This window comes from Ereboglobus sp. PH5-10 (assembly GCF_029504735.1).
GTDB lineage: Bacteria > Verrucomicrobiota > Verrucomicrobiia > Opitutales > Opitutaceae > Ereboglobus.
On record NZ_JAQFIP010000013.1, the window covers coordinates 1 to 57,671 of the forward strand.

Annotated in this window: 55 protein-coding genes and 1 tRNA gene; 15 read left to right on the forward strand and 41 right to left on the reverse strand. The window is 54.7% G+C overall.

All coding sequences use genetic code 11. The annotated features are described in order from the left end of the window. Positions 1–242, forward strand: a 242-nt coding sequence (locus M2447_RS10670; protein WP_277558594.1) for a hypothetical protein, incomplete at its 5' end; no start/stop codon positions are given. Positions 243–382: 140 nt separating this feature from the next. Here M2447_RS10670 and M2447_RS10675 read toward each other — a convergent pair. After that, a complete protein-coding gene (locus M2447_RS10675; RefSeq protein ID WP_277558595.1) occupies positions 383–733 on the reverse strand; it encodes a hypothetical protein in 351 nt (116 codons plus the stop codon). 716 nt (positions 734–1,449) lie between these two features. Between M2447_RS10675 and mobF the strand changes: the two genes are divergently transcribed. From mobF to M2447_RS10690, 3 genes are all read left to right on the forward strand, one after another. Further along, on the forward strand, positions 1,450–4,281 hold the full coding sequence (mobF, locus tag M2447_RS10680; protein WP_152032812.1) for a MobF family relaxase: 2,832 nt from the start codon (positions 1,450–1,452) through the stop codon (positions 4,279–4,281). After that, positions 4,278–4,709: a hypothetical protein gene (locus M2447_RS10685; RefSeq protein ID WP_152032811.1), complete on the forward strand. Its 432-nt coding sequence runs from the start codon at positions 4,278–4,280 to the stop codon at positions 4,707–4,709. The genes mobF and M2447_RS10685 overlap by 4 nt, the downstream gene beginning before the upstream one ends. A gap of 132 nt (positions 4,710–4,841) precedes the next feature. Next, positions 4,842–5,345 carry a hypothetical protein gene (locus tag M2447_RS10690; protein WP_152032810.1) on the forward strand — a complete coding sequence of 168 codons (504 nt, stop codon included), beginning with the start codon at positions 4,842–4,844 and terminating at the stop codon, positions 5,343–5,345. Positions 5,346–5,357: 12 nt separating this feature from the next. Here the strand turns inward: M2447_RS10690 and M2447_RS10695 are convergent, their stop codons facing one another. Then, on the reverse strand, positions 5,358–7,256 hold the full coding sequence (locus M2447_RS10695; RefSeq protein WP_108825466.1) for an ATP-binding protein: 1,899 nt from the start codon (positions 7,254–7,256) through the stop codon (positions 5,358–5,360). Between the two features lie 285 nt (positions 7,257–7,541). Here M2447_RS10695 and M2447_RS10700 point away from each other — a divergent pair, with 285 nt between their 5' ends. Continuing rightward, positions 7,542–8,960, forward strand: coding sequence for a type IV secretion system DNA-binding domain-containing protein (locus tag M2447_RS10700; RefSeq protein ID WP_277558596.1), 1,419 nt, complete (start codon positions 7,542–7,544; stop codon positions 8,958–8,960). 12 nt (positions 8,961–8,972) lie between these two features. Then, positions 8,973–9,863: an AAA family ATPase gene (locus M2447_RS10705; protein WP_108825464.1), complete on the forward strand. Its 891-nt coding sequence runs from the start codon at positions 8,973–8,975 to the stop codon at positions 9,861–9,863. Here M2447_RS10705 and M2447_RS10710 read toward each other — a convergent pair. From M2447_RS10710 to M2447_RS10785, 16 genes are all read right to left on the reverse strand, one after another. Next, positions 9,860–10,783, reverse strand: a complete 924-nt coding sequence (locus M2447_RS10710; RefSeq protein ID WP_108825463.1) for an AraC family transcriptional regulator — start codon at positions 10,781–10,783, stop codon at positions 9,860–9,862. The genes M2447_RS10705 and M2447_RS10710 overlap by 4 nt on opposite strands. A gap of 186 nt (positions 10,784–10,969) precedes the next feature. Further along, positions 10,970–11,854 (reverse strand): UDP-2,3-diacylglucosamine diphosphatase LpxI, encoded by an 885-nt coding sequence (gene lpxI, locus M2447_RS10715; protein ID WP_108825462.1) that lies wholly within the window; start codon positions 11,852–11,854, stop codon positions 10,970–10,972. Positions 11,855–11,952: 98 nt separating this feature from the next. After that, complete coding sequence (locus M2447_RS10720) at positions 11,953–12,429, reverse strand: outer membrane beta-barrel protein (RefSeq protein ID WP_277558598.1); 477 nt, start codon at positions 12,427–12,429, stop codon at positions 11,953–11,955. 303 nt (positions 12,430–12,732) lie between these two features. Next, the gene (locus M2447_RS10725) at positions 12,733–14,697 is read right to left on the reverse strand and encodes a heavy metal translocating P-type ATPase (protein WP_108825460.1); all 1,965 of its coding nucleotides are present in this window, start codon (positions 14,695–14,697) and stop codon (positions 12,733–12,735) included. 33 nt (positions 14,698–14,730) lie between these two features. Next, complete coding sequence (locus M2447_RS10730; protein WP_108825459.1) at positions 14,731–15,075, reverse strand: P-II family nitrogen regulator; 345 nt, start codon at positions 15,073–15,075, stop codon at positions 14,731–14,733. A gap of 11 nt (positions 15,076–15,086) precedes the next feature. Further along, the gene (locus M2447_RS10735; RefSeq protein WP_277558599.1) at positions 15,087–15,500 is read right to left on the reverse strand and encodes a hypothetical protein; all 414 of its coding nucleotides are present in this window, start codon (positions 15,498–15,500) and stop codon (positions 15,087–15,089) included. A 75-nt stretch (positions 15,501–15,575) separates the two neighbouring features. Next, complete coding sequence (locus tag M2447_RS10740) at positions 15,576–18,728, reverse strand: CusA/CzcA family heavy metal efflux RND transporter (protein WP_108825457.1); 3,153 nt, start codon at positions 18,726–18,728, stop codon at positions 15,576–15,578. A 37-nt stretch (positions 18,729–18,765) separates the two neighbouring features. Beyond that, positions 18,766–19,494, reverse strand: coding sequence for a hypothetical protein (locus tag M2447_RS10745; RefSeq protein WP_152032808.1), 729 nt, complete (start codon positions 19,492–19,494; stop codon positions 18,766–18,768). Next, positions 19,491–20,822, reverse strand: coding sequence for a TolC family protein (locus tag M2447_RS10750; protein WP_108825455.1), 1,332 nt, complete (start codon positions 20,820–20,822; stop codon positions 19,491–19,493). Before M2447_RS10750 ends, M2447_RS10745 begins: the two co-directional genes overlap by 4 nt. A 1,429-nt stretch (positions 20,823–22,251) precedes the next feature. Then, on the reverse strand, positions 22,252–22,629 hold the full coding sequence (locus tag M2447_RS10755) for a hypothetical protein (RefSeq protein ID WP_108825453.1): 378 nt from the start codon (positions 22,627–22,629) through the stop codon (positions 22,252–22,254). 108 nt (positions 22,630–22,737) lie between these two features. Next, on the reverse strand, positions 22,738–23,040 hold the full coding sequence (locus M2447_RS10760) for a hypothetical protein (protein WP_108825452.1): 303 nt from the start codon (positions 23,038–23,040) through the stop codon (positions 22,738–22,740). Next, the gene (locus M2447_RS10765) at positions 23,037–23,564 is read right to left on the reverse strand and encodes a hypothetical protein (RefSeq protein ID WP_108825451.1); all 528 of its coding nucleotides are present in this window, start codon (positions 23,562–23,564) and stop codon (positions 23,037–23,039) included. The genes M2447_RS10760 and M2447_RS10765 overlap by 4 nt, the downstream gene beginning before the upstream one ends. After that, positions 23,561–24,628 (reverse strand): TrbI/VirB10 family protein, encoded by a 1,068-nt coding sequence (locus M2447_RS10770; RefSeq protein ID WP_108825450.1) that lies wholly within the window; start codon positions 24,626–24,628, stop codon positions 23,561–23,563. The genes M2447_RS10765 and M2447_RS10770 overlap by 4 nt, the downstream gene beginning before the upstream one ends. Beyond that, on the reverse strand, positions 24,625–25,521 hold the full coding sequence (locus M2447_RS10775; RefSeq protein ID WP_152032806.1) for a hypothetical protein: 897 nt from the start codon (positions 25,519–25,521) through the stop codon (positions 24,625–24,627). Before M2447_RS10775 ends, M2447_RS10770 begins: the two co-directional genes overlap by 4 nt. After that, positions 25,494–26,174, reverse strand: a complete 681-nt coding sequence (locus M2447_RS10780) for a hypothetical protein (protein ID WP_108825448.1) — start codon at positions 26,172–26,174, stop codon at positions 25,494–25,496. Before M2447_RS10780 ends, M2447_RS10775 begins: the two co-directional genes overlap by 28 nt. A gap of 3 nt (positions 26,175–26,177) precedes the next feature. Next, positions 26,178–27,146, reverse strand: a complete 969-nt coding sequence (locus tag M2447_RS10785) for a hypothetical protein (RefSeq protein WP_108825447.1) — start codon at positions 27,144–27,146, stop codon at positions 26,178–26,180. A 221-nt stretch (positions 27,147–27,367) separates the two neighbouring features. Here M2447_RS10785 and M2447_RS10790 point away from each other — a divergent pair, with 221 nt between their 5' ends. Together M2447_RS10790 and M2447_RS10795 are read left to right on the forward strand one after the other, a co-directional pair. Beyond that, positions 27,368–28,150, forward strand: coding sequence for a hypothetical protein (locus M2447_RS10790; RefSeq protein WP_152032805.1), 783 nt, complete (start codon positions 27,368–27,370; stop codon positions 28,148–28,150). 38 nt (positions 28,151–28,188) lie between these two features. Then, positions 28,189–28,683, forward strand: coding sequence for a hypothetical protein (locus M2447_RS10795; RefSeq protein ID WP_152032804.1), 495 nt, complete (start codon positions 28,189–28,191; stop codon positions 28,681–28,683). Here M2447_RS10795 and M2447_RS10800 read toward each other — a convergent pair. The 17 genes from M2447_RS10800 to M2447_RS10880 form a co-directional block, all read right to left on the reverse strand. After that, entirely contained in the window at positions 28,680–29,630 is a 951-nt protein-coding gene (locus M2447_RS10800; RefSeq protein ID WP_152032803.1) for a hypothetical protein, read from the reverse strand. The genes M2447_RS10795 and M2447_RS10800 overlap by 4 nt on opposite strands. Before the next feature lie 60 nt (positions 29,631–29,690). After that, positions 29,691–30,290, reverse strand: a complete 600-nt coding sequence (locus M2447_RS10805) for a mobile mystery protein B (RefSeq protein ID WP_108825445.1) — start codon at positions 30,288–30,290, stop codon at positions 29,691–29,693. Continuing rightward, entirely contained in the window at positions 30,287–30,748 is a 462-nt protein-coding gene (locus M2447_RS10810) for a helix-turn-helix domain-containing protein (RefSeq protein WP_108825444.1), read from the reverse strand. Before M2447_RS10810 ends, M2447_RS10805 begins: the two co-directional genes overlap by 4 nt. A gap of 127 nt (positions 30,749–30,875) precedes the next feature. Further along, positions 30,876–31,673, reverse strand: coding sequence for a type IV secretion system protein (locus M2447_RS10815; protein ID WP_108825443.1), 798 nt, complete (start codon positions 31,671–31,673; stop codon positions 30,876–30,878). Between the two features lie 27 nt (positions 31,674–31,700). Next, on the reverse strand, positions 31,701–32,123 hold the full coding sequence (locus M2447_RS10820) for a hypothetical protein (protein WP_152032802.1): 423 nt from the start codon (positions 32,121–32,123) through the stop codon (positions 31,701–31,703). A gap of 5 nt (positions 32,124–32,128) precedes the next feature. Next, the gene (locus M2447_RS10825; protein ID WP_277558603.1) at positions 32,129–34,744 is read right to left on the reverse strand and encodes a hypothetical protein; all 2,616 of its coding nucleotides are present in this window, start codon (positions 34,742–34,744) and stop codon (positions 32,129–32,131) included. Further along, positions 34,725–35,072, reverse strand: coding sequence for a hypothetical protein (locus M2447_RS10830; RefSeq protein WP_277558604.1), 348 nt, complete (start codon positions 35,070–35,072; stop codon positions 34,725–34,727). The genes M2447_RS10825 and M2447_RS10830 overlap by 20 nt, the downstream gene beginning before the upstream one ends. A gap of 21 nt (positions 35,073–35,093) precedes the next feature. Further along, positions 35,094–35,450, reverse strand: a complete 357-nt coding sequence (locus tag M2447_RS10835) for a hypothetical protein (protein WP_277558605.1) — start codon at positions 35,448–35,450, stop codon at positions 35,094–35,096. 176 nt (positions 35,451–35,626) lie between these two features. Further along, positions 35,627–36,187, reverse strand: a complete 561-nt coding sequence (locus tag M2447_RS10840) for a hypothetical protein (RefSeq protein WP_277558606.1) — start codon at positions 36,185–36,187, stop codon at positions 35,627–35,629. Beyond that, positions 36,184–36,807 carry a hypothetical protein gene (locus tag M2447_RS10845; RefSeq protein ID WP_277558609.1) on the reverse strand — a complete coding sequence of 208 codons (624 nt, stop codon included), beginning with the start codon at positions 36,805–36,807 and terminating at the stop codon, positions 36,184–36,186. The genes M2447_RS10840 and M2447_RS10845 overlap by 4 nt, the downstream gene beginning before the upstream one ends. Positions 36,808–36,951: 144 nt before the next feature. Continuing rightward, positions 36,952–38,193, reverse strand: coding sequence for a site-specific integrase (locus M2447_RS10850; protein ID WP_277558611.1), 1,242 nt, complete (start codon positions 38,191–38,193; stop codon positions 36,952–36,954). Positions 38,194–38,266: 73 nt separating this feature from the next. Further along, positions 38,267–38,357: transfer RNA gene (locus M2447_RS10855), tRNA-Ser, on the reverse strand. 194 nt (positions 38,358–38,551) lie between these two features. Further along, entirely contained in the window at positions 38,552–39,283 is a 732-nt protein-coding gene (locus M2447_RS10860) for a hypothetical protein (RefSeq protein WP_277558612.1), read from the reverse strand. Between the two features lie 210 nt (positions 39,284–39,493). After that, positions 39,494–40,186 carry a response regulator transcription factor gene (locus M2447_RS10865; RefSeq protein ID WP_277558613.1) on the reverse strand — a complete coding sequence of 231 codons (693 nt, stop codon included), beginning with the start codon at positions 40,184–40,186 and terminating at the stop codon, positions 39,494–39,496. After that, positions 40,183–41,925, reverse strand: coding sequence for a HAMP domain-containing sensor histidine kinase (locus M2447_RS10870; RefSeq protein WP_277558614.1), 1,743 nt, complete (start codon positions 41,923–41,925; stop codon positions 40,183–40,185). Before M2447_RS10870 ends, M2447_RS10865 begins: the two co-directional genes overlap by 4 nt. Beyond that, positions 41,897–43,093 (reverse strand): glycoside hydrolase family 2 TIM barrel-domain containing protein, encoded by a 1,197-nt coding sequence (locus tag M2447_RS10875; protein ID WP_277558617.1) that lies wholly within the window; start codon positions 43,091–43,093, stop codon positions 41,897–41,899. The genes M2447_RS10870 and M2447_RS10875 overlap by 29 nt, the downstream gene beginning before the upstream one ends. 53 nt (positions 43,094–43,146) lie before the next feature. After that, on the reverse strand, positions 43,147–44,634 hold the full coding sequence (locus M2447_RS10880) for a hypothetical protein (RefSeq protein ID WP_277558619.1): 1,488 nt from the start codon (positions 44,632–44,634) through the stop codon (positions 43,147–43,149). Positions 44,635–44,899: 265 nt separating this feature from the next. Here M2447_RS10880 and pyrR point away from each other — a divergent pair, with 265 nt between their 5' ends. The 7 genes from pyrR (at position 44,900) to M2447_RS10915 (ending at position 51,126) form a co-directional block, all read left to right on the forward strand. Further along, entirely contained in the window at positions 44,900–45,481 is a 582-nt protein-coding gene (gene pyrR, locus M2447_RS10885) for a bifunctional pyr operon transcriptional regulator/uracil phosphoribosyltransferase PyrR (protein ID WP_277558620.1), read from the forward strand. A 95-nt stretch (positions 45,482–45,576) separates the two neighbouring features. Beyond that, positions 45,577–46,524 carry an aspartate carbamoyltransferase catalytic subunit gene (locus tag M2447_RS10890; RefSeq protein WP_277509445.1) on the forward strand — a complete coding sequence of 316 codons (948 nt, stop codon included), beginning with the start codon at positions 45,577–45,579 and terminating at the stop codon, positions 46,522–46,524. A gap of 169 nt (positions 46,525–46,693) precedes the next feature. After that, positions 46,694–47,986, forward strand: a complete 1,293-nt coding sequence (locus M2447_RS10895) for a dihydroorotase (RefSeq protein WP_277558622.1) — start codon at positions 46,694–46,696, stop codon at positions 47,984–47,986. A 29-nt stretch (positions 47,987–48,015) separates the two neighbouring features. Then, positions 48,016–48,531 (forward strand): hypothetical protein, encoded by a 516-nt coding sequence (locus tag M2447_RS10900; protein ID WP_277558624.1) that lies wholly within the window; start codon positions 48,016–48,018, stop codon positions 48,529–48,531. 105 nt (positions 48,532–48,636) lie between these two features. Next, complete coding sequence (locus tag M2447_RS10905) at positions 48,637–48,948, forward strand: hypothetical protein (RefSeq protein WP_277558625.1); 312 nt, start codon at positions 48,637–48,639, stop codon at positions 48,946–48,948. Between the two features lie 250 nt (positions 48,949–49,198). Next, positions 49,199–49,600, forward strand: a complete 402-nt coding sequence (gene raiA / locus M2447_RS10910) for a ribosome-associated translation inhibitor RaiA (protein ID WP_277509451.1) — start codon at positions 49,199–49,201, stop codon at positions 49,598–49,600. A 155-nt stretch (positions 49,601–49,755) separates the two neighbouring features. Then, positions 49,756–51,126 carry a UDP-glucose 6-dehydrogenase gene (locus M2447_RS10915; protein WP_277509454.1) on the forward strand — a complete coding sequence of 457 codons (1,371 nt, stop codon included), beginning with the start codon at positions 49,756–49,758 and terminating at the stop codon, positions 51,124–51,126. A gap of 65 nt (positions 51,127–51,191) precedes the next feature. Here M2447_RS10915 and dps read toward each other — a convergent pair whose 3' ends face one another. From dps to M2447_RS10945, 6 genes are all read right to left on the reverse strand, one after another. Beyond that, entirely contained in the window at positions 51,192–51,683 is a 492-nt protein-coding gene (gene dps, locus M2447_RS10920) for a DNA starvation/stationary phase protection protein Dps (RefSeq protein WP_277509455.1), read from the reverse strand. 124 nt (positions 51,684–51,807) lie between these two features. Continuing rightward, complete coding sequence (locus M2447_RS10925) at positions 51,808–53,091, reverse strand: sodium ion-translocating decarboxylase subunit beta (RefSeq protein WP_277509456.1); 1,284 nt, start codon at positions 53,089–53,091, stop codon at positions 51,808–51,810. A 52-nt stretch (positions 53,092–53,143) separates the two neighbouring features. After that, complete coding sequence (locus M2447_RS10930) at positions 53,144–53,551, reverse strand: OadG family transporter subunit (protein WP_277509457.1); 408 nt, start codon at positions 53,549–53,551, stop codon at positions 53,144–53,146. A 245-nt stretch (positions 53,552–53,796) separates the two neighbouring features. Further along, positions 53,797–54,480 (reverse strand): SDR family oxidoreductase, encoded by a 684-nt coding sequence (locus M2447_RS10935; protein WP_277558626.1) that lies wholly within the window; start codon positions 54,478–54,480, stop codon positions 53,797–53,799. Positions 54,481–54,549: 69 nt separating this feature from the next. Then, a complete protein-coding gene (locus M2447_RS10940; RefSeq protein WP_277509459.1) occupies positions 54,550–55,161 on the reverse strand; it encodes an acyl carrier protein phosphodiesterase in 612 nt (203 codons plus the stop codon). A 127-nt stretch (positions 55,162–55,288) separates the two neighbouring features. Further along, a complete protein-coding gene (locus M2447_RS10945; RefSeq protein ID WP_277558627.1) occupies positions 55,289–57,595 on the reverse strand; it encodes a tetratricopeptide repeat protein in 2,307 nt (768 codons plus the stop codon). Between the last annotated feature and the right edge of the window lie 76 nt (positions 57,596–57,671).

The following is a 57,671-nucleotide window of genomic DNA, read 5'->3' on the forward strand; positions in this document are numbered from 1 at the left end:
AATTCCGGCGTGTAGGCTGGTTTTGTTTTTGGCATGTTTGTTTTTCTTTTGTGGTTATGTCTGCACCTCCTGTCCACAAATCAGGGGTAACCTCAAGGATCCAGCCTATCTGCACTGTTACTGCTCATAAAACATACACCACAGAGCTTCTTGTGGATAGCAACAATCGAATATGCGGCAGCTTCTGGAAATGTCATCTTCACAAGCAGCCGCAAATGCCTATAAAAGAACATGCCAAGTGAGGGCAGCATATCTGAACTTTGCACTCAAAAATCAGGGCAAATGTCCTGAGCATTTCTTCGTCCACATCTAAATTGCCCAATTAAAAACGCGACGGTGTGTGCCGTCGCGTTTAGGGTTTCGAGCATGTTTATATGTGCGATCAAATCCACTGATGTGTGAGCGCGCCGGTATCGTTGAACAACGCCCAGCCGAGGTTGTAAACAGCTTCAAACGCCACGTCGGTTCCGCAGCCGCCGATGCGTAGTGCCTCGCGTCTGCGGTCGTAAGGAACTTGGAGGGTTCTGGCGGCATTCCATGTGATGCGGAACGGGCGGCTGTTTTTTATGAGGTAAAGGTCAATCAATCGGCTCATGCCGCTTTTGCTCACGTTGCGCAAGATGACGTAAATCGTGTCACCCGGTTTGACGCTTTCCTTGAGATATTCGATGGCTTGCTGGCGGTCTGCATCCTTGGCGGACGTGCGGGATTTTTGAGCGGTGTCGCTGGTCATGTTGTGAAGCGAAGTCGCGCAACGAAAGTCTCCGGCGTCGTGCCGGGGCATCCTCTGTTGCCCGATTTCCCCGTCCAGCGGCACACCAAGTCAAAGACCGCTTGGCGCGGGTGCGCCGAGCGGTCGTGGTGGAGATGCGACGAAGGAGCATTCGACCTTGACGGTGTGCGATAATGGAAAATCAGGGCAGAGCTATTTCCCTTTGCATCTGCTCGCAAGCGGCATGGTTGCCCCTATTTTTCGAGGCAGGTGCGCCGTTCATCAGCGCGGTCAAAAACGCCGTCGCGGAACAGGGGGGCGGGAGGCGGCGCGAAACAGACGCACAACGCAACGAATTTCCGAAAAGCTAACGCGGGCCTCCCGCCCCCCTGTTCCGCTTGGGCGTTTGGCTCGCGCAATAATTACTCCGCGTTTGCACGATGGCGCGCCGCGAAACAAGTCCCGCAAGGGACGCGGGAGCGCGGCGCGCTTTCGTGCCGGTCGGACAAAAGTGCCGCAACTTATTTTTCACATCCGTCTGCGCACGGCAAAATCAGGGCAAATGCGATACCCTTCCAGCCCCTATTTTAATTCGCAATGCACCGGTATGGTGCGGGCATGAAAGCCCTAAAAAAGACATTGCCGGCTGAGGCAAGGGGAGAGGCGTCCTGCTCACAAAAAACGCAAGTGCGTTTCGAGTGCGCGCGGCATGTCCCGATTTGTTTCGCGCCGGTCGCATGGGAGGTATCGTCATGCTGAGTCCGAAGCCGCAGTTGAATCTCGCCAATGCGCTGGGATATTTTCGCGAGCATCTGGCCGTTGGAGATTATTACATGGACGGTCATGTGGTCGCCGGTCAGTGGCGTGGCATCGCCGCGTCGATGCTCGATTTGGAGGGCGTTGTCACCGAGGAAAAGTTTCTCTCGATGTGCCAGGGTATCCATCCCGACACGGGCCAGCGCCTGACGATGCGGCACAATACGACGCGCCGGGATGGCGAGCACACCGTGTCGAATCGCCGCGTGTTTTATGACTTCACGATCAGTCCGCCGAAGTCGGTTTCGGTGGTCGCGTTGTATCAAGATGCCCGCATTATTGCGCTCCACGATCACGCGACCCGTGTGATGATGGATGAACTGGAAAAGTTTGCAGAGACGCGCGTGCGCAAAGGCGGCGCGAATAGCGAGCGCGTCACCGGCGGAGTCGCCGCCGCGATGTTCCGGCATGACACGAGCCGGGAACTCGACCCCCATTTGCACACGCACTGCGTGGTCTTCAACGCGACCTATGATTTTGCCGAGGAAAAGTGGAAGGCGCTTCACGCGACGGGCATGTATCGGGCGCAAAAATTCGCGGAAAATTTGTATTATCACGAACTGGCAAAAGGGCTCCGGCAACTCGGCTATGACATCACCAACACGCCGACGGGATTTGAAATCCAAGGGGTGCCGCAAAGCGTGATCGACCGCTTTTCCAAACGGCATCAACAGATCGACGCGGAGACGAAAAAACGAATCGAAACAGAAGGATTGCGCGGCAACGAAAAAGCGCTGCGCGAGCAAGTCGCGCATGACAAGCGGCGTCGGAAAATCAAGAACATGCCGGCGGAGCAACTGCGGCCTCATTGGGCTGCGGAGATGCCGGAACCCGAGCGTGCCGCGCTTGCGAAAATCGGGCCGCCAAAGCTGCCGCCGCCGCTGCCGGAAACATCCGTGGGAAAATGCGGGCTGCCCCAATTAGTTGAATGGGCGGATGCTCACCTGTTTGAACGGCGTTCGGTCGTCGGTGACTACGAGTTGATGTCGTCAGTTTTGGAGCGCGGGCGCGGTGAAAATTTTGCGCTGGCGGACTTGGAAAAAAACGTGGCGGAACGCGGATACATCCGCGATGCGCAGTCGCGCAAGCTGACCTCGCGGGATGCGCTTTCTTGCGAATTGTCCATTGTGCTTGCCGCTCAAAACGGGGTGCGAAATCACGCCGCGTTCAATGCGGCGCATCAACCCGCACCGTCACTTTCGGCGGAGCAACGCGCGGCGGTTTCGCGCATTTTGCGCAGCCGCGATTTTATCACGGTTTTTCAGGGCGGCGCGGGCACGGGAAAAAGCTTTGCGCTGCGAGAAGTCGTGCGGGGATTGGAAGCGGCGCGGCATCCGGTCGTCGTGATCGCGCCGCAACATCAGCAAGCGGCAGATTTACGGCGCGACGGGCTGGCCTCGGCGGACACGCTCGCGCGGTTGCTCGCGGTCGGCGCGAACGCCCGTTTGCCGCGTGGCGCGGTCGTGATTGTCGATGAGGCGGGGCAAGTCGGCGGACGCGACATGCGCGCGTTGATTGAGCGAGTGCAGGCTTGCGGCGGGCGATTGATTTTGTCGGGTGACATCCGGCAGCAAGGCGCGGTTGCGGCATCCGATGCGTTGCGTGCGATTGAGGAGCATACGAGTTTGCAAACGGTGCGTCTGGGCGCGATTCGCCGCCAAGACCCGCAAACCGTGCAGTCGAGGGAAGAAAAGGCGTTTGTCCGAAAATACCGCGCGGCGGTGAAAGCGGCGGCGGAAGGTCGTTTGGTGGATTCGTTCGACAAACTGGACGCGCTCGGCTGCGTGCGCGAACTCGATGTCGAAGATCGCATGGCGGAACTGGCGCGCGAGTATTGCGATGCGCTTGCCCGCAAGGAAAAGGTGCTCGCCGTTGCCCAAACTTGGGATGAAGTGCGCGCGGCCAACGACGCGATTCGCTCCCGCTTGCGGGAAACCGGAAAGCTGGGCGAAGGCGTGCCGGTCATGTCCTGGCAATCGACTGATTTGAGCGAGGCGCAAAAGTGCGACGCACGGTATTACACGCCGGATGCGCGAGTTTTCTTCGTGCGTGATTACGGGCGATTCAAGCGTGGTGATTGTTACGAGGTCGCCGGCGCCGACGAGCGCGGCGTGGCCTTGGGAAAAGACGGAAGAACCACGACCATAAGCTACCGCTATGCGGACAGATTTGTGGTCGTGAAGACGCGGCAACAAGAGTTGGCGCGTGGGGATCGGCTGCTGATGAAATTTAATGGAGACTCAATCGAAGGAAAGGCGGTTAGGAACGGCGAACTGGTGACGATATGTCGTGTGTTAAAAGACAAAAGCATCCGGGTTCGAGACGACGAGGGAACGATAAAAACACTCTCCGCGGAGCAGCGAATGTTCGTGCCGGGATACGCAGTGACTTCGTATGCATCGCAGGGAAAAACCGTCGATACCGTGCTCGTTTCGCATGACGCCGAGCAAACGCCGATAAATCGGCACCAATGGTATGTCGGCATCTCGCGTGCGCGGCGGAAAGTCGTCGTGTTCACCGGCGACAAGGAAGCGTTGCGCCTTAACATCGAGCGCGAATCCGACCGCGAACTGGCGCTGTCGATCAAGCCGGACGATGCGACGGTCGAGCGAATGCGCGAAAGACTTATGGAGGAGCATCAACACCGATTGTCACTGCAAGCGCGACAACGCTTGCATGAGTCAGTCAGACAGTGGGTGCCGCCTCCGCAACAACAACAAAACCATACAACAAACAGAGGAATACGACCATGAGCCTTCGAGAAGAAATCGAGCGTCGCCGTATGGCGCATGCTGTAAGCAACGCAGCTAATAAACCAAACGGTATCTCTGACACGCTCTCAATCACCACCCCGGCCTCAACGCCAACGGCATCTCCACCAGTGTTTCTGCGAGTCATGAAATTGGACAAACAATGCTGGGTTCTCCCGTGGGCTTGTTTTCAGGGTATCGGGTTTAGTCCATCTGCCACATTTATTGGCACATCAGACAAATGCGAACGCTTGAATCTCGTCTTCCTGCGCCATGAAGTAATTGTGCACGGGTATAACCTCATCAACATTATTGGCGCTATCGAAGAAATGGCTCTTCACGCGTTATGCGAAATATCAGAGAAATACCTTGATGTTGAGATTGCTGGCAAAACGGCAAGAGTTTTAGAAATATCTGTCAACAAGTTGTAGGATAAAGGGTTGAAATTGCTTTATGGACCCTTGGCATAAATCCACACTTGTCACCCGTCATCCAAACAAACGATGGTAATTGTAAGTCAATTTCTCTTTATTCCACTGATTCAGAAGGTAATCTAACAATCCATGCAATACGTTGAAGCTAAAATCGCAAAAAAAGAAGATGTCGTTAAGGCTGTTAAGGATGGCTTACAGTTGAGCGCAATAGCTGCTTTCTCGGAAGAAGAAGGTGGTTGGCGTCTTGATATTCAATTTATACGTGATGCGCAGCTGCACTCGTATCAAGGGCGTCTATTTCGCGCGCCAACTGAGCAAGCGGCACAAGAAACAGCTCAAAAACAATTAAATCAGATGCTCGGAAAACCGAGAGAGGGCGGAAAAAAATACAGTAATACATACCTGTTGGCAAAAGAAGCGTTGGAAAGAAAAATACAACAAATTTGGGATGCTTCCGCAGAAACTGAAACTGACCTCATAAAACCCGGCCCAATCAAGTTCAATTGGACGCGAAAAGAGCCGGCAATTCGAGTGATTCGACCGACAAGTATGAAAAAAATAGAAGAAAAATATAACCCCGAGTTCAAGGAGTTCGTCAACGCTTCCAAAGACGAAGCGCAAAAGCAATTTTAGCTAAAGCAAAATTTAGTCCTCATCCCGTTTTTCACTTGTCGGTGATTGTGTATTTGAATCAGCAAACTTTTTCATCCCATGTCGAAGGATTTCTAGAAATGTGTGGTTCCTACATTCGGCGTCGGCAACGATGGCATCGAATGACATGACAAATGTTGGTGTAGGAACAACCGAGCCATTTGGACGCTTTGTGGGAAACTCCTGGTAATAAACTTTCCCTCGGGAAAAGAGCGGCGCCCACTTTCGCTGCTCAAGCCGAGTCGCCATAGTGTCATTAACCTGAATAACAGCATAATACCATATGCGCTGTATATTTGGACAGTGGGCGGCAAGTTTTACCGCGCGGTCTAACAACTGATTAATTGCGTATTCGTTTTCCTTCTCGTCGTCGGTTTTTTTCTTAATTTCGACAACAACGACATCAACGGAGGCTTCTACCGCTGGATCAGCGGAAAAAATCATGGCTATATCGGGACGTCCTTCGTCTTTGGTCGCTTCCTCATTAAGCGTAATAGCCCCTATTACGGAATCCATGCGCGCTTCGCTAAGAATGGTGCGGAAGCTCATAAACTTATCATCCAAAAGCCATGCGTTATTGCTGTAAACGTCCCGTATCAAGTCACTCTCTTCGAACTCTTGATAACGCGGGACAATAAGATTGTGAATTTCCGCTTCGGAGTTGTCGCCGGACATGTCCTTGAATTTTCGAATTATCTTGTCTCTGTATAAAATATATTCTGTCAAAGAGCGCGACGATAGCTCCAATGATTTTTCAAATGTAGAGTCGGTTAGCTCCTCACACTGTAAAACTTCTTTTTGGGCTTTGAAAAACTTGCTTTGAGCGATGTCGAGCGCCTCATCCTTGTTGATAAGTCCAACAGTATTTTCTTCGAAAAGGCCGAGCAAATGGGGAAATTGTTTCTCAAATTGGTTTTTAGCTTCTTCGTTTTTTTCGGCTATTTGTGGAATTTTCTCTGTAAATATTTTCCCGACTTCACGACGTAATACACTTAATAGATCAGGCTCGGATATATTGTCCGGTAATATCAATTTTTGCCGTGAGGTATCCGCAGCACCTTTGAAAAGTTGGGACACAAAAAGAAAAATGCCCGAATGGTCGGGAGGCACGGCATGAGGTTGCAACAGTTTAATGGGAATAGTGCGGCCATCTATACTCACTGCGGTCAAAAGTGTGCGCTCCCCCATTCCTGCCTTTACTCGAAACCACATTTCCACGCCTTCATATGCATCAAGGAGTGGGTCTTCAATACTGACAGATTGAAGTTCAGGTAGGTCATCTGCTGTGATTGTTTCATCATCAGAGAAAAACTCTTTTTGTGTGTTACTTTCTTCGGTTTGGAGGCTGATTTTAATTAAAAACGGACGTTGAGTGCGCCTGCGCTCATGCAACGTCGGCAAAAATTGTTCAATGATTCGAGTTTTTAGCGCGCCCGGTTTTATGTCATCATAAGATTTAAGTCTTTCACCTATAAAGTTAGTGAAAACGAGTGTAGTCGTATTTGACTGAATTTTCTCCAGTTTCTCCAATTTACTCTCGTCGCGAAACGCTTCTGAGAACGTAAACTGACGCCTATTATCTCCCCACACACTGTTGACCTCAATGCGTGCAAAATACTTTAGGAATAACAATCGACCAAGCCCCTTGTGGAATGCGTCTTGTGGCTTCAAAAGACGGGCAAACCGTTCGAAACTTTCGTTCGTAAAACCGTCTCCATTATCGCTAATGGTTATTTTAAGCGTGTCTGGTGCCGAGAATCTTTGGATTTCGATGTTAATTGAGATTTCAGAGGCGTTCGCATCCAATGAGTTTGCGACTGATTCAAAAAACACCTGAACCAATGAGGGATTTGGAAAAAACAGCTTTACGGCGTTGGTTGTTTCGATGTCCATGGAGTCAACAAGTTATGTAGGTTGTCGGGCTAAGTTCCACTGCAAAATTCCTTTTCTTGGCACTTTTACTCGGTAGTGGCTCGGGTAACTTGGAAAATTATGTTTTCCCGTTTTTGTTCTCAAAAATCGCGGGAATGTCCAAGCCAAGGATGATGGAAACTGGCATGCTTGCGACATGGATGCACTCTTACACCGTAAGAGCGCACCATCTTTGCCATTATGCCGTTACACTTGCTTCTTGTCGCTGTGAGTCTCGTATGCGCTTGGGGTGCGCTGCGAGTCGGAGTGCCTTCGTATGTCGCGATGGCGATGTCGACGGGGTTCGGCTTATTTGCCGTCTGGCAGATGGTGTGCGGAGTGCTGGCGGTGCGCAGTCGCCCGCGTGCGAAACCGATTTTGACGCTGGGCGGGTTTTCTTGGTCGCAGAATGACTTTTGTCGCGGGTGGCTCGTCACCGGCGAAACGGGAAGCGGCAAGACGCTTTCGGCGATCAATGCGATGCTCTGGCAGGTTTCGCGAAACTGTCCGCGTTGGGGCGGCATCTGCATCGACGACAAGGGACTCTATTGGGAAACACTCTCGGCGATGTTCAAGCACCTCGGGCGCGAGGACGATTTGATTTTGCTGCAAGTGCGACCGGACAGCGCGCCCGCCGATTGGGAGCCGCCACACACGTTTAATTATCTTGAGGATGCCCGCCTGCCTTTTTCGGCAAAGGCCAAGGATGTTTGCGATGTGGCCGCGTCGCTCGGGCAGGATGGCGACCAGACGTTTTTCAAGACACAGGCGGAAATTCAGATGAGCTTTGCATTTCAAGCGCTGGCGTGCGTCGGGATGCCCGTCACGCTCGATAATGCTTACGAATTGCTCTCGTCGGATGTGATGATGAGGGAAATTGTCGGAATGTTGGACAATAAAAACACGCCGGAAGCGCGCGAGTTGCTTACTCATTACGAAACGCAAATTGCCAGCCAGCCCATCGAACAACTTGGCGGTGTGCGCGGCACGCTTGCCAATCGGCTGAAACACTTCACGCCGCTTGATATTGCGGAGGTGTTTTGTCCGAAAAAATCGACCTTCTCCTTTTCAGAAATCGACCGGGGGAAAGTGATATGCGTTTCGATTCCACAACGCTTCAAAACTGAACGCCGGTATATCCACACACTTCTCAAGCTCGTGTTTTATTCGCATGTGCTGCTGCGTTTCGACCGACCCTCGAAGGAACGCGCCGGAGACAACTTGCTCGTTTTATGGGCGGATGAAGCGCAAAAGATCGTGACCGCGAATCATGACGGCACGAGCGATTACAATGTTGTGGATGTGATGCGTGAAGCCAGGGCAACCGTCGTGGCCGCGACGCAAAGCTACACATCGCTCATTCCGCCGATTGGCGATGAGAAAAAGGCAAAGGTGTTCATCGCGAACATGGCAAACCGCATCATGTTCAAGGCCGCCGATGAGGAATCGGCAAAAATCGCCGCCGACACGCTCGGCAAAAAGAAATACAAGAAACGCACCTATGGCTATTCGGCGGGCAAGCGCACGACCTCGTTTTCCGAGGAGGAAAAATATTATATCGAACCACATGAGTTTCGCCGGCTGCGGAAGTTTCAGGCTGTGGTGCAACACTGTGAATCGGGATTTCGCCGTGTGGTGCTTCCGCCGCGTGAAGCCGATGGGCGCGTGTGCGAGTGGTTTCGCTAAGATTTTTTCTCCATGAATACATCCCTGCCTGCCTGTGCAAACATCGGCGTCGATTGGTTCAGCCAACGCCGCGAACAACTCCGCAACCTCGGCGCGCATCTTCACGAGCACATCAAGGGACAATCGCATGTTATTGGACGTGTCGAATCCGTGTTGCGGAGGGGCGAACTCGGCCTTGCGCATCCGGGGCGTCCCAAAGGCTCGTTTTTGTTCGTCGGCCCGACCGGTGTTGGAAAAACAGAAATTACAAATGCCTTCACCGATTATCTTTTCAACGGGATGAAACCCGTTCGTTTCGATATGTCGGAGTATCAAAATCAATCGTCTGTTGAAAAACTCATTGGTGAAAAAGTCGGTGATATTGGGTTGCTCGGCCGCTCGCTTGCAAAGGCGGATTGCGGCACGTTGCTTTTCGATGAAGTGGAAAAGGCGCATCCACTCGTGCTCGATCTTTTCCTGCAAATCCTCGATGATGCGAGCATCACACTCGCCACTGGAGAACGGAAAAACCTCTCGCGGTTCTATGTCGTTTTCACCTCAAACATAGGCGCGGGGGAAGCGATGCGAATGCAGTCCGCCCCCTTTGCGAGTATTGAGCGCACTGTGCTCGCGCGGGTGGGGCAACAGCTCCGGCCTGAACTTGTGGGCCGTATGACTGAAAAAATTGTGTTCTCCCGTCTGAGTTACGATGTGCAACGCGAAATCTGCGAGGCCATGATCGCGGGAGAATGCGCCCGTTTGCATAAACTTGGGCACATTATCACGGTCACTCCGGCAGACTTGGAGACGATCTTGCGGGAAGGGTGCCACAAAACACTAGGCGCGCGTCCCATGCGCGGGGCCGTGGAGCGTTTTCTGCAAGATCGTGCGGCAAATGGATTGTTGGCCTCACCGTCCCGTTAGCCCAATATCTGGCCATCATCTCCCTGCTTTGAGAGTTCAGCGCAGAATTTGCGAAAATTGCGCGACAAGTGACTTTGATCGCAAAAGCCGACTGCAAGCGCAATTTCAGACAATCGCATCTTTCCCTCGACTATGAGCGATTGAGCCAGTTGGAGTCGTTTCAAAAGAATGTATCGGTGGGGAGTGACACCCATTGTATTTTTGAAGAGACGCGTGAAATGATCCTTACTCATGTCGATGATCTCCGCCAAATGAGGCACCAGCACGGTTTCACAAAGGTGGTCATGTATGTAACTGCGCACAATGCGCAACTGTTCTGAACTCAATCCTGTGCTTACCAATAATGGCTGCTTATCAGTTTGCGTCTTTTTGAACAGTTGATTCGCTAATATGATGCAAATAGCCTCAATGAATATAGTTGGTTCGTCCGACAATTCGGATTTTATTATTTTTTGGAGAATATAGGCTAGATACCAAATAAGAAGGTCTCCTTTTTCTAGCTCATTACATTCCCTAATCTGTATCCCACGCCAAGTTGAATCATGGGTCATTTGGGTGAAAAGTTCATCATGCAACAGGAGGCAAATAAATGATGCCGCTTTTTCCCATTTTAATGAATGTCTGATCCCTGACTCAACGAAAATAAGATGCTGCCCGATTACTTGGCAATGTTCCCTATAAGATGAAAACTCCCATGTGATTTCTGTTTTGATGTTATCTTCGAGCAAGAGAAAAAATTTGTGATGTGCATTCTTTTGTTCTGGTAAAAAACAAGTTGGCTGCCGGTTACAGCATATTTCGATTTCCCTGAACCGGTGGTATGCGAGTGCGGATGAAAATCCACCGGGTTTACCATTAACACATGGTTTATGCACATGTGCGTCGATCTGTTTACCATGAGTTGTTTTTTGGGGAAACATATCGGAATGCGGCTACCGCTCTGATATGAAGCGATGGTCACTTTGTATCTGAAAATCATTTTTGCGTATTGGACAAAAACGCGGTTTTTCAAAATAAAAGCGCGATATATTATATGCATGTTCACAAGCGCTGCAAGGTGCCAACATGACTGCATTATGGTTTTGCTTAAATAGCTAATTTTCAGACTAATCGGCCATTTGCGCAGTGCCATCTTCAACGAAAACTACGCACAGATCGTTCTTGTCGGCAAAATCGGCGCACTCCTGAGCTTCGACCGTAACAGTTTTGCCTGCTTCCATTGCCAGAACGCAGGCACCCGAGGCGACAAGATTCTTGAGCGTTTCCACTCCAAAATAGGGAACATCAAATCGCATGTCTTGATTTGGTTTTCCTATCTTTATAATGGTAAACCCACCAGATGGACAAAGGGAACCTGCTCTGCTAATGCAGCCGTCAGTGCCTTCCAGTGCTTCCACCGCAATGATGGATTGATTCTTAACCGCCACGCTTTGACCAATGTCAAGACGTCCAATTTCGCGAGCGACTTTCCAGCCGTATTGAATATCTTTCCATTCGCTTGAGGATGGCCGTCTTTTTGTAAGGGTGGTTTGTTTCATGATAAGCTCAGGGGCATAATCTGTTGCTGCTGTGATGTGGATTCCTTGTAATTCAAATGCCTCGACACATCGCATCAAAAGCGAGTCATTACCTTGCGATTTTTGCTTGGAGAGAATGTGCTGGGAAAAAATCCGGGCGGTATAGAAATCAGGAAAATGTTTCCATAAAAAATCTGCGGAAAATAGTAGGCGTTTCTTAACACCACCGGCCATTGTGACTGAGGTGATATTATGCTTTTTGAAAAAGCGGATGGCTTTGCCGAATTGTCCCAGCCCCATCGGTTGGTATTCGACACAATATTTCGCGATTTCAGGAAGTGCATGATCACGTATTGCCGCGCAATATATTTCGTAATTTTTATTTTTTAATAATTTCGCAAGTTCTACCGGATACAGGCCAATGCCTGCGATAATACCGATGCGTTGCGGAGTGTTATGTTGAGTCAGGGACATTTTCTTCGTATGAATCTCTCACAATGGCGGCACGTAATCATGATATTTGACTGATGCCGCCACTAGAGAGAATCGCTTTTGTTCTATGTGCGAGCGGCCTAGAATTTCCAACCAACAGAGACGTTCAACGTGTGCGTGTCCATAGCGTCGAATTTAACCTTGCGATCAAAAAGGGTGTAATCGGTTTCACCAGTGCGCAGATACCGGTAGCCTGCGTCGAGATATAGATGCTTTGAAATGTGCCACGTTACGCCGGTTCCGGCACCGTATGCAAAGGTGCTATCTGTGTCGTTGCTTTTCACATGGCGCGAACCGCTATTGTGCGGAGCACCGGCATCGACTTTCATCATATATAGACCGGCCGCTGGACCGACCCGAACTTCCCAGCGTTTTTGCGTTCCGAGTGGAATGTAAAAACTGTATGAGGCGAGCAGCGGAACAGCAAAATAATCAAGGTCGGTGTTATTGCTTCCGGGTGTATAATAATTGTGCCCGCCGCCGTCATTTGCCTTGAGCGCGCCTGCTTCGATTTGAATCTTGTTGCGTTCGTTTATTCTCCAGCCAAACGCGGCCATGGCTCCGACAAATGTCTGCGTGCCTTCGACACCGGGATGCCCCACATGACTGCAATGCCTCCTTCCAGACTCAAGTTCGCTCCAGCAGTCTTGGGTGTCGCATATGAATCGTCTGCTGATTCCGTCTGGGCGAAGATTGGAATGCCTGCGACGAGAATGCTAAAAAGCAGTGACCAAGTGTATTTTATATAGGGTTTCATGATTATATATGTATTTGTATTGTTGTTTTTATTTTTGCCGTTTGTTTGAGGCAAAAGTGATGCGGGCGCCGATCAGTGCCGTTTTACTCGGAGGTGTCCGTAGTCATTTGGTGGACACCTTCAAAAGTCGCAGTGAATTCGCGACAACTAGGAGTGTTGCGCCTGTGTCAGCTAAGACAGCCAGCCAGAGATTGGCGTAGCCGAGCACTGTCAGAATGAGGAAAAGTGCCTTGAGACTGAGCGCGAAAGCGATATTGAAATAAACGATAGAAAGAGTTCGTCGTCCGATGCGGATTGTCTCGGCAATTTTACCAAGATCATCCTGCATGAGTGTGATATCGGAAGTTTCGATTGCAGCGTCGGTGCCTGCCGCACCCATCGCGATGCCAATGTTTGCAGTGGCCATTGCCGGAGCGTCGTTCACACCATCACCTACCATGCCGACACTTTCGTAAGCATCTCTCAGTATTTTGATGGCGCACACCTTGTCGTCGGGCAACAGGTCGCCACGTGCTTCGTCTATACCGGCTTCTTTTGCGACGTAATCTGCAGCGTGCTGATTATCGCCGCTGAGCATTACAATATGTTCGATGCCTGCTGCTCGGAGATTCGCCACGGCAGTTCGTGCGTTTGGACGCAGGCTATCGCCCACGGCGATTACGCCAAGAATCTTGCCAGCACATGTGTCATTCGGCCTGTGTCCGACAATAACAACAGATTGTCCCTTGGCCTCATAGTTTCTTAGCGTTACTTCAAGCGAGGATGTGCAAAGGCCAAGCTCGTGTGCGAAGCGATGATTACCAACAAAATAGGGATGCGTATCTATATATCCTTCCGCGCCTCGACCACTGTGTGACTGGTAATTTGCCGCACGTGTGAAAGCAACAGCATGCTCCTTGGCATAGGTGACAATTGCCTTGGCAATCGGATGAGGAGAGTGGTCATCGATTCCAGCGGCGATGTAGAGCACTTCTGTCTCGGATTTTGCAGTGATACATTCAATCGAGAGCACGCGAGGTTTTCCTTCGGTGATTGTGCCGGTTTTATCGACTGCCAGCGCACGTAACTTGGCAATCGTTTCAAGATGTTCGCCACCTTTTACGAGCACACCACGTCGGGCGAGCGCGGTGAGTCCTGCGACGATTCCGACCGGTGTGGAAATCACCAATGCGCAGGGGCATGCGATGATGAGCAACACACAGGCACGATAGAGCCAAACACTCCAACCGCCGCCCATTAAGAGCGGTGGCATAAGAAAGATGAGCAACGCGGCAAGTGTGACCGCGGGCGTATAATACTTGGCAAAAGTATCCACGAACCGCTGCGTCGGTGCTTTTTGTTCCTGTGCTTCCGCAACAAGACGGATTATGCGCGCGAGCGTTGTATCTGCGGCAGGTTTGGTGACCTTGATTTCAAGCGAACCTTCTCCGTTGATTGTTCCGGCAAAGACAGGGTCGCCCAGCTTTTTATCCACGGGCACTGATTCGCCAGTAATAGGCGCTTGGTTGACAGCGGATTCCCCTGTGATAATTTCACCATCCAGCGGAATGCCCATTCCTGATTTGACCGCGATTACTTCCCCTGCGGTGACTTGCTCCACCGGTATTTCGACAAATACTCCATCGCGGCGCGCAAGAGTGGTCTTGGGCGCGAGTTCAAGCAGTGCCTCGGTGGCTCGCTTCGCACGACGGTCAGCCCAACCTTCAAGCCATTCCGCGACGCCAAACAGGAATACTACTGCGGATGCTTCCAGCCACTCACCAATGATGCTCGCCCCGATTGCTGCGATGACGACGAGCAAGTTAATGTCGGGTCGCAATCGGCAAACTGCATTCCATGCTTTCGGAAGCAAGAACCAGCCACCCGCAAGTATTGCAGTAAACGCAAAAATTTCCTTCGCGATTTCCGGCAATACATTTCCCCATAAGTTTGCAAGTGATATTGCAACCAAGACACCTGAAATTAAGAGACTGGCTGTTTCAAGGCGGTTGGATTTTTCTTCATGGTTGAGGGTGCCTGCGTCGGTATGCTGCGAGGAACTATCGTGCGTGGAGTGTGATTGTGGCATGGCTGGTTAGTGCTTCGATTGTTTTTCGTTTCATCACACTGCGATGGCACCAGTTTCACCGGTGCTTATCCGCAATGCTTTTTCAGCGGACAGAATATATACTTTTCCATCCCCCCGGTTTCCTGTTCGGGCTGCCACAGCAATCCCAAGCGCGATTGAATCTGCGTGCTTATCGGGAACCATAAGGTCGATGCGGACCTTTCGGAGTGTGCCTACAAGAGCTTCATCACGAGAGCTTGCGCTTTGGTCATGACCGCGCCCGCGTCCGAAGCCACGCACATCAGAAAAGGTCGCTCCGGTGACGCCTGGCATCTCGTGCAGTGCCTGACGCACAGCGTCTTCCTTTGATGGGCGAATGAATGCAACTATGTTTTTCATAAACCCTCCTTTCAGTGTTTGTGCGCATCTTCACCTTCGCAAATGCACGCATATTCGGCACGTTTGCATTCCGCGCAGACTTCATCGTGAAAAACGATGCGATAGTTTTTGGGGCGTGCGCCATCGGAATCACGCACTTGTAGAACAATGGTATAACCATCGCCATCAGGGAGCGGTTTGCCCGAAACGAGAGCGCCATCCTTTTCGATGAAATCAAGTCTCGTCTTGCCCGATTTAGCCTCTGCGATGGCAGTCACTATTCGGTTTGCAATGGGTGTTGATTTTAATGCGTCGTCGTAAAAGGAGACGGTGACTATACGATCTTTCCCGACGAGGAACTCCACATGAGGGGACGTTTGGGTCACAATGCGTCCGCCTTTGGGACCGGCGATAGGCTTGGCAATAAGCGCAGTGATGGAAGCCACTGCGCAGATGGCTGTGAGTATTATGATACGGGTTGTTTTCATATTTTTTGTTTTGGTTGTTGGTTGTGATCGCTCTCAGGAATTTTTCTCTTTGGGTTTCGCATTATCCCGCTCGAGCCAGCAGTAAAGCGTGGGTAGCAAAACAAGCGTGAGGAATGTAGCCGTGATGATGCCTCCGATTACGACTGTCGCGATGGGACGCTGCACTTCCGCTCCGGGGCCTGTGGCAAGCGCCATCGGGACAAAGCCGAGAGCTGCAACAAGCGCCGTCATAAGAACGGGGCGCAGGCGTGTGAGCGCGCCTTCAATTACGGCATCACGCACTTTTCGCCCCTCTTCACGCAGTTGATTTATAAAAGAAATCATCATCACGCCGTTGAGCACGGCGACGCCTGAGAGCGCGATAAATCCAACCGCAGCCGAAATGGAGAACGGCAGCCCTCGCATCCATAATGCGAATATGCCACCAGTGACAGCCAGAGGGATGCCAGTATATACTATAAGCGCCTGTCTCACACTTCCGAACGCCAAAAAGATTAGCAGAAATATAAGCGCGAGTGCCGCCGGCACGACAATGGCAAGTCGTGCGCGCGCTTCTTGCAGATTTTTGAAGGCGCCTCCGTATTCGACAAAATAGCCTTCGGGTATTTTGACATTTTCGGTAATTTTTGCGCGCGCTTCCTCGACAAAACTTTGCACGTCGCGCCCACGCAAGTTCACCTGTATCGCCATGCGCCGCTGGAATGCCTCACGCGAGATTGTATTTACGCTTTCTGTGACGCTTACATCGGCGACTTGTCCGAGCGTGATGAGGTTTCCGTCCGCCGTTTTCACTGGAAGCGTTGCCACGTTTTCAAAATCGCGGCGCGCCCGTTCCGTAAGTCGTGTGACGATCGGATATCGCCGATTACCATCAACGACAACTCCAGCTTCGGCACCAGCAAACGCTGTCTCTATAACTTTGTTCACTTCGCTGGCATGGACATTATAGCGCGACATCGCCGCGCGATTCATGACAGCTTGGAGCACTGGCGCTTTTCCTGCCGCGTCAAATTCTACATCGGCCGCACCGGGAATTTTTTCGACAATTTCACGAACCTCTCCCGCAACTTTTTCGAGCGTTTCATAATCATCGCCGAAAACCTTGATAGCAATGTCGGCCCGACTGCCGGAAAGCAGTTCGTTGAAACGCAATTCGATGGGTTGTGAAAAGAGGTAGCTTTGTCCGGGGAAGTGGACGGATAGCTCCTTCGACATCATATCCGTCAGTTCATCCTTGGTGATGGTGCGTCCATTGACTTTCCGCCATTCCGCTGGCGGTTTGAGCATGATGTAGCTGTCGCCGACATTTACACCCATCGGGTCGGTGGCGACTTCAGATGTGCCTACACGCGCGAAAGTATGTGTAACCTCCGGAAATTTTTCTAGCATGAGCTTTTCCGCAGCGGTCTGCATGTCCAACGAGGCATTAAGGCCGATGCTGGTCGTCCGAATCATCTGCGCGGCTAAAGAACCTTCATCCAACTGAGGAATAAATTCAGCGCCGAGATGTGTGAACACCCATGCAGAAAACGCAAATACGGCAATGGCGACGGTGGCGACAATCCACCGCAGGCGCAGGCTCAAATGAAGTATCGGGCGATAAACCCGTTTTGCAAAACGTATGGCAATGTTATCGCCTTCGCTTACTTTGGCGCTCATGAAAAACGAGCAGAGAACCGGAACAAGCGTGAGCGCGAGTAAGAGTGCGCCGACGAGAGCAAACACCACAGTAAACGCCATCGGTGTGAACATTTTCCCCTCGGTGCCTGTGAGGGAAAAAATAGGCAGATAAACGATGGTAATGATGGCGACGCCAAAGACTGTCGGACGCCCCACTTGTTTGCATGCAGAGAGCACGGTTTGCAGGCGTTCCTTTGCGGTAAGCAATCGCCCACATTCATGCTGCTTGTGGGCGAGCATTCGCACGACGTTTTCCGCCATGACAACAGCTCCGTCTACAATTAGCCCAAAATCTACGGCTCCGAGACTCATCAAATTTCCAGAGACGCCGTAACGAACCATTCCTGTCATCGCGAAGAGCATTGAGAGCGGAATTGCCGTAGCTACGATCAGCGCGGCGCGCCAGTTGCCCAAAAGGGCGATGAGAACGACGATCACCAAAATTGCACCTTCAAAAAGATTTTTTTCAACGGTGCGAATGGTGGAGTTTACCAAATCCGTGCGATTATACACGGTGTCGATTTCCATTCCCGCAGGAAGTTTCGATTGTAGTTCCTCTATACGGTCATGCACGCGACTTGATATTATGCGGCTGTTTTCGCCGATGAGCATAAGCGCCGAGCCGAGCACGGTTTCTTCACCATCACGCGTCGCCGAGCCGGTTCGCACGCCTGAGCCAATAGCGACCCCGGCAACATCTTTGATGCGCAGAATGCCAGTGCGCGCCCCTGAGAACTTTAATGGCAAATCGGCAATTTCTTCCGTTGTCTGCACGCGACCCACAGAGCGCACCGTCACGGCTTCGCCGCCTTTCTCAACAACAGAGCCTCCGGCGTTTGAGACATTCTCTGCAATTATATCCGAGATTTCACCAATTGTAAGTCCTACACTCGTGAGTTTTCCGGCATCGGGCGTGATGACGATTTGCTTCTCATACCCGCCTGATGTATTCACCTCTGTAACTCCAGGCACAGTGCGCAGCGATGGTTTTACGATGTAATCCTGTGCGAGCTTCAGTTCACGCAGACGATCAATCGGGTCTGCGGGAACGTCTTTGAAGTCAGGCTTGTATCGAATAGTGTAGTGGTAAATTTCGCCAAGCCCTGTCGTAATAGGAGCGAGTCGAGGTATTACACCCGGTGGCAACTCCTCGAGGACGGCTTGCAATCGTTCACCGGCGAGTTGTCGCGCGCGGTAAATATCCGTGCCCTCCTGAAACACGAGCGTTACTTGCGAAAGTCCGAATTTGGAAATGGAGCGAACTTCGAGCATTTTTTCGATGCCGCCCATTTCCACCTCGATTGGATAAGTAACCAATTTTTCAATTTCCTCGGGCGCAAGAGAAGGCACAGAGGTATTGATTTGAACCTGAACATTTGTGATGTCCGGAACGGCATCAATGGGAAGGCGTGTCGCCGACCATAAGCCGATAAGAATGAGCGCAACTGCGGCGATAAGCACAAATATGCGCTGGCGCAAAGCGAACTCCAAAATTTTGTCAATCATGGGAAAATCGTGTTAGTTTTTAAGTTTGTGTGGTGGCTCAATGGCTGTGCCCGCCGCCTTTGGTCAGGCGCAGTTCGGAAAGCCAGAGTTGTTCAACGGGTGACGTGACAACAATGTCGCCTGCATAGAGGCCGTCCGTGATTTCAATATAATCGGCGGAACGTATGCCGGTTTGAACGACAGTTCGCAGATACCCGTTTCCATTGACCACATACACAATTTTGTTGGTTGCCGTCTCAAGAACGGCTGATCGCGGCACGACAAGCGTCGTGCGCGGCGGCGAGGATACTGGGAACGTCACAAAATTTCCGGGCTCGGGCTTCGTCTGCGATGAGGAATCGTCGAGTTCAAAAATAAGCTCCGTCATCCGCGTGGCCGAGTCGGTGACCCGATCGATGCGCAGGAGTTTCGCCCCTCTATAAATAGCATTTGAATAGCCCGCTGCCTGGGATTCCGGCACAAGCGCACTAGCGAGGATTTTAGGTGACGTCGCAAATATGTAAGCGGTCGCGCTGCGTTCCTCGGAAATCGGACGTTCGTCGGCCTCTGCTGTTTCGAGCATCAATGCCTTGATTACATCGGGCGTAATCAGAAGCCCTTGCCCTGATTTGAATGCGACGCCTTCTTCATCAGTATGCGAATCCTCTGCGTGCTCGGATATATTTTGAGCGACCTGTTGTGTCGGGCTTCTCTCCCCGCATCCTGCGAGTAGAAATACAAACCCTGAAACGGCGAATGCCATAATAAAGCATGCGTTTTTTTTCATTGTGCAACCTCCACAGGGTTGAGGTTGATGCCGGTGAGTTCTTGAAGTTTTAGCCCGGACTCAAGCGCTTCGGTTTGCGTGGATAGCAGCGCTTCCACGGCATCAAGATAACTGTTTTGAAGTTCGATGTAGGCAGTGATTGTTACCGCCCCCATGCGATAGTGACGGTCGGCCAACTCTGCCGCTTCGGAAAATTTCTTAGCAGCATCGGACGTCCATTGCCGCGCCTCGGTGAGTTTTGCAGTGAAAATTTGAGCTGCGGTCACAACATCACGCTCGAGTTCGCGTTGTGCAACCAAAGCTGCGGCTTCGGCCTGGCGTTGTCGCACTCTCGCAATGTCTACCGCTGCGCGTCGCGTGCCGGTGACAGGCAGTGGAACGCTCATCGTCAGACCAACGATAGTTTCACGGTCACCGATATTATCCCGTGATATATATGGCCCGACACTTACGGAGGGATAGCGTTCATTGCGTGCAAGTTTTACGGCAAATCCCTGTTGCTCCAATTCAACTTGGCGCATGCGGTAGTCGAAGTTGTTTTCACGCGCAGCCACGAGCAGGCTTTGAGTGCTGGGCGCATCGTCGAAAGAAAACCTTTTGGCTTTCACGCGCAACGGTGCATCAATAGGGACGCCGCGCAGTTGATTGATCTCTACGAGTGCGGCTTGCACAGCAAGATCGGCCTCCGTTGCACGGCGTCGAAGTGCAAGTTCGCTTGCTTCAATGGCGCGTGTATCAAGTAGGGGCGTGATACCTGCGGGGTCGCGTGCTAGAAAAGTCTCCTTGAGTGATGTAAAGCGCTCTGAGACCTCACGGATTGCGTTGGCCTTTTCGTTGGCTGCGTAGAGGCCGAACGCAAGTATTCGAGCGCGAGAAGCAAGGGCATTTTCAAAACGTGAAATTCCCAATTTCGCTAATTCGACCTGTCGGCTGGCGATGGCCTTGCGCAATGAAAGACGACCGGGCCACTCGAACGTTTGTGTGATGGATACGCTCCATATCATTCCGTCTCCGACATTTGTTCCCGATGAATCTTTAAGCCGCTTGTAGCCAGCATCCACACCGAGTTCTGGTTCGGACCAGCGACCAGCTACTCGTGCGGATACACGCGAGGCGTCAAGTTCCTCAATGTAGAGGCGACGTTCAGGATTATTCAAAGTGATCTCATTGACGAGATCATCCAACGAGAGCGCTGCTACCGATGACTCGGTGAGCTTTGCAGGCGGTGCGTCTTGTGCATACAAAGAGCACGCGATAGATGAGATTGCCAGCAATAGTGCTGGTGAAAGAATATATCTAAAAGGATGTGAAAAGACTAATGATTTCATGAATCGATGGATTGGTTGGCTGTCTGCGTAGGGGCGAGGAACGAAGCATCCTGTGATTCGAACACGCAAAAGCGTGCACAACAGGAGTTGACGCGAGAAAACGACTAGTCCGCGCAGGGACTAATCAACCAATCATCGAAGGCGCGCGCGATAATGGCGCGGCGCGGCGGACAAATTGCCAGCCTTGAATCCAATCAAGCGGACGGTCGTAATCTGACCCCGCCAATGTGCATTTTTCCGGCAACACCGGAGTCAGCAGCTGCTCGCAAAGCATGCATATACATGCAACAAGCGAAGGAATCGGAGCTTTGAGTGTTGCTAGCGTTATTGCCATGCCTGATTCAACTACCGCACAGCTATCACTAGCACATGAATAACCGTCACAACATTCAGTCGCAGCGGCTTCCGCTGTAGAGAGACTTATTGCCTCAATTCCGCAATGCATTGTGGCTGGCATCCATATTGCCAGTAGAAAAATTGATGCGATGCGAAAAAGCGGTGACACAAAATCCTCAAGAACCGTTTGCGCGGTATTTGTCAACACTTGTATTCCACATGGAGTCAATTTTAGAGAGAAAATTATTCGGACGGTCTGCCTGGGCGTGAATTTCGCAATATGCCGTGTTTTTTGCAGAATCGCCGGACATCCTTGGTTTCGACGATGATTTTTTGAGTGCGCAGATGTCGTCTAAAATCGCGTATGCAATAGCGCGGTTTGGGATTGTTGAGCATGTAGTGGAGCACTGAAAGTTTCCACCAGTTGGTGTAACCGAAATGCGCCCGCGTGATTGACCCTCGTGGCTGCCCGCGAAAAAATTCCGCTGCTTTGACAAGATTCTGAACGAGTTCGAGATTCGCACAGTGTCCCGAAAATGCAGCTTGAAAAAAACGTCCGCTTATCAGGAGCAATGCGGCGCGATTTGACAAATCGGGCAACGCGCGCCGCCAAGCGTGCGCGAGCAAAAACGCGGAGAGTTCTATTCCTCCCGATGCTTTCGTTCCTCCTGCTTGATAACGTCGGATCAGGTTGATGACTTGCGCGTGCGTGAGCCCTCCGTAAGGCGCGGAAGTTGTGTGATTTTGCGAAAGCAAGACCGCATCGCGCGCAAGCGCTTTATCGGTGTTTGCGAGCCAAGAGAGCAAGTGCCGTCCATGCGCGGAATGACGCGGAGGATGCGTCTTACCTGAAAGGTGACGGGAAAGGCGCGAGCGCGTGTCGGGGTTCAGAAACGCGCTGAAAAGCCAGTGCCGCAAGTTTGGGGACTCGCGCAAAAGTTGAATAAAAAGCGTAACGCAAGCCGCATCGCTTCCGTTGGCAATCGTTGCGAAAAGGGCGTCGTCAAGGCTGGTTGGATTGTCAGACATGAAAGCAAAAAAGCGGAGGAATGTTTCACGCATCGCCCCGCTCGTTTTGAAGCAGTTTTGTTTCCTATGCGGAAATGCCGTTTCCTGCGGGCTGACGCATTGACTGGCGCGCCGCCTCATCCTTGGCGACCCGGACAAATGCCCGCTGCCGGTTTTCGGCGGGGACATTTTTGATGCGCTCCTCGACCTTCGCCTTGATGTCGGGGTTTTGATTCACCCATTGGATAATTTCCTGATCGCGCTGCTGGGTGTATTCGTTGCGCTGCATTTTGCCGAGCATGAGCTTTCGGATAAGCTGCTCCTTGGTCATTTCGTTATAGTAATCGTAGAGCTTCGGATTGTCCGCGATGTATTTGGTGAGTTTGGCGTCGATTTCAGGGTTGATGCGGGTGTTGGCGCTTTCCCTGGCTTTTTTCTCCGCAATGGATTGTTTGAGTGACATGTTTTGATTGTGGATTTTCCCCAGCCATTGGTGAAACAAGGCGGCTGGTCGCCAGTGGCGGTTGACCTTGTGCGGGCGAGGGTTCGCCCAAAAAACGGTGAGTGCGGTTTATAGATCGAGAAGAGTCTGGTCGTAGTGGCCGTCGTCGTCGGGGATGAGGTCGCTGCCGGAAATATTCAGCACGGATTCCTCAAAAGCGCGCGTGATTTCCCAAGGCGGCGCGCCGGCAAGCCATAGTCGCATAAGATCGTCGGCGAGCGGCGATTTGCCGTAAGTCTTGGCGAGGTGCGCTTCGGCCTGCTCAAAATTTTTCCGGTGATGCGGGCCGATGGCGAGAGGAACGACGGCATCGGTTGAGTCCTTCGTTTCCTCTGTTGTGTTTTCGGGCATGGGTGGCGCGTTAGTGCTCATGGTTGTTTCGTTGTGGTTGTGTTTTCAGTTGTTGCGGCGGGTTTGTTGCGCAGTTGCGCGACTTCCTTTCGCAGATTGGAAAGCTCCGTGGTGAGTGTTTCGTTCTGCTCGATGAGCGCGGCCATAAGGCGGTTTTGAGCGGCCATTTTTTGCTCAACCTCGGCGGGCAATAACTGCGGTTTTTCGGCTGGGTCGGCCAATGCCATCACGGGGCCGAGCGGCACGACAGTCGGCGCGTGCGGGGCGAGATTCCATGCGGCGGGAGTTTCCTTGCGATACACAATGTGCGCCTCGTGCATGAGATTCGGGTCGCGCGGGTCAACGTATCGGCTCACGGGATACGCGCGCAGCGTTTCGCTTTGGCGGAGTTTTTCGGTGTTGGCCGGGTCAAGTTCGGTGCCGCTTACCGGCGATGCGGCGATGGTGTGGATTACGGGCGGCGGCGCTTTTCTTTTGAAGAGCGAGCAACCGCCGAGTGGAATGCAGGCAACTGCAAGTATGAGGATGAGCGAACGGGTTTTCATGGTGTCGCGGTTTCTTTCTTTTGCCAAAGGTCGGCGCGGAGGTTGCCGCGCGTGGCCTTCGACTGGTCGAGGGTTTGGGTGACGTAGAGGTAAAATTGCTTCCCCGCGGGCACGCGGACATAGTAGCCGTCCTGGGCGATGATTTGCTGAATGCGCGCGGCATAGGCGTTGAGCACGTCGGCTGTGCCTTGGAGCGCGGCGTTCTTGGCGGTGGCCTTCGGAACTTGGGTCACGTCGCCATACGCGGTCGTCTGGTTGCGCATTTCCTGCAAACCACCCGCCATGCCCGCGAGGAAGGTAGAGGCGAAAAGTTTTATTTCCTGCCAGTCGTCGGTTTTCAAAATGTCACCGACAAGTCCGGCACTTCCATCGCGCAAACCAAACTCTCCGGTGATGTCGTCACGTTGCCGGTCAAGCGCGATGCCGTTTATGACAAGTTCGTTTCCGTTATTCGTGGTGCGGTCGCGCCAAATGATTATCCACTGGCCGGACGCGGCGATGCGCTCGCGCGCATGATCGTTTGCGGCGCGTCCGTGAACTTCCGCGCCTGCGGGAATGATAAGACGTCCGTCGTGCCACACGTCCTCGGTGACAAGGCCGATGATCGGCGTGTCGATTTTCGATGATTCCAACGTGGTCACGGTTTCGCATGGGATGAGCCGCCCGTAGGGAGCATAATCCTTTGAAAGATCGGCTGTGCGGGCGGTGGCGCCGTCAGGCGGAAGCAAGCTGATTGGCAGTGGCGCGGGTTCGTTGGTTTTCGCGGCGGATTGTTCGCCTCGCGCGGCACGCGGACGGGAAATTGTTTCCGCTTCATCGCCTGCGGGCGCGCGCGAGTGCGCGGTTTGCGCTGGACGCGAGGGCGAGGGAACCTTGAGTTCTTGTCCGCCGCGAGTGATGGTGTGGCGTTCCATCGGCGCGGTTGCGGCGGGCGGTTGCGTGATGTTGGGGCGTTGGCTGCGGCTGTCGTTGCCGTGAACAAGCAACGCGCAAATGGCGATTAGGACGGCAAGACATGTGAGGCTTCCGACAGGGGTTTTGACAAACTTGATGATGCGTTTCATCGCGGCTCGATGAGTTGCACGTCGCGGGTGACGCGAGGGACAATGATGTTGAATTTGTTTTTCACGCTGAGGTTGGCGCGACTGCCGTCCGGTTTTCCGGTGATGGCAAAATAGGCCGTGGTGCCCGCGTGTGGCGGGATGAGTCCCGATGCGTCGGAAACGGACGCAGTGTAAACACGCGAACCGATGCGCGCGGCGAGGCTTTGGGGCTGGTAGGCAACCTCGGTGTCGCCGGTATTTTCCAGCCGCAAGCGAAAGATCAAGGTGTCCTCGGGGTCGAAGCGAAAAACTTCCTCGACGGTCACGGAAAACTCCTTGTAGCGCGTGACGGCTTCGCTGATTGGCGGCGCGCGGTGTTCGATTTGTTGCACCGCCTCGGGATATTGGTCGCGGACTATGCGGTAGGATTTTGCGCGGTCGAGGAGTTCAAGAAGCACGTCGGGCGTGGCGCGTTTTGCCAAAGCCGGACTGCGACCCGCTAAACGATCCTCATAAAAAGTGACGGAGCCGTAGGGTTTTTCGGACGCCGTGAACCGGATAATGTAGGTGCGGTTTTTCCAGATGACATTGAGCGTCGCCTGCGCGTCCGGCTTGAGCGCGCGGACACTGAGGTAATGGTGTCCGGGCGTGTGCGAGAGCAAAACGGGCGCGGGGGTCTCCGGCTTGGCGGTGATGCCCGCGCTTTCGAGCGCGGACGGCGCGGAGGGAAACATGATCGTCGTCGGCACGCTCATGCCAATGGGGATTTCATAGACGACGCGCTCATCGAGCGGAAATTGTTTCACGACGGGAGCGGTAGTTTTTGAACCGGCATGTATGACGACGGCGCTGATTGCCGCGAATGCGAGCACGCAAGTGATGCGTGTCAGAGGAGTGAGAATTCGTAGTTCCATACGGCGAGCGGGTAGCGTTTGTTGGCGATCATGTCCGGGTTGCGGACAAGGGTGAGGGTGAGTGCGAAGCGCGGGGATTCAGTGAACGCCTGTCGTTCAAACACGCCGGTGCGCACGAGCTGGCCTTCAATGCGCACAAGCACTTGGTCTTCGCGCGTGCGAAGGATGTCGATTTTGAAAACCTCCGGCTTCTGGTGAATCTGCTTCACTTCGAACTCCTCGCGCGAGGCGAGCAATTCGTTCTGCGCCTTGGTCGCGGCGTCGGTGAGAAACAATCGTTGCAGTAAATCGGGAAAATCGAAGTTCTTCGGGTTGCGTTGCAAAAGCGCGAGCGCCGACCAGATCGAAAGCGTTTCGTGAAGCGTTTTCGCCTCCTCGAAACCGAGTAGCGGCGACACCGAAAAACTTCCGCCGCCGTCCAGGATGACAACGCGCTCGCGAGCACGGTAAGCCTCAATTATCAGATAAGGTTGGACCGCCACGAGAACGAGCGCGCCGCACGCGACAAACATCCACATGCGCGCGGCAAAGGCATGGTCGGCAAATAGTCCTGCCGGCGAAAACGCGCGTTTTGTTTTCGGTGGCGAGAGTCGCACGGCATTATCGACCGGCGTTTCACGCAATGGCGCATCGAGCTGTTTTTCAGTGTTCATTTGTCAGAGTCCGGGAGTGGAAGGGGCTGGCGAAGGCGGAGGTGCGGCGTTTGATTGGCTTGTGCTGGATGACGCGCCATTTGCTTGCGCCGCCATTGCGGAAACCGCTCCGGCCCGAGGCGTGAACATGTTGCCTACCATGTTGGCGCGATAGAGCACATCTATTCCTGATTTTCCCAACGCGCCGGGGTTGCCGGTTTCACCCGTGAACGCGTAACCTTGGGCAAATATCTTCTGGCAAATGATCGGCGTGCTGATCGTTCCGATCAGCAACGTGAGCGCGGCGAGTATGCCGCCGACGTTGGTAAGAAATGGCGAGTAAGCGGCCATTTCGAGTGTCGCGGGATCAGCGCCGACCACTGAGCGAAAATCCTGCCAGATGGCGATGCTGACAAGGTTGGTGATCGCAAAACCGACCGGCCACGCGAGAACGGCAAGCACCTGTTGAAAAAAACGGACGCCGATTTGGGTTGCTCCGGGAATCATGAAGCACGCGAGTGCGAACGGCGTCAGCAGGTAGAGAATCCATCGCAGTATGTATTGCAGGATTATCATCGGCGCGGAAATCAGCGCGCCGATCTGGATGAACACCCATGACACGGCATCGGTGACTGCGTTGTAAAGCGATTCGTTCAGCTTGCGCCACGACCATTCCTTTTTCTCGGGATTCAGCGCGATGCCCGCGCGCAGTTCCTCGGACGCGCGAGCGGGGTTGTCGTTATACTGCGGGTCAAGGTATGACGCCGCCGCGAGCATGGTGTTTTCCACGAGCGGAAACCACCAGTTCATCGAGGAAACAAGGGCCACGATGGTGATGGCTCGCGCGAGCGGTCGCGCGATTTCGCTGTTGGTGTAATGCTGCCTGCTCATGCGGGCGATCAGGCCGGCCACGAGCATCGCAAACACAACAAAGCGGAACGCCGTCACCATCGCGGTGATTTTGTTTTCCAGAACTGGCAGAACGAGGTCCATAATGGTTCGGGTTTTTGTTGCCGAATGTCCGAACCTCGTTGGCGCGAGCCACCGGATTCAGGGCAAATCGTGCCACCAGTATGCCTCGATTGCTTGGGCGCGTATTGGACGTTTCCGTGTTTTTTGAGAATAAAAACGCGAAAAAGAGAATTTCTGTGTCGTCTCTGTATCTAAAACAATCATTCTCATGCTTTAGAACGACATTAACCTCCAGCCGCTATATGCCGATCACATTAACCACTGTTAAGCGTCTATTCGCAAAATCGGGAAACAAATGTGCAATGCCTGACTGTCATTCCAAACTTGTAAGGGATGACTCATTGCTTGTGGAAATTTGCCACATTCAGGCCAAACGAAAAACTGGTCCTAGATTTTCGCCAACTTTATCTGTGAAAGAGAGAGATGAGTTCCCGAATTTGCTACTGCTTTGCCCGACATGCCACACACTGGTGGATAAAAATCCACAGCGATATACGGTTCCGTTGCTTCAACGCATAAAAGAAATGCATGAAGCGCAGGGGGCTGTTGAAATTAGCCGACAGATAGCGACACAAGCAGAGCGTGTTTTTTCAAAAATTGGATTGGCATGTGTTGCCCGAGCTACCGCTAAAAAACAGTCTGTTGCAGTCTCCATCGCTGGCGACAATAGCGCTCCCATCAATATTAAGCAGACATTTGGCACTGATAGAAATTACCCGAAAAACAGCATCGGTGCAGATGCCAATATGTCGAACTATATGGATTATCTCTGTGGGTTGTATTCGGATTATGCAACAAAGTTATATCCCACTGAAAAAGAGCGCTGGGCAATAATTGGAACAGCGATAAAGCGGAAGTTTAGACTAAAAACTCGGACTCGATATTATCTGTCTGTCGATAGGTTTGATGAACTCGTTGCTTTTTTGAAGGAAAAGTTATCACGAACACCTGTCGGGAAAAGACACATAAAAAACGGAACGCCTCTCTGTCGAGCATTCGACGAGTTTAGACATGGGAAAATGTAAATATAGTTAATTTTCAATGCATTAAATATTCATACTACATGCCTAAACGTAACAAATATTATCCGTTTCCATCAAAATGGACTCAAGATGAGTGGGCGCAATTTTGCCCTAACTATACCTATCGCGTAATAAATCCATCAGAGTTTCCTGAGTTTCTTCCAGAAACGCTCACAGAGAAATTTAACACTGCTGTAGTAATGGCTTCTGGAAGTGACTGTAATCAGACGTATTTATTTCAAGGTTACAGGATTGATGGTTCTGAAATAGATGAACATCAATATATCGTCACATTTGATCTCACTAGCGGAATATGTCATGCCGGATTTGTAGAACATGCTGATTACGATGGCCGAACAACTGAAATACCAACCGGAATGTCTGAAAGCATGAGTCTGAGCGGAATTAACATTGACTACCAATTTCCAAGAAAACCAACCCAAGCATCTGGGAATATTTCAGATTTGGTAAGCGCAGGATTGATTCAAGGTCTTGCTAACTCAGTATCAGTGCAAAATAACGAAAGGAGTAGTTAGTCGTCTTTTGACATCATATGATTGCACCAGGAGCAATATCCGCTTCCATCAAGTTCACAGCTAGGAATGGAGGTATAGCATCGTTGGCATCTGCGTTCTACTGATTCGCCACATATTAGACAGACATCCTCACTCAGATGATAGGCTTCTCGAAAACAATTCGGACATTCTGCGGTTACCGGATCTCCGCCTTCTTTTGCTGCTATATAGTTCTCTGTGACATAATATTCTTTTATAGCGCCTTCGGCGCCAGTCTCGTAGTCATATTTCTCTCCACAACTACGACATTTGAAGGTTACAGACTCGGGCTCGACATGCGGTTCTTCGACATCAATGAGAAATGAACCACACTTTTTGCATACCCACTCCGTAATCGCTTCTTTAAGAAATGGATGTTCCCATTCAATTGACTCCATATTATCAAGGCATTCAGCTTTCTCTTTTATGAATATTTCAGAAACTTCCGTTAGGGTTGACCAAGTTTCTTCACCTAGCGCAACAAGTGGGTCTAAGCATAGTTCGGTGCGCAAAAAATCTCTGATTATTATGAAGGAGTCTGACAGCAAGCCTTTGAGCGCTGAATGATTTAGTGAACTAAAATAATGTTCAATGTCGTTTCTGTGCTTAACGATTTTTTCGACTCTTTTCCAATCGACAGTTATCCCGAGACTGTCACTCCGTTCTTTCATTTGCTGCACATCCACGGTTTTCTTGCCTTCGCCTTTCCACGCAACGCCGTCAGAAGCATCAAGCACGGGTAATACACGTTGTTTTATCAATACCTCATCGGAACCTGATGGGCTGAGTTCTGCCAGACGATGTTTAATGAGAAGAAGAATACCCGCAACCAAGTTTCTTGTAGATGAAAGAATTCGTCTTGGGTCGTCTGAATTATAATCTTCTATGCCTAAGACTATTGAATCTATCGCGTTTTTGAAAATACCCATGAATTTATGATATGCATTCTTGTTTAAAATGAAGCTCAAAATGTTTCAGTCGAACACTTTTCAACTCTTTGCGAAAGCAATCAGCCGTTGCATGTCGCCTTGGTCGGCTTCTTTCAGGGCGGCGATATAGTTTGCGCGAACATCGCCGGATTGCGCGAGGTTTGAGCCGGAGCCCCATGTCAACGGCTTGCCGCCGTTGGCTGCGAGCAACACGTCGGCCAATAGGCGCGAATGCCGTCCGTTGCCGTTTGGCCACGGGTGAATGACCACCATCCGGTGATGCAGGCGCACCGCCGCTTCATCAAGCGGATAGGTGGCGTATTGCACCCATGCTCGAAAATCGTCCATGAGGACTCGCATCCCCTCGGGAATGCGGTGCCATTCCCATCCGAGATTGCGTTCGGTCGTGCGGTATTGGCCGGCCCATTTCCAAACTTGGTTAAACATGCGGCGGTGCAGTTCCCGCGCAAAAAAGTCCGTCGCCAAGTCCGCGCGTTTTAACACGGATTTCGACATGGCCCACACACGCGCCTCGTTGATGTTCAGGCGTTCGACTTCGTTAAGCTGGCCGCGCGTGGAAAGGCTCAATTTGAGCGAGTGCAATTCTTCCGGTGCAAGCGGTGTCTGCGCGTCGTCGCCGGCGGAAAAAATGGAATTCATGGGCGGCTGGTTTTTTCGTCGTTTTCCGGTGCGGGTGATTGCGGGGCGGGCATGGCCGGAAGGTCGCCAACCGCCTGGCCCTCCAAGGCCATTGAGTGTTCGGTCGCGCGCAAATGTTTGAGTGCTGCGTCATCACGTGTCGCAAGCTCGGCAAACGATTTTGCAGCCTGTTCCTTCGGCACGAGAAAATAAACCAGTTCGCAATCAAGCGCATCCGCCGCGCGTCGTAATGTGGAAAGTGAAACAGTGCCGTCGGCCTCGCGCTTTTCCATGCTGGCATAGGGCTGCTGGCGGATGCGCATACGCGCGGCAATGTCGCGCTGACTTAGCCCCAAGGCTTCGCGGACAGCGCGCAGCCAGCCTTTTGCGGGTGCGTTGATTTTCCCACGCAAGTCGTGCTTGGCTTCGATTTCCTCATCCAAACCGCGAAGCAGGATTTCTTGGAGTTGTGTTTTCATACATCTTTAAGAGTGTCGATTTTCAATAAATGGACATCTTAAAGAATGTCAATATGAGTAAAATAGACATCTTTTAGGATGTCTAAATAGACCCCAACCTTGGCAACTTGACAGCTTGGACACTTGGCTACCGCACGTTTTTACGCGGGTTGAGTGAGCGCATGAAAGTCGCAACGCGCTGGTTGGCGATGTAGTTGTCTTTTGCCGCGAGATCGGCGGCGGCAAGTTGCTCAATTTCGCGACGGTTGTCGTTCGCGATTTTTTGGAGAAGCACTTCGTCAACTTGACGGCGACGCGCGGTTTCAACCTGCGAAAGTTGGCCGTTCAGGACGATGAGTTTGGCGGTGAGTTTTTGCACCTGTGCGTCGGTTGAACCGCTGCGAAGTTCGGCCAGGGTGAGGGCAATTTCCTCCTGCAATTCGCGCTCACGTTCGCGGGTTTGATCGGTGACAAGACGTGTGTTGTCTGTGCGAGCGTCAATCAACGTATGCCGGCGATAGGTGAGCGGGTCGTGTTGGACTGCGCCACCGTTGAGATCAGGCACGGAAACGGGACGGTAGGTGTTGCCGTCCGTGTGCGTGAGAGTGTCGAGGCTTTGCGCCGCGCGGGCGATGTCGGTGCGCGACATTCCAAAATCACGCATTAGGTCGCGCTCTGTCAGAATCCCCAGCGAAACAAGTTTTACGGCATCAGCGGGATTTCCTGTCCAGTTTCGCAACTGCCCTTGAATGCTGACCTGCTCTTTCAACTGCGTAATCTGCGCCTTCAACTGTGCGATGTTTTCAACCCATTTGGCAATGGTTGCGATGTGCGAAATCTGGCTGTTGGCAAGGTTGGCCGCGTCGATGACGGGCATACCGGCAAAAACGAGCACGCTTAACGCGGTCGATGCCGCCAGAACGAAAAGTGCGAATAGTTTCTTCATGATAATGTGGATTGATTTTTGGGGCTGTTATTGAGCGCGTATGACGGCGGTGGTGGGTCGCAATATGGTGCCGTCGTTGGTGGTGGTTTCGGGAAGCGTGACTGTGACGGGGCGTGCTTCCGCGCCGGTTTCGTCGTCCTGTTTTTGGAGATTTTGGATTATCCAGTATTGTTGCTTTACGGCCTGATTCATCGCGCGGTCATAGCCTCGCTTCTCGGCATCGGTGACGGCCTTTTTCACCTGTGTTTGCGCGACCTTCGAGATGACATAGCCACCGGCGGCACCGATGGCCGCTCCGCTGACGTTGTGATCGGAAACCTCGTAACCGATGGCCCCGCCAGCACCGGCAAGCGCAAGATCGGTCGCCGATGTGCCGAGCGTGCCGCAGCCGGAAAGAAACACCATAATCAATAGAAATGGTGGTATGAGCATGCAGATGTTTGTTTTCATAATTTCTAATTTTTCTTTGCTTGGATGTTGCGCACCGTGCCGCAAAGCGGCGGGTCGGTGACGGGTGTGAAAAAGCAAATCGACGAAAACTTTTTCCCATCGGGCTGCTGTTCCGGCATCGGATAGTTTTGAATCGCCTCGCAGATGTTTTCGGGAAGCGCGATGTCGCGGGCAATGTCGGCGATGTCGCTGCGGTCAAATTGCCGCATGAGGAAAAACTGCTTGCTGTTGCCGATGACGACGGGGCGGATTCTGGTATCCTTGAAACGGCTGTATTGTTGAACAATCGAGGCAGTCCAGCATGAGAACTTGCGCAACTGCGCATAAGATTCGGCGACGATTTTTTCGCCTCCAGGCACGTCGAGGAAACGGGCGAGTTCCTCGTAGAGCATGCGTTTTCGCAATACGCGCGGCAGTGAAATTATGTGCTGGCGGGTAAAGCCGGTGATGAGCAAACCTGCGGCAGTTTTGAGTTCAGTCGCCTGTTCGGGAATGTAGCCAAGTTCAAAATGGGCAACGGTTCCGGTGAGTGAAATGTTTGTCTGTCCGTCGAAAAGCCGTCCGTATTGTCCATGCGCACTCCACGCGGCGAGCAACGTGGAAATGTGGTCAATGGTTTCCTTCTTGTGCTCGGGAAAACGCGAAAATTGCATCAATTCGACAAGGCTCGCGTGCTGCGGGTAGTCGTCCGGTTCATACCACACGTGCGCCGTTGCCATGACTGCGCGCTCGGTTTGAGGGTCTTTCAGGAAGCGCGTGATGTTCGCCTCGGGAATCGCGGCGATGAATTGCTGCGCCTCGTCGTCATTGCTGGCGATGCGGTCGCGAAGCTCGGCGTATGATTCGAGGTCGGTGGTGCCGTGCGACATTTTCGCACGTTTCCAGAGATTTGTCGCGCACGCCATGCGCTGAATCTCCGGCATGAGTGCTTGGTGGCGTTTTGCCCAATCATCGAAAGCGTCCTGGTAAAGCTGATGGACGTATTGCCCCAAAATGGCCTGCCGGATTTGCTGCGTCTCCGCGTCGGCGGCTTCGCCGATCATGCGCGAGGAAAGCGCGACGGCGGTGGCCATTTGAAGCTGGCTGAGAGGAAGTTTCCCCGTGTCGAGGTAGTTGATTGTGAGGTCGCCATCGGGGTGCAGAAGTATCGGACGCTCGCCCATCGCCTCGGTGTATTTGGCGTAGGACAAGCCCTCCTCGATGATGACGGTGTAATCGTAATAAGCGGCGGTTTGTTCGAGCAAATCGCACATGTGGACGGATTTTCCCGCGCCGGTCGCACCGAGAAGAACCGCGTGCTGCGGCGTCGGCGGGTTGCCAATGAAGGTGCGCAAGCCGACGAGATTTCCCTGCTGTGCGCCGTCGTAAATCGCCTCGGCTTCGGCGAGGTGTCCGGTGAATGTCGATGAGAACGGCAGCAAGTCGGCAAGGTAAGTGTCCTCGGCATATAGGTTGCGATGGCGGTAGGTTGAACGTGTCCAGCCGGGCCATGAGGCAAAGAAAAGTTTCTTCGCGGTGCTGGGCAGGGCGCATTCGTAATACTGCGCGCCGCTGAGATTGTTGATCGCATTTTTGACAGCGGCGCATTTTGCGGAAAGCGTCTGCTCGGTTTCATCCCACACGCGAACAATGTAGGTGGTCGAGAATGGGCGAATGAATCCCGTGGAAAGCGATTCGACCTTGCGCTCCTTTTTGCCGATGGCGACGAGGAGCGAGTGGCGTTCGGTGTCCTTGTATTCGCCGCGCAAGCGTTCGATGGCTCGCTCTTCTTTTTCGACCTCGATCTTTGTCGGAAGCGGTTCGAGATTGACGGTGATTTGATAGTCGAGAAACGGCAGCGCGGTGAGTCGCAAAATGATTCCCGGATATGTCCGGCTCGGCCACCGTTTGAAGGCGAAAACAGCGTGATAACGCCCGTCGAAATAGAAACCGGTTTTCGGGAGATTCACGCCGTCTGAACACCAACAATTTTCCTGTATGGTTTGCGCGGGGTTGAATCGCGCGGCGAAGTCGATGTCGAAGGCATCGGCAAGCGAGGGGTTCAAAAACTTGGAATAATAAGTGAAATGCGCGAGGTCATCCATCGGAGTGACCGTCGTGTTGCTGCCGAAGAGCGTGCGCAGCGTGGCGGTCAATTCGTCAAAGCGCGTGCGCAATTGCGCGAGTATTTTTTCGTAATGCGCCGCGAGGTGATCGTGCGAAAGTTTCGCCTTCGCCGATTTTGGCGGCACGGATGCGTCGAGATTGGTTGAGATGAACAGCACGAGCTGTTCGCGGCGCAAATCGCGACGGTGCATCCGCTGCCAGTAACGCTCAAATCGCTCCGTGCGGACTTGTCGGATGTGCGAATGTTTCACGCGTTCGGTTTCGCGGTGGTAGCGGGTCAACTCCTGCCGGTAGTCACAGTTGCATGTCCATTGGAGTTGCGCGCGCATTCCGTCGCCAAGAGCCGCGAGCAAACTGCGGATTTTGTCTTGATAGGCGTTTAGCTGGGCAACGCTCCCTCCTCGCAAATCGGGTGGTTGCAGCAAAAGGCCCTTGCTCGCGATGCCGCCTTTTTCGAGTGTGCCGTAGATGAGCAAACCCTCGGCAAAGTATCCGTTAGGCGCGGCGGTTTTCATGGCGGATTACGGGTGCCGGCTGGCTTTGCGGCGCGAAACTCCAGCCCTCTTTGTTGAGAAGTTCGTCGAAAAAATCCTCGGCGTAGCCCTCGGGCTTGTTGCGGCGAAACATCATTACCCATAAAAATGGGCCGACGCATACCGGCACGGAAAACACAAGCGCCATAACTGGCGCCGCGCCCAGCATTGCATAGAGAACGAGAAAAAGTCCAATGGCGGCGACGATGCCGACAACAACATAAACGAAGTCGTTTCCCTCGAAACCAAGCGCTCGGCCCTTGCTGTCGTTGGCACTGTTTGTGTCGGTGATGCGCAGTTCGGCGCTCATGACGATGGCGGTGCGGTTTCGTTAGAATTGCGGCGTGAGCGAACCGTCGCTCATCCCGAAGATATAGAAGAGCGCGGCCATAATCGCGGCGGCTCCGGCAATGATGATGCCGGAAACAATGCCCATTTTGCCGTCCGCGTCGCCCTTCTTGAGACGGTCGGCTCCGCCCCAGATGTTAATGACGCCCCAGATGAACCCAACCATGAACAGGATGCCCAAACCATATTGGAAACCGGTTTTCACCTGTGTGGGTATTTGCGCGATAATCGTGATGGGCGTAATTTGCGCGGCGTGCGCGGGTGTTGCCATCAGTGTCGCGAGCGACGCGAGTGCGAGCGTGAAAACCGTGCGGAGTATTTTAGTGGAGAGTTTTTTCATGACGGGAGTTTTTCGATTTATCCCGTCCTCCGCCGATTGCGGCGAAAACAGGGGAAATCATGCCGCTATTTTGCCCTGATTATTTTTCCGCGTATTGGATGTTTCCGTGTTTTTTCGGAATAAAAACGCGATTTTTTCATTTTTGCACGAATGCCCATGCAAACATCATCTCATTTTCAGACGTGCTTTGTTGATTCATACAACTCGCCCAACAATGTATAAAGAGTATCAAGCTCTGGCGAAGGGTGAATGAGCGATCCGAGTCTGGAACCATTATGTTTTCTATTGCGAAGCAATCGGATCAGCTTTGCTGCAAGCATGGCATGAGTTGGGCGTTTCAGCGGGCGGGCACGTTGGGAATCGGGGGAAGTCTTTGATGACATGGAAATCCCAAGTCGCAAATATGCCTGGCGCAAACCGAGTCCGCACAATGCGTCCGGTGAATCAATACGCCGGGCAAATTGCATGTAACGTTGCGCGGTGCGCACTCCGCCGTGAAAACATGTCTTCAGCCACGGAAGCCATGCGCCGCGTCCTGCGTGCCTGCGGATGCTCGCTTTTTCAACGATGAGGAGTTTCCCCGCGCGCCATGCGGCTGTCAGCGCGGCGTCTAGTGAGCGGCGGGATTCGCCGACAAGCTGTTGTGCCTCCGAGTGTAGGCGGTTTATCTCTGAAATGGCAGACGCGGCGGAGTGCGTTGTCGGCGTATTCGCAGATATGATTATTTCCGTTTTCATAATGCGAGTCCCATGCTTTTGCGAAAGTCGTCCGCAAGTTTGTGAATAGTCTGCCGGGTGCAGTCGGCCTGCTCGCCGATTTCCTCCAAGGTCATGCCGCCGATGAGGTCGGGGCGCACTTGACGCAGCACGATGGTCGAGCGCAGGCCGCGTTGCACGAGCGTGCTTCCTTCGGAGATCCAAAGCAGGACATGTGTGAGTGCTTCCAACGTCATTGCGCGGGCCTCGGCTTTCGAGTCAATAGGGTCTGCGAAAAACGCTTCGTCGCTGGCGGACGCGCGGGCTGGTGTGTCTTGATGATTGGTTTTATTATTTTGTATATTCATGGGCGTGGTTGTTTCGCCCTGCATCCTGCTCCTGCTTATGAATACATAATAGGGGCGCGCCTCTGTGTTGATTTGCCCCAATTTTTTTGAATGAGATTTAAATGTATAAAAAAGAAAAACGCCGCATGTGCGGCGCATGCGGCGTTCATTGGGAAAACTATTGTTGAATTGTTTTGTTTTTACCCGCGCGCTGGCACGAAAAGTTTCGTGCGGATGTGGAGCGAGACTTCGGCAAGGTCGTAATAAACGAAATGCCCCACGCGGTGATGCGGGATGCGACGATTGCGTGTCCATTCTCGCAAGGTGCGGATGGACGGCTCGCGTCCTGTCGGAAAAATCCCGCAAAAGCGCAGGCCGTTGATATCGATAAGTGACGGGTGATTGTATGCGATTGTAGTTTCCATGCTACCCATGTAGTGGCGTCACGTTGCACATGTTTCACGCGGCACGGGAAATCGGATCGCTGGATGCAAGTGGTGCGGCCGATGCAGGTGTTGTCGGTGCCACCGCTTTCGGCACGGCTCGCAGTTTTGGCATAATGGAGAAGAACACCTCGGCCTCGCTCTGGCTTTTCACGTCGAGGTAATGCTTGCGAATTATTTCCTCCGAGTTTCCAGCTTGTAACGCCGTGTCGCCCATTGAGCGAAACTTCGCCACATGCATCGAAATGAATGTGTGGCGCAACACATCATGCGTGAGATTGAATTTTTTCGATATCCTGATCCGCAGGTATTTCATGTTGGTTATGACCACCGGATATTTCTTCAACGGATACGCACTCAACCACGCATCCAGATTCGGCTGTATCGTGATATTTCGTTTCATATTCACCTTTGAAACCTCCGGCTCAATTCGGATGACTTTTGTATCCAGATTGATGTGCTCGGGCCTTAATTTGGCGATTTCACCCTGGTCAATATCAGGCCGGATGCCGGCAAACAAGCATAGCGCAAAATAAGAGGCCAAACGCCCTTCGTGAAATGTTTCGACATATTCCATCAGTTCAGCCGCCTGATTCGCCGAAAGCGTAGCCGCTGAACCGCGCTTATGCGCAATCCGATATTGCGGGATTTTGGCAACAGGATTTTTTGAAATCCACTCTTTATCCATGGCGAATTTTAAGAAAGTCGAAACAATGCCGCGGCGATTGTTGTGCGTTTTGAGCGTCGCGTTTCCCCGCCCGAAAAAAGTCCTGAGATGATCTGGCGTTATGTCTGAAACGAGCACATTGGGAAATGAATTACACAAATGCGTCATGTTATTTTTGATAGCCTTTATCTGTGAAACTGAAATCAAACCCTTGGCGTGATCTTGAGCTCGTTGCGCACGGTATTCGAACACGGCATTCGTCAAAGGAATTTTGTGCTCTACCTCACGGTAGTTTTTCAATGCATAATCAACGTAGAAGGATAACGAATGATTCAGTGGTTTTATTTTCAGGAACAAAGCCTCTGCCTCGCTTTGTTGCTCCGGGGATAGAATAGTCGCTGTGGGACGCAGCCCGGAGGCAATCTGCGCCGCTTTGATTTCGAGGGTGGATTTTTCGACAACCGCTTCTTGACGGGTCTTGAAGTTTTTTCGGATTCGCTCGCCATGAAGCCAGCCACTCACACGGTAGGATGTAACGCCATTGCGGTTTTTGAATGGCTTGAGAACAAATAACGCGGTTTGTGTTTTCATCGATTAGGTTGCCGCGTCACGTGGCAACCTAATTTCATCCGAATGTTAACATGTTTATATTAAACATGTTAAGTGGCGGAGGAGGAGGGATTCGAACCCCCGGTGAGCGTGAGCCCACGTCTGATTTCAAGTCAGGTGCCTTAAACCAACTCAGCCACTCCTCCGAGTGCGAGATTCGTCACGGTGCGCGACTTCTTGGATTTTTCAAGCACTCTCTTCCGTGTCAACACGACACGCGCAAAACTGGGCGCAAGGAATGGCATCTGGAAAACCCCGATCATTATACCGCAATCAGCCGGAGGCGCGAATGCCGGGTGCGCACCTGGGTTCACGCCTTCCGGAGACTGGATGGAATCAGTTAAAACCGATACCCGATGCCCGCGACCAGCCGGCCGCCGGACAGGTTTATGTCTTCGCAAAACTTATCGAGCTTCACCTTCGTCGCGCCGAGCGCGGCGACGGAACAGTCAACATAGAAGCGGTCGTTATTGCGGAGGATATTCCAACGTAGGCTGAGCGTCGCGCCATACATGAAGGCGACTCCGTCATCGCTGCGCATCACGTTGCTCGCGTTGCTCACGCGCGGGTTCCTCTCCTCGCTGGCATCGATATACGCCGCGCCGACCGTGGGGCCGAAGGCGCAGGCAAACCTGCCGCTTTTCGTTTTCCACTCGTGCTGCCAGCCAAACAAAACGGGGATGACCGTCTGCTTGATTTCGATTTTTCCGTCGTGGTAAATGGTGCTGCTGCCGCTGCGATAATATGAGAAACGCCCGGTCACTTTCGGGTCCAGGTCGAAGCACGCGCCCATGTCGAGCGTGAGCCTGTCCGCCGCGCCAATATAACGGCCGCCGCGAATATTAAAACCGAGGCCGCTCAGGTCGCTGCTTATGTGCGTCAGGAGTCCCGCATCGACAAACCATTTTTGATCCGGCGTGGTTCGAGCGGTGGATTCGGCTGACGCGTCCGCCGCGACGGCGGCGGGAGCGAGCATCATCAATGCGCAAAACGCCAGTGCGACAAAGGCGAAGGCGCGCGAGTTTGCATTTTGATAGGCCGCGCAACGGCGGCGGAATTTTGGTGAAGTCATGGTGTGCGGTTTTTTGTTTATTATTTGAACCCGCGCGTCGGAGTCGCGTCGTGCATCCTCTTTCCGCGGGCGTTGCGCACATTATATCAAAAACCGGTGACGGCTTAAACCGCGTGTATCAATGAAATCTCAACGCCCCCGTGTTCGCCCGCTTTATGAATTCGCACGCAAACAGTCGTTCGCACACGAGGGCGCGCGCAAGGCGCGCCCCTACGATTGATATATATAACCGGTGCCGTGTATTGTTTTTATTGTTGTGCGATCGGCATCATTCACCGCGTCGCGCAGTTTGCGGATGCACTCATCCAGCGACGCCTCGTCCCAGCCCCATTGCCTGACCAGCTCCGCCCGGCTCAGGCTGACATCCTTGTTTCGCGCAAACACCACGGCCAGGTCGAGCACTTGCGGCGACAGGCGCTTGGATTCTTTGGCTCCGGTGATCGTGGCGGTGTGCGTGCTTGTGTTGATCACGGCCCGCGGGCCGAAGGGGAATTGATTGTTTCGCGCCATTTCGCGCGCGCGGAGTTGAAACGCCTTCATTCCGCACGGTTTTCGAGTGAAGCCAGTTTTGCCATGGCCGGGCAGTTCGAGCGCGTCCGCCTCGATTTCCTCGTCGTTGCCCGCGGTGAGAAAGAGCACGGGCACGTCGGGATCGAGGCGGCGCATTTCCCTGGCGGCCAGCAAACCCGCTTTATTATTCACGCCACGGCCCCGCGCGGCGGGCATTTGCATATCGAGCACCACCAAGGCGAACCGCCCCAGCTCGAACGCGGTCAGCGCGTCGGCTTTGTTTGTCGTGCGCGTCACGGTGTAGCCCGCCCGCGTCAGCCACTCCTCCCAAAACAGGCCGAGATTCAGATCATCCTCCGCGACGAGGACCGCGCCGTTGTTTATATTATTCATGTCTGTTTATTATTATTTGCCAGCGACAGGATGAAGACGTTTCCGCCCTCGCCGTCGCCCGGGGTTTCATGGGCAAGATCGCCGCCAAGGGAGCGGGCCAGTTTTCTGCACAACGGCAAACCGATGCCGTGGCCGCGCTCATCATCCTTGGGACGCCAGCGGGGTTTGAAAATACGTCCGAGTTCGGCGCCCGAAATGCCGGGACCGTGATCGCGAACACGCAGCTCAATCATGCCCGTCGCCGCGTTTTCCCGCAGGACTAACTCCACCATGCGATTGTCCGCCGGCGCGCGCAGGCAGGCGTTCTCGATCAGGTTTCGCAGGATGATGGAAATCGCGGTTTCGTTGCTCGCAAGGCGGACAGGCTCCCCGGGAAAACTCGACCGGAATCCCATTGGGATTCCCGCCCTTCGCATGGCAGCAGTGAACTCATCCAGCAATTTTCCCGCGACTTGGCCGACATCGACATTTTCCGTCCACAGTTTTCCGCCGCGCATGACGCGCGGGAAAAAATCCAGGACAAACGCCACCGTCTCGGAAAGCCGCCCGGACGCGTAATAGATCATCGCGGCCCGCTCCTTTGTCAGATGCTCAACGTCGGCGTCCGGTGGCAGCGCATCCGGGTCGGTGCAGCATAAAATTTCCTGCACGTCGGTTCGCATCTCGTGCGAGGCGTAGTCCGTGACGGCCGCGATGATTTCGTTTTCGCGCATCCGTTTTTGAAAACCGAGCAGCAGCAGGATTCCCAGCGACGCCGCGAGCACCACGAGCAGCGATGCGCTGATGTATAATGCTTCCCCGGAAAACACCGCGCCGGCATCGGGGGTGCTTTGCGCGGCGGCAACCCTCCAACCGGGAAGCAGCTCGTCGTGAATCGAAAAACCGCCGCCGCCGTCCGTGAGCAATTGATAACGCCCGCCGCCTTGCGTCTCCGCCGGGAGCGCGATGGAAAGCAGGCGCGCGAGCTCGTGCAAATCCACGCTGACGGCCAGCACGATGTCGTCATCGCACATGCGCCACGCAAAAAGTCCGCCGGGCGCGCCGTTCCAGCCTGCGCGCTCGACGAAGGGAATGCCGAGCCGCCGCCGACGCTCGGGCCAGGTTTCCCTTTTTGTATAATCATCGCTTGGCGGCAGCGCGCCTACGTTGCCGGTCGCGATGCCATCGGGCCCGGGTTCCCCCGCATCATCGCCGCGCGCGTGCCACGGAGCGCGAGCGGCGGCGGTGCGCAATTTTTCACGAAGCGGTTCCCATGCGGTGACGGTGGCGGATGAATCCGCGTGCGCCGGGATTTTTTCGGCAACGGCTCCGGAATGCCACGGCGTTTTTGAAAGCCAGTCTGTCATCATCGGCGCCGGCGCGATGGCTGCGGCGCCCGGGTCCGGCACGCCGAGCGCGTTCACAAGCACGGCGTCGGCGATGAGGGGATTCACTTCGCGCCAGCGTTCCAAAAAAGCGAGCGTGCCCTCGCGCGGCACGGCGTTGAGCGTCGCGGTGAGCGCGCCTTGCACGTCCGAAAAAAGCACTTCCATCAAGCTGGCGGAGAGCTTGGCGCGGTCGGCGATGGCGGCGGCGCGAAGCTGCGCCTGGCGTTGCGCCTCCGCTGCATCATGCGCCCGGTTTTGGCGCAGCAACACAAGCATGACGACCGCGCCCGTCACGATCAGCGCGACGAACAACCACGACGCGAACGGCGTCAAAAACAAGCGCTTAATTTTTGCCTCGAAGTTCCTTTTCATGTTCCGCCGCCTTCCATAATCGCATGATCACTCGCGCCGCCTGCTTGGGTTGTCCGTCCGCGGTGAAAATGCCCAGATGACTTTCGAGGCCGATGTTCGGCCCCGAATCGAAATCGCCCTTCCACGCCTCGTCTTTCAGCGAAAAAACATAGCCGCCCGCGCCGCTTCCGGTGAAGTTGGACTCGATCTCGGCCCACATTTTTTCGAGCCACGCGGCCTGGAGTGCGCTGGTGTCGTTGCCGCGTCCGTCCATCGAGCTGCGTCCGAATTCAGAGAGCACGACGGGCATGGGCGCCGCGCGCGTCAGCGACTCCCAATCCTTGTATAATGCGCCGAAGCCGGGGCCGCGGTATATATTAAGCATGACCATGTCCAATCCGGGGATGGCGCGGTATTCGAGCATTTCCGCCTCGCGTGGCAACTCGCCATGGACAACCGCGGTCGGTCGCGAACTCACGGCCTTCGCGTTTTTCACCGCGTCGGCGAGGATGGCGAGCCACCTGCCTTTGTCGCCCCCAAACCACTCCGCGTATTTATAATTATACTCATTGCCAAACGCCCACGCGAGCACGGCGGGGTGCGAGGCAAAGGCTCTTATATATTCCATATAAAACGCCTCGCGATACACGCGCCCCGTGGCGTCGTCGCGGATACCCCCGACAATGTCGCGCGCGGAGTCGAAGCCGACGGTGACGGAGATCCCCGCCTCCGCCAGCTTGTCCAGCATGCGCTTGGTTTTTTCGTAATCGAGCTCGACTGTCTCCGCGCCCTCCTTGTAGGCGGCGAACGGCCTGAATGTCCGGATCGAGTTTGCGTGAATCGCCTTCAACAACTCCAAGTCGCGGTCGAGGTTTTCATAAAACGTGAGGCCGTTGGCATCGTTGGAGTAACACACGCCTTTTATTATATAATTCCCGGACGCGTTTTTATCATGATCGCGCGTGACGATTATTTTGCGACCGTCGATTTTTACGGATGCGAAACCGTTCCCGGCGGAAGCCGTCGTCCGGTGCACGGTGACGATTTCGGAGCCTGTAATGGCTTTCGCGAGGGTGGGCGCAACGGAGGCGACAACCAGAAGCGCAATACAAAGTGATGTTATTAGAATACGCGGAGCGACTGGGAGCGCCGGCTTCCAGCCGGCAGACGAAGTATCGCATCCTCTCATTGCTTTCGAATTTGCCGGCAAGATGCCGGCGCTCCCAGTCGCTGGCGCGTTTTTCATGATTCCTCCAAAACGGTCAGTTTTGTGAAGCGCGGATTGTTGTTGTTTCGTTTGTTGAGCGGCACGGGGAGATGACTCGTGCTCTCGCCAAAATCCACCGCGATCTCGCGAACCGCGCCGCCGTTGCCCAGCCCGACAAGCGCGCCCTCGAAATAGCGCGCGGTTTTGTTCAACGAAAATTTCGCGGTCTTTCCGCCCGGCGCGGCGTCCACGATTTTTTCGGAGTTCGATGCGTAGATTGTTTTCCCATTTTCAAAAACCACGCGCAGCAGAAAACTCACGTCCTCGCCGGTGTTGAAGCACGACGCGCCATCAAAGTGCAGCCGCAGCGTCGTGTTTTTTCCCGACAGCCTCAGTCCGCGCGCGCCCGTGAAAACGGCCACGAGCCAATTCGGGCCGCCATAGTAGGCGGGCGCGACATACTCCCTCGTTTGCGCGCCGGCCGCCGGTTTGGCGGGTTGCGCTTGCGGCACGGCGGATGCGCCTTGCGCTCCCGCAACGGGAGAAATGTCCAGGCTGTTGAAGCGCACGTCGGCGGTGTTCTTTTTGTTGAGGCTCCACGTTCCGCGTCCGTAGGCCATCGTGGATTCGCCGAAGTCAACCGCCACTTCCTTCAGCTCGCCCAAGCCGTCCACGACCGCCTCGAAGCCGCCGCCCTTCCGCTCCATCACGGTGACGCCGCCCTTGCGACGCGCGACCTCGGCGCTGTTGCTAAGAAAAACCGTGCCGCCGGTCTTGAACACGAGACGGCAGAGAAAATTCTGCGCCTGCGCGCCGCCCCGATACACGGAGCCGCCGTCGAAGCCGAGCCTGACCGTCGCGCGCTTGCCCACGGTTTTTCCGCGCGCGCCGGGCCACGCGGCGACGGACCAATTCGCGCCGGCGTAGTAGGCCGGAATGCCGAAGGACAACGGCGCCCAATCCGAAACCGCGCCGCCATTGCCAGCCTCGCCGGCGGCGCTTGCGCCCTCGCGCGGGATGAACCGCAGCGACGTGAAGCGAGGATCGTTAGTGTTGCCCGGATTCAGTTCGCCGGCGGAGTAGTGCACCGTGCTCCGCCCGTAATCGACCGCCGCCTCCGCGAGCACGCCGCCGCCCGGAAGGATTCCCTCGAAAACGCGCTCCTTTTTTTGCATCAAAATCGCGCCGGCCTTCGACGCGGCGACCTCCGCGGAGTTTGTCAGAAAAACAAACCGTCCACCGATTCGCACGCGCAGCAGGAAGTTGGGGCCGGCGCCGGTGTTGTAGGGCGACACCGAGTCGAAGCCGAGCTGCACGATGGAACGGTCGATACGGCTTTTCTTCAACTGAATCGCGGGCCAGCCGGCGCTCTGCCAGTTGGCGCCCGCCCAGTTTTCGATGTCGGGAAAAGTGCTGTCGGTTTCCAGCGAGACGCCGTCATCGGCGCGGAGCACGCCGGCCAGGACAACCAGCGCAAACAGCGCGCGCAAAAAAACGCCGCGGACGGATGTGATTTTTTTCATGAGGAAGACTTTCTATGACGCATGGGTTTTCTCCAGTGTGAAAAGGCGGCGGGGCGAGGAGGCGGCCCTGCGCCATTCGACGCAAAAAGCGGGAACGCGCAAAGAATAAAACAAACGCCCGAAACGCACAACCGCCCCCACTCAATGATTTCTCAACGCTCCCGCCCCCGACGCCACGCCCGCATCCGCCCCACCCCGCCGAACGCGCTCCCCGCCCGCGGCGCGATTCATTTCGATAAAATAATCTTCCCCCCGTTCCAAGCCCGTGCCAAAACACACACCCGTGCCCGCCAAAATCAGCAAATCAAAAAAACAAACCACCGCCGCACGTGAAACAGAAAGCGGCCACGCGATCCACATCGCCATCGAGCAACTCGCCAGGGCCATCGCCCAAAGGCATCCAGCCCGCGAAAAAATCCTCCTCCTCGGCATCGCCAACGGCGGCGTCACCCTCGCCCGCCGGCTCGCCGCCATGATCCCCGGCGCGCGCCCCGGCGTGCTCGACATCTCCTTCCACCGCGACGACATCGGCCGCCACCCCATCCCCAAGGAGTTCGCGCCCACGCACATCCCCGGCGACGTCAACAACGCCACCGTCATCCTCGTTGACGACGTCCTCCAGTCCGGCCGCACCATCAACGCCGCCCTCAACGAAGTCTTCGACCACGGACGCCCCGAACGCGTCGAACTCGCCGTGCTCGTTGACCGCGGCGACCGCCGCCTCCCCATCGCCGCCAACTACACCGGCATCCAGCTCGACGTCGGCGCCAACGAAAAAATCCGCACCCACATCGACCCCGCCGACCCCGCCCTCGACACCATTGAAATCCAAAACCTGAAAGCCTGAAGGCTGAAAAATTACCCAAACATCAACAAACTCACAACTGCCGAAGTTCTGATTTCAGCCTTCAGGCTTTCAGCCCTTCAGCCCTTTTCACCACCATGCCCTGGACACGCAAAGACCTCATCACGCTCGAGGAACTCTCCCTCGACGAAATCGACCAAATCCACGCCACCGCCGCCGCCTTCAAAAAAATCCTCGGACGCAGCGTGAAAAAAGTCCCCGCCCTGCGCGGCAAGACCATCGTCAACCTCTTCCTCGAACCGAGCACGCGCACCCGCATCTCGTTCGACATCGCCGCCAAGCGACTCAGCGCCGACGTCATCAGCTTCGACGCCTCCGCCAGCTCCACCACCAAGGGCGAATCCCTCCGCGACACCGCCGAAAACATCCGCGCCCTCGGGGCCGACATGATTGTCCTGCGCCACGCCGCCTCCGGCTCGCCCCTCTACCTCTCCAAACTCCTCGACATCCCCGTCATCAACGCCGGCGACGGCGCGCACGCCCACCCCACGCAAGGCCTCCTCGACACCTTCACCATGCGCGAGCACCTCGGCTCGCTCAAAGGCCGAAAAATCGTCATCCTCGGCGACATCCTCTTTAGCCGCGTCGCCCGCTCCAACATCCACGCGCTGAAAAAATTCGGCGCCGACGTCACCCTCTGCGGCCCCTCGACCCTCGTCCCGCGTCACCTCACCGCCCTCGGCGTGACGGTCTCGCACGACCTCCGCGGCGCCCTCGCCGGCGCGGACGTTGTCATGCTCCTGCGCATCCAGCACGAACGCCAAAGCGCGAACCACTTCCCCTCGCTCGGCGAATACACGAGCATGTTTGGCCTCAACAAAACCCGCGCTTCGTGGCTGAACCCCAAGGCGCTCATCATGCACCCCGGCCCGATCAACCGCGGCGTCGAAATCGACAACGACCTCGCCGACGGCCCCAACAGCGTGATCCTCGAACAAGTCACCAACGGCATCGCGGTGCGCATGGCGGTGCTCTATCTCTGCTCCGGAGGCCAGCCGGAAAACGTGATCGCCAGCTCCGATTAGAAAATTTTCGATTTTCGATTCTCGATTTTCGATTGGGAGCTTCCGCTCCGTTTTGAATTTTGAACACGCGCGGTAGCGCGCAATCGAAAATCGAGAATCCAAAATCGAAAATCCTTCCTCCCCGCCTCTCCCTCCAACGCCCACCAACCACTTTCAAACCACCATCACAATGACACCCATTTGGATTCACAGCGCCCGCATCATCGACCCGGCAACCAAACGCGACGCCATCGGCGACCTCTACGTCAACGACGCCGGCAAAATCGTCCCCGCCCTCTCCGCCGCCGCGAAAAAACGCGCGCGCAAAATCGACGCCACCGGCCTCGTCGCCTGCCCCGGCCTCGTCGATGTCCACGTCCACTTCCGCGAGCCCGGCCAGACGCACAAGGAAACCATCGCCACCGGCAGCCGCGCCGCCGCCGCGGGCGGATTCACCACCGTCGTCTGCATGCCAAACACATCGCCCGTCGCCGACAACGCCGGCACCATCCAGGCGATCAAGGATGCCGCCGACCGCGACGCCGTCGTGCGCGTTTATCCCACCGGCTGCATCACCACAGGCATGAAAGGCCAGGCCCTCGCCCCCATCGGCTCGCTCAAGCGCGCCGGAGTCGTCGCCATCACCGACGACGGCGACTGCGTGCAATCCAACGCCCTCATGCGCTCCGCCGTCGAATACGCCAAAATGTTCGACCTCCCCGTCATGGACCATTGCCAGGACCACTCCCTCACGCAAGGCGCCGTGATGAACGAAGGCGTCATGTCCAGCCGCCTCGGACTGCGCGGCTGGCCCAACGCCGCCGAGGACATCATCGTCTCGCGCAACGTCATCCTCTCCTCCTACACCGGCGCGCACATCCACTGCCAGCACATCTCTTCGAAATACTCCGTCGAACTCATCCGCCGCGCCAAGGCGCGCGGCACCCGCATCACCGCCGAGGCCACCCCGCACCACATCGCGCTCACCGACGCCGCCCTCGAGCACTACGACACCCACTACAAAATGAACCCGCCCGTCCGCACCGAGGAGGACCGCCTCGCCATAATCGAAGGCCTGCGCGACGGCGCCATCGACATCATCGCCACCGACCACGCCCCGCACACCGACTACGAAAAAGACCGCGAATTTGACAATGCGCCCAACGGCATCCTCGGCTTGGAAACCTCGCTTCCCGTCACGCTCGACATCCTCGTGCGCCAGTCGAAGTTCAAGCTCCCCCACGTCATCGACCTGATGACAAGAAAACCCGCCCAACTCTTGAATCTGGAGGCCGGCACCCTCGCCGAAGGCGCGAATGCCGACATCTGCCTCTTTGACCCGAAGGAAAAATGGCTCTACGACGCGAAAAAAGGCCAAAGCAAGTCCGCCAATTCCCCCTGGTCCGGCCAAACCCTCACCGCCCGAGTGAAACACACCATCGTCGGCGGCAAAGTGGTGTTTGAGAACGGGAAAATAAAGTAGCACAGACGCTCTCTCTGCAAACATCCCTAATGAAATTTCAATATACTCCAACGTTTGCAGACTACCGGATGCTTAATAAATGGCACCTTTCAAAAATTAGAGAACTCAAAATATTACGACTGCTGGCCATTCTTTTATTTTTGTATTACTGTGCATCTCCCATTCTGCGCCCAAGTCATCCGAACGACACAACACTGGATATCTATTTATCCAATTGGCTGTTACTATTATTGCCATTGCTTATATTTTCTCTATTTTTCAGTTCGTTTTTTTTAGTAAGAAAAAAATGGAACACTCTCGCGGAAATCCGATGTGAAAAATCATACGAGATTTCCGAAAATGACATTCATGTTACAGGCGCAGGTTTTGAAGGACGACTCGAATGGCAACATATCGCATCTGCGGAATACCACAAAGGATGGTTCTTTCTTATGACAAATCAAAGGACCTATTATTTCTTCCCAGCCTCCATTGTTCCAAACACAAATACCTTGATTGCCTTGCTATCCCAAAAAGTCGCCAAAACTAAGGGCTTTCCAAAGTAAGAATCGAATGGTTGTCATGATACGTGCGTAAGCTCTAAAATCATCCCTCTTTCTCCACACGAGCACCCCATCCCAAAAATCTTTGATCAACAACAAAACCTCCGCATGAACTTCGACGCCCTCATCAAAAGCATCGCGGACATCCACCGGCAAACCCACGCAAGCGCGACAAAAGCCGTCAACACCGCGCTGACGATGCGAAACTGGCTGATCGGCGCACATGCATTCAGGAATTTGAATTGCATGGCGAGGATCGCGCCACTTATGGCGACACATATACTTACGACCACGATGTGCCATTGGTTTACAATCTCGAAACGCTCTTACGTTTGGCTCAAACAAACTAAAAAACAGCAGAAAAGCTCAGGTTGGGTTTCCCTTCTCCACTCTCCATCAATTTTTTGCATTCACCACTGAACAATTCCTAAAACAATGCCACCAATGCGCCGAACCTGAAAACAAGCCGCCGCAGATCATCATTTACGAAACGGACGACAAGATCGCCAAGGTCAGCGTCCGCCTCCCGGCGCCCCCAAACATCATTTTTACACTGGCGGCGTCTGCCTCGGGTGATTCGAAAATGTTCAAAATTAAATAGCCTTTTTTCGGCATATTTTGGTTTCCCTTCAGGGAAAAGTGTGCTTCCTTGCTGGCGTAACCACACACGATGAAAAAACAAAACGTTCCCTCATCGGCCAGCGACAATAACAAGCTTATTGTTCGCGGAGTGCATCTCGACCTAACCGACGCTCTCAGGGCTTTCATTGAAAGCAAATGTGAAAGGCTCCTGCGTCACCAAGCCCGGATCATCCGAATACGCGTCGACTTGGAATACGACAAGTTACGAAAAGGGAAACCCAAGTTTCTTGCGAAGGGGCTCATCGAAATTAGCGGTCCGGACATGGTTGTCACCATGGAAAGCGATGACGCCTACAAGGCCATTGATTTGATGTCGCAGAAGCTGGACCGCCTTCTGCGCGTGCGCGCCAGTGCCATGAAGAAAAAGAAACTTCACCCGCGCTCCGTTGATCTCGAGGCGGAACTACCCAAAGTGTCCGCGACAGCCTGAGCCATCGTAAAGCCAATCAACAATAACCGAAAAAGCCGGATTCCTCGCGGGTCCGGCTTTTTCATGCGCGGCCCCCTCGTCATGCGATTTTTCTTTGCGCGATTTCCTTCTTGGTTTTGCACCGGCAGGCGGCCAAGTTAGACATCCTACAAATCATGAAAATCTGCTGCATTGGAGCTGGATATGTTGGAGGCCCCACAATGGCCATGATCGCGCTTAAGGCGCCCGATATTCGCGTGACCGTCGTGGACATGAACGCGGCGCGCATCAATGCGTGGAATTCCGACGCCCTGCCCGTCTATGAACCGGGACTCGACGACATCGTGAAACAATGCCGGGGACGCAACTTGTTCTTCTCCACCGATGTCGCCGGAAACATCCGCGAGGCCGACATTATTTTTGTCTCGGTCAACACTCCCACAAAAACCTATGGCGTGGGCGCCGGACGAGCGGCGGATTTGCGCTACGTGGAGTCCGTGGCGCGGACAATCGCCGAGGTCGCCGAAGGCTCCAAGATCATCGTCGAAAAATCCACCATCCCGGTCAAAACCGCCGAGACAATCAAAACGATCCTCGCGGCCAATACGAACGGGCTGAAGTTTTCCGTGCTTTCCAACCCCGAGTTCCTCGCCGAGGGCACGGCCGTCAACGACTTGATCGCGCCCGACCGCGTGCTCATCGGCGGCGAACGCACGCCGGAGGGCGAGCAAGCCGTGCAAATGCTCGCCGGCATCTACGCCCGCTGGGTGCCGCGCGAGCGCATCATCACCACAAACCTCTGGTCGTCCGAGCTTTCAAAACTCGTTGCCAATGCCTTTCTCGCGCAGCGCATCTCGTCGATCAACTCGATTTCGGCGCTTTGCGAGGCGACCGGCGCGGATGTGGACGAGGTTGCGCATGCCATCGGTTGTGATTCGCGCATCGGGCCGAAGTTCTTGAAAGCCTCGGTCGGTTTCGGCGGTTCGTGTTTTCAAAAGGACATCCTGAACCTTGTTTATCTTTGCGAAAAATTCGGACTGCCCGAGGTCGCCGAATACTGGGAGCGAGTGATCAGCATGAACGACTACCAGAAGTCGCGTTTTGCGCGGCGCATTGTGCACAGCCTTTTCAACACCGCGGCAGGCAAACGCATCGCTGTTCTCGGTTTCGCCTTCAAGAAGGACACCAACGACACGCGCGAATCACCCGCGATTTACATTTGCCGCGACCTGCTTGCCGAGCAGGGCAACGTGGTCGTTTACGACCCGAAGGTGCCCGCGAGCGCCATTTCGGAAACCGTGCTCGGCAAGGACGCCCCGCCCAACCCAAACCTGAGCGTGGCGGAAAACGCATACGAGGCGTGCCGGGGCGCGCACGCAATCGCCGTGCTGACCGAATGGGACGAGTTCAAGACGCTGGATTTCCAAAAAATCTACGACACCATGCCCAAGCCCGCGCTGATCTTTGACGGACGCAACGTCCTCGACCTGGCAAAGCTCAAGGTCATCGGTTTTCAAGCACACGGCATCGGCCGGTCGTTTGAATGAGATTTGCCCAAACAAAAAAGGCCGCGTCACGCGGCCTTTTTGGATTCCTGGGGATGCGAGACTGATCAGCGCGTGTGCGCCTCGATAAACCAAAGCGATTTGTCGAGGGCGTTTGAAACGCCGGTCAGCAAATCCGACGTGCCGGCGTCACCGGCGTCGGCGGTGGCGTCAACCTTCTTGCGCACGGATTTCGCGCACACGGCGTATTGGGCGGCGAGCGCCTTCGCGTAGGCGAGCGGGTCGGAATTCGCCGCCTTGTCGGACACCTTGAACTCGGACAAGCCGGAGTTTTTGGCGACCATGCGCACGGTGCCTTCCGCCACGCCGCCAAGCTGCACGATGCGCTCGGCGAGGGCGTCGATCGGCTCCTCAACCGCCGCGGCCACGTCGTCGAACAATTTGTGCAGCGTGTAAAAATACGGGCCGCGCACATTCCAGTGAGCCTGCTTGGTTTGAGAATAAAGATCACTCACATCGGCGAGGGTCTGGTTGAGCGCTTTGATTGAGAATGCGCGGGTTTTGGAGGGGATGTCATTCATGGTTGTTTGTTTTTTCATGGGAAAATTAATCTATTTATAGACAAAGCATATTTATGATAAACGCAACCCGCCGGGACAAAAAAGCGAATGCCCTGAGGGGAATTCGCCTTTGTTTTACATTTCGCGCCGCGGCGCCACGGAGTTACCCGCCGCCAAGCGTTGAAATGAAGTAACCGGCGGCAACCGCCGTGCCGATCACACCGGCGACATTCGGCCCCATGGCGTGCATGAGCAGGTGGTTTTGCGCGTCGTATTTCTGCCCCTCAACCTGCGAGACCCGCGCGGCCATCGGCACCGCGGACACGCCCGCCGAGCCGATCAGCGGATTAATCGGGGTTTTCCTTGAAACCAAATTCATGAGCTTGGCGACGATCACGCCGCCCGCCGTGGAGCAGCAGAATGCCACGACACCCAGCAAAATGATGCCGATTGTCTGTCCGCGCAGGAAGCTCTCGGCGTTCATGGTGAGCCCCACGCTCGTGCCGAGAAAGATGGTGACGACGTTGATGATTTCGTTTTGCGCGGATTTGACGAGGCGCTCCGTGACACCGCACTCGCGAAGGAAATTGCCGAGCATCAACATGCCGATCAACGGCGAGGCCGCCGGCACAAGCAGGATGCACACAATCATGACCACGACCGCGAATATGAGCTTTTCCAGCTTGGAAACCTTGCGGAGCGATTTCATGCGGATGCGACGCTCCTTCTGCGTCGTGAGCAGGCGCATGATCGGCGGCTGGATAAGCGGCACGAGCGACATGTAGGTGTAGGCCGCGACCGCGATCGCGCCGAGCAGATGCGGCGCGAGCTTGTTGGACACAAAGATCGAGGTCGGGCCGTCCGCCCCACCGATGATGGCGATTGACGCGGCCTCCTTGGATGTGAACAACCCCGACAGCGTCGCCGACATGAAGGTGAGAAAAAGGCCCAGTTGCGCCGCCGCGCCCAGAAGCAATGTTCGAGGCATGGCGATCAACGGCCCGAAATCGGTCATCGCACCCACGCCCAAAAAGATGATCGGCGGGAAAAGTTCGAGTTTGATGCCTTGCGAGATAAAGTCGTAGAGGCCGCCCTCGATTCGCTCCACTTTGACGGTGCCGGTTGCCGCGGCGGGAGGCGTCACGGTTCCGTCGGGCGCCACTGTCATGGGCGGCGCGGTGTGATGCTCCAGCGTGCCCTCAATCTTGAATGTCGCCGTCTCATAAACACCGTCCGAACGCATTTTCGCCGTGAGCACGCCTTCGGTCGGCAGGTTGGCGAGCAATGCGCCAAATGCGATCGGCACGAGTAAAAGCGGTTCAAACTGTTTCGCCACGCCGAGGTAAAATAGCACGACAATCACCCCCCACATGATCACCATTTTCCAAGTGATGGCATGAAATCCGGTTGAGCTGAGATAATCCAAGAATCCTTGCAACAAATCCATGATATTTGAGTAGTTGATGTTACGTTGTTAAACTATTCACACACGCGCGCGATCAACGCACTCTGTGTGACCTGAAAATATCCCGCCTGCCCTCGGCAGCCCACTCGTTGCCGTGCGCCGCCGCGTTGATGGTGAGCACGCGGTGTCGTCGCCCGGCAAGCGCGACGTGAATCGATGCGGAAATCACAGCGATCACCTCGGGAGCAATCCCTTCCGCTTGGGCGGATGGGGAAGCCTCGACAGGCGCGCTCGCGGCGGCTGCGGAAGCGCGCGCCCCGGCTTTCTTTTTCTCAACAAGGGCGCCATGTCGTTTAAAAATGGCCCCGGTGATTTCAAACAATATCCAAAGCCCTCCAAGAACCATAAACACTATCATCAATCCGTTAAATTGATAAACGAGTGTTTCAGCTACCGATGGTTTTTCAGGCAATACTCCCAACAGCAAGGGTGACAGTATCATAGCGTGTTTATTTTTGGGTTGCGTATCTGGTTGACGAAAAAAGCAAACACAGAAAAGCGGGGGGGACGAAAGTTGGGGAATATCGTCAAGGGTTTGGGAACTTGCGCAAGCAAAAGCGACGGCTTGATGGCAATTATATTCGTTTGCCGTTTACAAATTTTCACACGGAAACGACCCGCTATTTCAACGCGCCTGCAATAGGAGCCCGCGTTTGGCTCGCTCTATTAAATAAAATATTAAAAACACTACACGTCAGCGGGACGCCCATTGTCATTCGGGCCAAACCCAAGAATCACCGGTGCCGCGCGCTTTGCCCATTCTTCTGGTTTTTGATACGAAGCCGCGCCAGCGCCCAAGCTTTGCCGGAGCATGTCCGTGTCGATCACACCCGGATTCAACGAAACCGCGGCCATGCCCGCCGGAAGCTCCTCCGCCAGCGCCCGCGTAAGCCCCTCGACGGCCCATTTCGCCGCGCAATAAGGGGCGACCTCAGGCGACACCGACCTGCCCCACCCCGAACTGAAGTTCACAATCACGCCGCGCCCGGCCTTTATCATGTCCGGCGCGAACGCGCGGATGACGTTTGCCATGCCCTTCACATTCACGTCGAGCACCCTGGCAAAATCCTCGGGAGGAACCTTCCAAAGCGGCGCGGGTTTGTTCATGAAACCGGCGTTGTTAATGAGCAAATCCGGCGCGCCATGGATGCCGGTCACACGCTCGGCCCAAAGATCGACCTTGGCCGGCACGGAAACATCCACCGCCGAAAAGTCATGCGGCGAGGAATGCGTGAAACGCAAATCAAGAATCCCGTCAGCCCCGCGTCCGCACCCGATGAGCGTGTGTCCGAGCCGGATGAACTCCTCCGCAAGCGCCCGACCAAGCCCGCGTGTAACGCCTGTGACAACGATCTTTTTTGCATTATTCATGAGATATATAATCCGTGCCGTTTATTTATGCCGAGAGGGTTTCCAAAACATGCGTTCCTGCTGTTTTAATCACAACAGCATCGATTCGGGAAACTCCATTTCGGAAACATGCCTAACCAATTGGGGAAAAAACTCGGCGAAGTCATTCGAAAACGCCTCGCGTGCGCGCTCAAAAACGGGCATCGCCACGGACAGGTCGACGGGCCTCCGCAAACGCGCGCCCATGCGTTGCAATGCGAGGCGGATTTTCCCGGCGTCGCGATAGGAAACCAGCCAGTCATGCTCGCACATGAGGCGCAGGCGCGAACGGGCGGCCCCGGGCAGTTCGTGCTCGCGCGCCCTTATCCCGTCATAAATCTGCGCGGCAAAATCCGGCAGCGGCACGGAAGGCGAATATTTCGCCCAGAAACAATCCTGCGCGAGCAGATGATCGTAAAGCATGTCCGTGAGCACGCCGCCCATGTGCCGCAATTCCCGCACGCCCGCGAACCGCGAAATGCTCCGGTGCACGACCGCGTGCGAATCCGTGAAATCGTCAATCGCGTGATGGCACGCCGCCCCGCGCCTGTATTCGATGTCCATGCCCGATATCAAGGCCGGACCGACGATATCAGGAAGCACGTTGCCAATGCGAAAACGCGGCGACGGTTCCGAAAGCAAAAAATGAGCGAGCCAGTTCATGCGCGAAACGGGGTTTCGTTAATGCAAAATCGTCCGGGTTTCATTCATGCGAACGCAACTGCCAAAACCATGTTGCTGCAAATCACAAAATCCCAAGTTGCACGGCGCGGCACTTTCGCGGCCCGGCTCAACGCGTCGGGGAATCATTCGAGCGGCCGTCCGGCGTGTGCAAACCAGCCCCTGCTCCGGGGCTCGCGGCGAGACGCTCGAGCTGCTCGCGCGCCGGCGCAAAACCGGGGGCGATTCGCAGCGCGGCTCTTTCCGCGGCGACGGCCTCCGCAATGCGCCCAAGCGCCGCAAGCGCGACGGCGTAATTATGATGCGCGGAAGCCGCTTGTGGATCAAGGCGCAGCGACGCCTCAAAGTGCGCGATGGACTCCCCCGCGCGACCAGTGTTAAACAACGCCACGGCGAGGTTGTGATGGCAGCCGGCGGTCGGCTGGCGCGCAAGCGCCTGCTCAAAATGCGAAACCGCCTCCGCCGGCCTTCCGGAAAGCATGAGGGCGGTGCCGAGTCCGAAATGCGAGGCGCCCGCGTCGGGGGATATCGGGATCGACGCCTCAAAATAAGGAACCGCCTCCCCGTGCCGCCCAAGCGCGAGCAAATAGCGCGCCACATTGTCAACCGCGGCCCAGAGACTCGGGTCGAGCCCGGCGGCGAGTTTGTAGCAGCGCAACGCCTCGTCCGTGTCGGTCCCGCGCGCCGAAAAGACATTGCCGCGATTGTTCCACGCCGTGGCGAATTTCGGGTCAACGGCCACGGCCTTGTCGAGCATGGCAAGCGCCTCGTCATAACGCCCGAGGCTGCAAAGCACATTGCCATAATTGCTGAGCGCCGCCGTGCAATCGGAACGGATTTTAAGGGCCGCGATAAAATCGTCCGTCGCCTCATCCAGGCGCCCCAGGCAAAAAAGCGAATACCCGCGATTGGCGAGCGCGATCTCAGAGCCATGCTCCCGAAACCCCAGCGCCTTGTCATAATAGGCAAGCGCCTCCTGGTGTCGCTCGAGCTTGGCCAGCGCATAACCGTAATTATTGTAGGCTTGGGCAAAGTTGGGATTGAGCTCGATGGCTCTGCGGCAATGAGCCAGCGCCCGCTCCGGCATGTTTTTTTCCGCATAGAGATTGCCAAGGTTGTTGTGAGCGCGCGCATTGCCGGGAACCCCGGCCACAACATCCCGCCACAGGCTCAACTGGTCGCGATAAACCGCGTTGCGCTGGAATGTGGCAACCGCAAGCGCCGCCGCCGCCGCAATCAACAGCCATTGCGAACGCCGCCCCGCAACCAACCACGCCGCGACGGCAATCGCGCTCACAGTCGCGGCCAGGGGCAGATACATGCGATGCTCGGCCATGGTTTGCGTGGCCACCGGAATCACGCTCGACGAGGGCGCGAGCACCGCGAAAAACAAAAACCCGGGAAACCCCAACGCCGGCTTCCGGATAAGCGCCCACACCGTCGCCCCACCCAACGCAACCAACAGCAACGCCTGCGGCCAGACACTCGAAACGCGCGCAACCACGCCGGAACCATAATCAAAAACCTGCCCGCGCGGCCAGACAACGAGGCGCAGGTAATGGGGAATCGCCTTGATTTGCGTGAGCGCGTAAGTCCACACCGTGGTTTCCGTGCCGAAGCCCGCGGTTCCCCCGCGCCCGCCCGCGCGCCAAACCAGCCAGCCGAGCAGCAACAGTGTGGACGCCAGCAGCGCATGGTAAACTTTCCGGCGCTTCCAAGCCTCCCGGAACGAACCGGCGGCAAACGTCCGGTCATAAAGAAAAACCATGAGCGGCGCGGAAACCATCACCTCCTTGGACGCCATGCCGAGCAGGCACGCGGCGACGGAAAGCGCGAGCCAAAATGTCCGCGCGCCCGCGGAATCCACGCCGCGCACAAAACAATACAGCGTGAGGATGTAGAACAACGCCATCAACGACTCGGCGCGTTGCACGATGTAAGTGACCGATTCGGTTTGCAGCGGGTGCAACAGCCAAAGCGCGGCAATGACAAACGCGACAAGCGTGGATGAGTCCCCGCCAAAATACGCGCGCAACACGGGCCGCAACAACGTGCGCCGCGCCAAGCCGAATAGCGACAGCCCCGCGGCAACATGGATGAGGAGATTGCCGAGATGATAGCTCCAAACCTCCTTCCCGCTGATCCTATAATTGATGGCAAAACTAAAGTTCAGCAGAGGCCGCCCCGAAACCGTTTCGCCAAAAGTGTTGGGCGGCGAAAATGCCGTGCTCAATTGCCGGATGCTTTCATTGCGTGAAATCGACCAGATGTCATCAAAGATAAACTCTCCCGAAAACGAGTTGTGATACGCCGCCGCCGTGGCCAACACGAGCGCAAGCACAGCCACCCAAATCCGCCGGCGGTGAGCCGGCGAGCGGGCTTGGGAGGCGGCGGTGGTGTCATGGATATTCGTCACAGGGCAATTCGACGGAAAAGCACTCCGGTATTTTTCGCAAATAAGCGAAACCAACACTTCTCCAACAATGCGACAT

Coding starts and splice junctions, on each gene's coding strand:
- M2447_RS10675 (WP_277558595.1), bottom strand. CDS start 733: ATGACCAGCGACACCGCTCAAAAATCCCGCACGTCCGCCAAGGATGCA.
- mobF (WP_152032812.1), top strand. CDS start 1,450: ATGGGAGGTATCGTCATGCTGAGTCCGAAGCCGCAGTTGAATCTCGCC.
- M2447_RS10685 (WP_152032811.1), top strand. CDS start 4,278: ATGAGCCTTCGAGAAGAAATCGAGCGTCGCCGTATGGCGCATGCTGTA.
- M2447_RS10690 (WP_152032810.1), top strand. CDS start 4,842: ATGCAATACGTTGAAGCTAAAATCGCAAAAAAAGAAGATGTCGTTAAG.
- M2447_RS10695 (WP_108825466.1), bottom strand. CDS start 7,256: ATGGACATCGAAACAACCAACGCCGTAAAGCTGTTTTTTCCAAATCCC.
- M2447_RS10705 (WP_108825464.1), top strand. CDS start 8,973: ATGAATACATCCCTGCCTGCCTGTGCAAACATCGGCGTCGATTGGTTC.
- M2447_RS10710 (WP_108825463.1), bottom strand. CDS start 10,783: ATGTTTCCCCAAAAAACAACTCATGGTAAACAGATCGACGCACATGTG.
- lpxI (WP_108825462.1), bottom strand. CDS start 11,854: ATGTCCCTGACTCAACATAACACTCCGCAACGCATCGGTATTATCGCA.
- M2447_RS10720 (WP_277558598.1), bottom strand. CDS start 12,429: ATGGCCGCGTTTGGCTGGAGAATAAACGAACGCAACAAGATTCAAATC.
- M2447_RS10725 (WP_108825460.1), bottom strand. CDS start 14,697: ATGCCACAATCACACTCCACGCACGATAGTTCCTCGCAGCATACCGAC.
- M2447_RS10730 (WP_108825459.1), bottom strand. CDS start 15,075: ATGAAAAACATAGTTGCATTCATTCGCCCATCAAAGGAAGACGCTGTG.
- M2447_RS10740 (WP_108825457.1), bottom strand. CDS start 18,728: ATGATTGACAAAATTTTGGAGTTCGCTTTGCGCCAGCGCATATTTGTG.
- M2447_RS10745 (WP_152032808.1), bottom strand. CDS start 19,494: ATGAAAAAAAACGCATGCTTTATTATGGCATTCGCCGTTTCAGGGTTT.
- M2447_RS10750 (WP_108825455.1), bottom strand. CDS start 20,822: ATGAAATCATTAGTCTTTTCACATCCTTTTAGATATATTCTTTCACCA.
- M2447_RS10755 (WP_108825453.1), bottom strand. CDS start 22,629: ATGTCACTCAAACAATCCATTGCGGAGAAAAAAGCCAGGGAAAGCGCC.
- M2447_RS10760 (WP_108825452.1), bottom strand. CDS start 23,040: ATGAGCACTAACGCGCCACCCATGCCCGAAAACACAACAGAGGAAACG.
- M2447_RS10765 (WP_108825451.1), bottom strand. CDS start 23,564: ATGAAAACCCGTTCGCTCATCCTCATACTTGCAGTTGCCTGCATTCCA.
- M2447_RS10770 (WP_108825450.1), bottom strand. CDS start 24,628: ATGAAACGCATCATCAAGTTTGTCAAAACCCCTGTCGGAAGCCTCACA.
- M2447_RS10775 (WP_152032806.1), bottom strand. CDS start 25,521: ATGGAACTACGAATTCTCACTCCTCTGACACGCATCACTTGCGTGCTC.
- M2447_RS10780 (WP_108825448.1), bottom strand. CDS start 26,174: ATGAACACTGAAAAACAGCTCGATGCGCCATTGCGTGAAACGCCGGTC.
- M2447_RS10785 (WP_108825447.1), bottom strand. CDS start 27,146: ATGGACCTCGTTCTGCCAGTTCTGGAAAACAAAATCACCGCGATGGTG.
- M2447_RS10790 (WP_152032805.1), top strand. CDS start 27,368: ATGCCGATCACATTAACCACTGTTAAGCGTCTATTCGCAAAATCGGGA.
- M2447_RS10795 (WP_152032804.1), top strand. CDS start 28,189: ATGCCTAAACGTAACAAATATTATCCGTTTCCATCAAAATGGACTCAA.
- M2447_RS10800 (WP_152032803.1), bottom strand. CDS start 29,630: ATGGGTATTTTCAAAAACGCGATAGATTCAATAGTCTTAGGCATAGAA.
- M2447_RS10805 (WP_108825445.1), bottom strand. CDS start 30,290: ATGAATTCCATTTTTTCCGCCGGCGACGACGCGCAGACACCGCTTGCA.
- M2447_RS10810 (WP_108825444.1), bottom strand. CDS start 30,748: ATGAAAACACAACTCCAAGAAATCCTGCTTCGCGGTTTGGATGAGGAA.
- M2447_RS10815 (WP_108825443.1), bottom strand. CDS start 31,673: ATGAAGAAACTATTCGCACTTTTCGTTCTGGCGGCATCGACCGCGTTA.
- M2447_RS10820 (WP_152032802.1), bottom strand. CDS start 32,123: ATGAAAACAAACATCTGCATGCTCATACCACCATTTCTATTGATTATG.
- M2447_RS10825 (WP_277558603.1), bottom strand. CDS start 34,744: ATGAAAACCGCCGCGCCTAACGGATACTTTGCCGAGGGTTTGCTCATC.
- M2447_RS10830 (WP_277558604.1), bottom strand. CDS start 35,072: ATGAGCGCCGAACTGCGCATCACCGACACAAACAGTGCCAACGACAGC.
- M2447_RS10835 (WP_277558605.1), bottom strand. CDS start 35,450: ATGAAAAAACTCTCCACTAAAATACTCCGCACGGTTTTCACGCTCGCA.
- M2447_RS10840 (WP_277558606.1), bottom strand. CDS start 36,187: ATGAAAACGGAAATAATCATATCTGCGAATACGCCGACAACGCACTCC.
- M2447_RS10845 (WP_277558609.1), bottom strand. CDS start 36,807: ATGGACACGCAATCGTCGCATCCCGCATCACCGCGTGGGGCATTTCGT.
- M2447_RS10850 (WP_277558611.1), bottom strand. CDS start 38,193: ATGAAAACACAAACCGCGTTATTTGTTCTCAAGCCATTCAAAAACCGC.
- M2447_RS10860 (WP_277558612.1), bottom strand. CDS start 39,283: ATGACTTCACCAAAATTCCGCCGCCGTTGCGCGGCCTATCAAAATGCA.
- M2447_RS10865 (WP_277558613.1), bottom strand. CDS start 40,186: ATGAATAATATAAACAACGGCGCGGTCCTCGTCGCGGAGGATGATCTG.
- M2447_RS10870 (WP_277558614.1), bottom strand. CDS start 41,925: ATGAAAAGGAACTTCGAGGCAAAAATTAAGCGCTTGTTTTTGACGCCG.
- M2447_RS10875 (WP_277558617.1), bottom strand. CDS start 43,093: ATGAGAGGATGCGATACTTCGTCTGCCGGCTGGAAGCCGGCGCTCCCA.
- M2447_RS10880 (WP_277558619.1), bottom strand. CDS start 44,634: ATGAAAAAAATCACATCCGTCCGCGGCGTTTTTTTGCGCGCGCTGTTT.
- M2447_RS10890 (WP_277509445.1), top strand. CDS start 45,577: ATGCCCTGGACACGCAAAGACCTCATCACGCTCGAGGAACTCTCCCTC.
- M2447_RS10895 (WP_277558622.1), top strand. CDS start 46,694: ATGACACCCATTTGGATTCACAGCGCCCGCATCATCGACCCGGCAACC.
- M2447_RS10900 (WP_277558624.1), top strand. CDS start 48,016: ATGAAATTTCAATATACTCCAACGTTTGCAGACTACCGGATGCTTAAT.
- M2447_RS10905 (WP_277558625.1), top strand. CDS start 48,637: ATGAACTTCGACGCCCTCATCAAAAGCATCGCGGACATCCACCGGCAA.
- raiA (WP_277509451.1), top strand. CDS start 49,199: ATGAAAAAACAAAACGTTCCCTCATCGGCCAGCGACAATAACAAGCTT.
- M2447_RS10915 (WP_277509454.1), top strand. CDS start 49,756: ATGAAAATCTGCTGCATTGGAGCTGGATATGTTGGAGGCCCCACAATG.
- dps (WP_277509455.1), bottom strand. CDS start 51,683: ATGAAAAAACAAACAACCATGAATGACATCCCCTCCAAAACCCGCGCA.
- M2447_RS10925 (WP_277509456.1), bottom strand. CDS start 53,091: ATGGATTTGTTGCAAGGATTCTTGGATTATCTCAGCTCAACCGGATTT.
- M2447_RS10930 (WP_277509457.1), bottom strand. CDS start 53,551: ATGATACTGTCACCCTTGCTGTTGGGAGTATTGCCTGAAAAACCATCG.
- M2447_RS10935 (WP_277558626.1), bottom strand. CDS start 54,480: ATGAATAATGCAAAAAAGATCGTTGTCACAGGCGTTACACGCGGGCTT.
- M2447_RS10940 (WP_277509459.1), bottom strand. CDS start 55,161: ATGAACTGGCTCGCTCATTTTTTGCTTTCGGAACCGTCGCCGCGTTTT.